We start from the raw sequence: 56,000 nt of genomic DNA, 5'->3' as shown, positions 1-56,000 counted from the left end.
TTTGAATAACGACGATATCGTGCTCGACGCGGGCTGTGGTAAGGCCGCGCTTTTGCGCAAGGCGCTTGAACTGTCTCCGTGCTCCGGGGTCGGCGTCGATATCAATGCGAGCTTTCTTCTTGGCGCACGCGAGGAGTGGCGCGGCGACCCCGGGCGACTGCGCCTCGTCGAGTCTGCCGTGCTGGAGCATCCGAGGCCGCACGAGGCGTATGCGGCCGTGTTGTGCGTGGGATCGGTTCATGCGTTCGGGTCGTTCGACCAGTGTCTGCAAATCTGCTTCGAATGGCTCAAGCCGGGTGGCCGTCTGCTGATTGCCGACGGCTACTGGAAGCAGCCACCGCGCGCTGACTATCTGGCGGCGATCGACGGCACGCATGACGAGTTCGGCACGCACGCGCAAAACGCGGAGCGGGCGCGAGCATGCGGCTATGTCGTGTTGCGCACGGCAACCAGCAGCGATGACGAATGGGACGAGTACGAAGGCAAGTACTCTAATGCGATGATGCGCTACCTTGGCGATCATCCTGATGATCCGGAGGCCGCGGCCTTTAGCGCGCGCATGCAGAACTGGCACATGGCTTACCTCAAGTGGGGACGCTCGACGCTTGGCTTTGGGTATTACCTGTTGATGAAGCCTTAAGCGACTGACGGCGCGGTCTGGCGGCAGACCGCGCCTCAAGATCCCCGGTCTTTACGACAAGCGGCGACGCTAGACACAATACGCACGATGGATGATCCTAAGCACGATCCCGGTTTGAACGAAGTGCCGCGCTGGCTTGCGGTTGCTCGAATTGAAATGGGTGTTGCGCAATATCCGCCTGGCCAGAGCAATCCGCGCATCACGGAATACCACGCGCACACCAACATTCGCGGTTACGACGATAAGGCCTCGTGGTGCTCGTCGTTCGTCAACTGGTGCATGGCGCAGGTGCAGATTGCCGGTACCGCTTCCGCGTTAGCGCGTTCGTGGCTCGAATGGGGGGAGCCGCTTGCGCAGCCTGTTGCCGGCTGCGTGGCCGTGTTGTACCGCGATGAACCGGACAGCTGGAAGGGCCACGTGGGCTTCTTTCTGCATGCTGATGAGCAATCTGTCTATTTGCTGGGCGGCAACCAGCTTGGTTGCGTCTGTGAAAATGCGTATCCGCGTGACTCGGTGCTGGGATATCGCTGGCCAGCGCCGGCTCGCGCGCCGGCGTTCGTCGCCAATCTGGCCACCACCACGCCGTTCGTAGAAATTCGCGAGGCGACGGCGGACGATGCCGAAGCCATCGCGAAGGTTCATGTCCTTTCGTGGCAGGCCGCCTACGACGGGATCATGCCGGCACAATTTCTAAAGGAGTTGTCCGTCGCGGCACGCGCTCAAATGTGGCGGAGGTCGCTTGAAGCGAGGCGTATGCGCGTCCTGCTTGCCTGCGTGGACGATGCAGTCGCGGGGTGGGTTGCATTCGGCGCCTGTCGGGATGCCGACAAGGACAAGCAATGGGCCGAGGTGGAAGCGCTCTACGTGCTACCGTCGATGTGGGGCGAGGGAGTGGGCAAGCGCTTGAGCGACGCGGCACAGCATCTGCTACATGATGCGGGCTATCGGTGCATCGCGCTATGGGTGCTGGCGGAAAATCGGCGAGCAATTGAGTTTTACCGGCGCTGCGGCTTCCTGGAAGACGACTCGAGTGGTTCGCGCAAGACAATCCGCATGGGTGGCGCTGAGCTGACCGAGGTTCGGTATGTGCGCGGCCTGATCGACTAATGACAACCAGCCGCTCGAACAGCGGTTCGACGGCAAAGTGCGGGCGCCTTACAATCGGGTCGGCTGATTACCTTTGAGGCAAGGATGTTTTCAGCTTGTCGAAGGTCACTGGCTATATCCGCCGTGGAGGCCCGCTCATGATGCCTGTGCTGCTTGCCGTCACGCCCCGCGCGACGCGTCGCGCACTCTGCATGCTCGCGGCGTTGCTGGCTTGCGTCTGCATGTGCACGGGATGTGCGCTGCCTTCGCTCGACAATCGCACGCAATCCGTGGCGCTGAGTCGTACGCAAGCCGAGAATACGCAACTCGGCCGCGCGGTGGCCGGTCAGTTGGCCATGCACCCAGGCCTGTCCGGCATCTATCCCCTTCAGGACCCGCATGCGGCCTTCGCAGCACGCGTATTTCTGGCGCGTGCCGCGCAGCGCACGCTGGACGTCCAATACTACATATGGCGCAACGATCTGACCGGCACGCTGCTGCTGGAGGAGCTCCATGCAGCAGCGGACCGTGGCGTTCGCGTGCGTCTCCTGCTGGATGACAACGGCATACCCTCAAGCCTCGATCCGGTGCTGGCGGCGCTTCAGACACATCCGAACATTGAAGTGCGTCTGTTCAACCCGTTTGTCGTCCGCAAACCAAAATCCATTGGATTCCTCACGGATTTTTCTCGTGCCAACCGGCGCATGCACAACAAATCGTTCACGGCGGATGGCACGGCAACGATCTTCGGGGGCCGCAACATCGGTGACGAATACTTCGGCGCGACGGACGGGGTGGTGTTCGCCGACCTCGACGTGCTCGCGATCGGTCCAGCCGCCGATGACGTCGCGCACGACTTCGATCGTTATTGGGCGAGTGCTTCGTCGTATCCGGTAGATCGCATCATTGCGCCGGCCACGCCCGACCAACTTGACGATCTGAAGCGAAAGGCGCTGATAGTTGAGCGTGACCCGGCTGCTGCGGAGTATGTCGCCGCGTTGCGCGATCTGCCGTTCGTGCATCGAATCGCGGAGGGGTCGCTGCCGTTCGAATGGGCGAAGGCGCGCATGGTCAGCGACGATCCCGCGAAGGGCTTGAACCAGGCGCAGTCGGAAACGCTCGTATTGCATCAGCTGCACGATATCCTCGGCGACCCGGTGCACGAGCTGGACCTCGTGTCGCCGTATTTCGTCCCGACCCGTGCCGGTACGCAGTATTTCACGCAGCTCGCGGCGCGCGGCGTCGAAGTACGGGTGCTCACCAATTCGCTCGAAGCAACCGACGTCGCCGCCGTGCATTCCGGTTACGCGAAGCGGCGTGTCGAACTGCTCAAAGGCGGCGTCGAACTTTTCGAGCTACGCCGCTTGCCGGGCACCGACCCGGACAAGGAGGGGCGGGGTGGCCGCTTCGGCAGTTCCGGTTCGAGCTTGCACGCGAAGACTTTTGCGGTGGACGCGAGCCGCGTTTTTGTCGGTTCGTTCAATTTCGATCCACGCTCGGCAAACCTGAACACGGAGCTGGGCTTCATCATCGACAGTCCGCAACTGGCGAGCCAGATCGAAGAGGCGTTCATCAAGCTTGTGCCACGGGTGGCCTACATCGTGCGTCTTGACCAGAACGGCAAGGTCTACTGGCTCGAGCAGGACGGCGACCGGCAGATCCGCTACGACACGGAACCCAATACGAGCTGGTACGGGAGGCTGGGTGTGTGGTTCATGTCGATTCTGCCGATCGAATCGCATCTCTAGTTGCCTCGCGCGATGCGCTGACCCCTCGTGCTACTGCACGACGCTGTCCTGCGCCATCACCAGCGCAAGCGAGCCGGCCAGAATCGATTTCGCCAGCTTGTCGTCGTCCACCGCGCGCGCGAGCGTGACGGCTCCGACGATGGTTGCCACGATCCCCAGCGTCAACTCTTCGTGGTCGCTCGACCGCGCCTGCGCGATGTGCGATGCCAGCTGATGCACATAACGCGTCAGCAGTTCCCGGACTTCGAGGTTCGCATGCCGCGCTTCGCCAGCCAGCGCGCACAGCGCACAGCCGTTGCCCGGATTCTTCAGATGACGGTCGCTCAGGAAACTCTCGGCGATGGACTGCAGCGGCGTGATCTCCCGCTTCTTCGCATCGGCAGCGAGCGCGACCATGCGCTTCTCGCCTTGCACGACCGCATGCTCGAGCGCTTCCAGGATCAACGCGTCGCGTGACGAAAAATGACCGTAAAACGCGCCATGCGTCAGTCCCGCGCTGCGCATGCACTCGGCCACGCCCAGCGCCTCGATACCGTTTTCACGGATTTGCCGCGACGCCGTTTCCAGCACGCGCTGCTTGCTCTCGGCCTTTTGTGCCTGTGAATAGCCCATTTTTTTTGCCCCTTCGCGCTCGCCAACACTTGACAATCTGCATGATGAGAATAATACTGAATTTGTGCATGATGATCAACATGCAGAATTCGGATGCTGAGCTTTGTTTGCGAGCGAGTCTCGCGGCGTACACATAGGAGAAGGATGATGCGTTTCAATGGAAAGACGGTACTTGTGACAGGCGGCAACAGCGGCATTGGCTTCGCCGCGGCGAAACGGTTCATCGCCGAGGGCGCGCGGGTGGCGATCACCGGCCGTGACAAGGCCAAACTGGATCAGGCCGTGGCCGAGCTTGGCGAGAATGCGCTGGGTATTCAGGCGGATCTGGACGACCCGGTGGCGATTGATTCGATGATCAAGCAGATCCAGGAATCGTTCGGCTCGCTCAACGTCGTGTTCGCCAACGCCGGCATTTCCGGCCCGACGCCGCTTGGCAATACCACTGCCGCGGCGTTCGAGGCGATTCTTCGCACCAATCTCACGGCGGTCTTTTTGACGGTTCAGGCAGCGCTGCCCTTGATGAGCGAGGGTGCCTCGGTCGTCCTGAACGGTTCGGTGATGCGCGAGCTGGGCTCGCCGGGTTCAGCAGCTTATTCCGCCACCAAGGCGGGCGTCACGGGTATGGCGAAGGTGTTCGCGTCTGAACTGGTGCAGCGTGGCATTCGCGTGAATACCGTGATTCCGGGCGGCACGCGCACGCCGATCTGGACGCGCGGCGCACGCGAGGGCGCGACCATCGACGGCACGGAGGGCGCACTCGCCTCGCGCATTCCGATGGCGCGCTTTGCGCTGGCCGAAGAGGTGGCTGCGGCCGCGGTGTTCCTCGCATCGGATGATGCGTCGGGAATCACGGCGGCGGAGATCGTCGTCGACGGCGGCTCCATCGGTGCACCGTGGGGCGCGCCGATTTTCCGCGCCGCTTGACGCAACACAGATTCGAACGTGAGATGAGGCGTCGCAAGCACCCCGTAAGGGTGCCGGCTTGCGGCGCCGTTGTGCGTCAGAACCATCATTGCGCTTCGCTGATCGCCGAAATTTTCCGCACACGGTTGCGTCGGGCCGCACTCTGGCGCGATGCGTCGGATTACGATGTCCCGCCGCGCGCCATCCACTGAATAGCGCACTCCAACGCGCGTTTTTCCGCGCTTCACTCCCACCTACGTTGCCGTAACCTTCATCGTGGACGCTTCCGTTTTCGGTCGACGGTCCCTCGCATCCGCTCGGGCAGACGAGGGGATGACTATTTCATCCGACCTGATCCACGTTGAACACACCACATGACACCGGCATCGACGCTTGCGCCTCCCAATCCGCAATTTCATCAGGCGGCGGTTTTGCTCTGTTCGGCCGGGAAATATGAAGAAGCGTTGATCCTGCTACAACTGGTGCTCAAAACTCCTCAGGCGGTCGAAAAGACCGTGCTCGCCGAGACATTGAATGTTGCCGCGGTGTGTGCACTCGGTTTGAAGCGGGCGGTCGAGGCGGAACATTTCTGGCTTGAATCGATCAAGGTGAAGCCGGATTTCGTGGATGGTTACAACAGCCTCGGAATTCTGCTGAAAGGGCTCAACCGACTGCACGAGGCGGAGACGATGTTCCGCGCGGTGGCGTCGATCCGCCCCGATCAGGCGCAGGCTTACAACAATCTGGGCGCGGTGCTGTACGACCTGAAGCGTCTGCACGATGCCGAAGCGGCCTACCGGCAGGCGCTGGCAATCCGCGCTGACTATCCGGAGGCGCATTACAACCTGGGGATCGTGCTGTACGACCAACGCCGCCTGCATGAGGCGGAGGGTGCTTACCGGCAGTCGCTGGCGCTGCGCCCGGCTTGCGCCGAAGCACATAACAACCTCGGCAATGTGCTGAAGGAACTGGATCGACTGCCGGAGGCCGAGGCGGCGTACCGCCAGGCGCTGGTGATCCGTCCTCACTACGCGGAAGCCCTCAACAACCTCGGCAGCGTGCTGAAAAGCTTCAAGCGTCTCGGGGAAGCTGAACTGGCCTGCCGCCTCGCGGTATCGATTCGTCCCGATTACGCCGAGGCCCACAGCAATCTGGGCAGCGTGCTGGGCGACCTGAAACGTCTGCCGGAAGCGGAGGCGTGCTACCGCCAGGCACTGGCACTGCGTCCCGACTACGTCGACGCGCACTACAACCTTGGTATCGTGTTGCACAACATGAAGCGGCACTCCGAGTCGGAGGCGGCGTACCGGCAAGCGCTGGCGCTCAACCCCGCCAGCGTGGAGTCGTACAACAACCTCGGCACCGTGCTGCATGCGCTCGAGCGCTTGCCCGAGTCCGCGGCGGCGTTCCAGCAGGCGCTGGCGCTGCGTCCGGACCTTGCTGTGGCGCATTACAACCTCGGCAATGTGTTCGTCGAACTCGGGCAACTGGCCGAGGCGCAGGCCTCCTTGCACCAAGCTATCGCGTTGCGCCCCGGCTATGAAGACGCGCAGTTTGCACTCGCGATTCTTTTCCTGAGCCTCGGGCGGCTCGCAGAAGGCTGGCGGCTCTACGAATCGCGCTACGAAAAGCCCGAATTCGTCTTCTACAGAACGCGCTCGCTGGTACCTTGCCCGCAGTGGCAAGGACAATCCCTTGCGGGGAAATCCGTGTTGGTCTGGCAGGAAGATGGTCTGGGCGACATGATCCAGTTTGCCCGCTATCTGCCCTTGCTCAAGGCGCAAGGCGTCAAGCGCATGGTCTTTGCCGGGATGACCGGCCTGCATCGCCTGTTCGCTTCGCTGGACGGTGTCGATGCGGTGCTCGATCACGCGGGCGCGCTCGCACAGGCTGCCGGCTTCGATTATTGGGCCAGTCTGATCAGCGCGCCGCTGCATCTGGGGACGAGCACCGTGGAGGCGATTCCGCCGGTTGTTCGTCTGCGGCCTGACCCGGGGCTCGTCGAACAATGGCGGGTGCGACTGGACGCACTGCCGCCTGGTCGAAGAATCGGACTTGTGTGGAAGGGCAACCCGAAGCATCAGAATGATGCGAACCGCTCGCTGCCTTCATTGACGACGCTCGCGCCACTCTGGAGCGTGCCGGGCTGTAACTTCGTGAGCTTGCAAAAAGGGCAGGCCGAAGATGAGGCCCAGTCGCCGCCCGCAGATCAACCGCTGCTGCATCTCGGCTCCGAGGTCACCGATTTTGCCGACACCGCCGCGATCGTCTCGCAACTCGATCTGGTCATTTGCGTCGATACGTCTACCGCGCATCTGGCGGCGTCACTGGGCAAGCCGTGCTGGGTGATGCTGCCGGCGCACTGCGTCGATTGGCGCTGGCTGCGCGAGCGTGCGGACTCGCCGTGGTATCCGGAGACGGTCCGGCTGTTCCGGCGCTCTGCCGACGAAGCCTGGTCCGACGTGATCGAACGGGTCAGGCTGGCGTGTCTGGAGGAATGCGCCGCGCCCGCCGAATCGGATCTTTGTTAGGGACATGGAGATTGGCAGCGGGATGTGAAACGTCCAACTCATCCGGTGTGGGGGAGGCGCGTACGTGTGCGATGAAAATGACGGATGCGGGCCTGGCGGTGTTGGGATTGAGCGGTTCATGCAAGGCATCGAGCGTGAGGCCGCTTGCCTGCAGCAATTCGATCCACGTGTGCAGGGTCCGGAAGTACCAGGGCGGCGCATCGCTGAATGCGTCGCTAAAACCCGCCCACGAGCCGGGGCGCCAGCCATCCACGTAAGGCAGATCGCCGCACGCCGCAAGCGGGTGCAAGGTCTGCACGACCAGCTTGCCGCCCGGCTTGAGCATGGTGGGAACGGCGCGCAGCAGATCGTCCACGGCTTGTTTGCCGAGCAGCGAGAAATTGCAGACCACGGTGTCGGCCTGCAGGGCAAGCTCTCCGGCGGCAATCTGTTCATATGACATCAGCCGGCAGTCGCTCACGCCGGCTTGCCGCGCAGCTTCGACGAGTGTTGCAATCGCGTCGATTCCCGTGACCTCGATGCCGCGCGCGAGCAGCGCAAGCGCCAGCCAGCCTTCGCCGCAGCCGAGATCGATGACCGTTGCCGGCCGGCATGCCAGCACGGCGTCGAGTACCGCGGTATCCGTGACCAGCCGGCGGCTCTCGATCTCGCCGCCACGCACGGCGGAAATCCATGGCTGCGCATTGTGCTGCCAGGATTCGATGATCTTGTCGTCGCTCAGAGGTTCGATGTTCATCTGACTGACTGCGTAAGGCTCTCAATGGCTTGCTTGCGAAGCGCTCAAAGCACGGCCAGCCAGCCGCCGTCGACGTAAATGATCTGGCCGTTCACATAGCTCGACGCTGCCGATGCCAGATACACCGCGGTGCCGACCAGTTCCTCCGGTTTGCCCCAGCGCTGCGACGGGTTGCTGCTTTTGACCCACGCATCGAAGGCCGGGTTGTCGACCAGCGGCTTGTTCATGTCGGTCAGGATGTAGCCCGGACCGATTGCATTGGCCTGGATGTTCGACGACGCCCATTCGGCGCTCATGGCACGCGTGAGCATCTTGATGCCGCCTTTTGCGGCGGTATAGGCGCCGACCGTTGCGCGTGCCGCTTCGCTGGTGAGCGAACCGATGTTGACGATCTTGCCGCCGCTGCCACGGGCGATCATGCGCCTCGCGGCCTGTTTGGCGACGAGAAAGGCACTCGTCAGGTTGGTGTCGATCACGCGCTGCCAGTCGCTCAATTCGAGCTCCACGAGTGGCTTGCGAAACTGAATGCCGGCGTTATTGATCAGGATGTCGATTTGCACGCCATCCTGATCCCACTGCGTGAATGCATCGGCCACGGCCTGTTCGTTCGTCACGTCGAAGGCGCGGCCATGCGCGCCGAGGCCTTTGCTCTGCAGACGCGCGACCGCTTCGGCGACCGTGTCCGCATGCGTGCCGTTCAGCACGACGCTGGCGCCCGCCGCGGCAAGTCCCTCGGCAAGCGCAAAGCCAATGCCTCGCGCCGAGCCGGTCACGAGCGCCGTGCGGCCGCTCAGATCGAATAGCTGTGTCATGCGGGGTTCCTCTTCAGGCGTCAGGTTACTTCTGGTTGCCTCTGCTTGTTTCTGCTTGCCGATCTTCAATGCGCGCCATGCAGGCGCGCAGCGGCGTTACGGCAGCACCGCCGTACATTCGATCTCAAGATCGAACTCATTGGGCCACGACGCGACCGGCACGAAGGTGCGTGCCGGCGGACGGTCGGCAAAGTGCCGTGCGTAGACGCGGTTGATGGCCGCATAGTGGCCGGAGTTCGCCGCGTAGATGCGTACCATCAGCACATCGTCGAGCGACGCGCCCGCGGCTTTGAGGCAATGCGTGAGCGCGACCAGCGAAGCCTCGGTTTGTGTTTCGATATCGCCTTTCACGAGTTTGCCGGTGACGATATCGAATGGCGGAATGCCCGATACGAAGACCTGCCCCGCGCCGGTTGTCACGGGCGACAAGGGCAAACCCATCGCACGCATGGCAGGCGATAGAACCGGGACCTCGACGATCTGCTTCATGATTGCATCTCCAGACGGGTTTTCAGGGTACATTCGATTGTAAAGCGAGCTCCCGGCTTCTCGCTGCGGGCCAGACAAGCTGACCCCGGACCTCTTCCAACCTTACTGACCTGCCACGATCATGAGCTTTTCGTTAGATAGCATCGACCATATCGTTTTGAACGTAGCGGACGTCGAAGCCAGCGCCGCATGGTACGTGCGCGTGCTGGGCATGCAAAGGGTGGATTTCGATTCGCGCTCGGGTACGCGGGTCGCCGTTCACTTCGGCACGCACAAGATCAATCTGCGGCCGCACGATGCCGGCACGCTCGCATGGTTCACCAGTGCGGCACCGGTGCCCGGCAGTGCGGACCTGTGCTTTGTGACCCGCGCGAACCCCGAAGCGGTCAAGGCACACTGGCTGGCCGAAGGGGTGGAGATCGAAGAGGGGCCGGTTGCGCGAGCGGGCGCGCGTGGCCCCATGACTTCGGTGTATTGCCGCGATCCGGACGGCAACCTGATCGAAGTCGCCACGTATCCCTGAACCGCCGGCGCGGGCTGCGGGCGCGAGGCTCACTTGCGCTTGCGCAACTCCTGGCCTTTTTCGGTGATGATCGAATCGAAGTCGTCGACCTGCGAGAAGCGCACGGCCTTGACCACGCCGAACTTGCTGGTATCGACGACCAGGTGCCGTTCAACCGCGCTCGCCATGGCCGCCTGCTTCAAACCGACCTCGTGAAAATTCCAGCACGTCACGCCGCGCGCCTGATCGACGCCGCCCGCCGAAATAAACGCCTTGTTGATGCCCATGCGGCGCAGCACCTCGATGCTTTCTTCTCCCGCAAACGAATCCGATGACGGCACGTAGACGCCCCCCAGCAGAATCATCCGCACGTTGGGTTTGCGCCGCAGGATTTCCGCGACGTTCAGCGAATAGCACACCACGGTGACGTGCCGCTCGGCCGGGATCAGCCGCGCCAGCGTGGCGAGCGTGGTGCCGCAATCGATGAAAAGCGTCTCGTTGTCGGTAATGAGCCGTGCGGCCAGCGCCGATGCCTCTGCCTTGGCCTGCGCGAAATGGTCCTTCTCCTGCTCCAGCGAATAGCCGGCGGTGTTCGGCACGTCGGTGGCGCTGACGATGTAGCCGCCGAGGTAGGTGAATTGCCCCGGACTCGCGGCGACGTCACGGCGCACCGTCATTTCCGACACGCCCAGCAGCGCGGCGGCGTCGCGCAGGCGCATCACGTTTTGTCTTGCCAGCGCGTCAGCGAGCGCGCGGAGGCGGTCAGTTTTCAGCATGGAAGTCTCGGGCCCGTGATGCGAAGATCCGTTAGGTTTTTTTCGAATTCGTGAAAGGATTATAACAAGCGCGGACGTGCGCGGCGAGTCGTCGCAGGGGGTTTTAGCGGTTTGCGAAGGGAGAGAAATTGACTTGAAGAGGTACTGGCGAGGCGCGTTTTTGCTTGGAAAAGCGCGCCAATCCACATATTCTGACAGACAACGTCCGGGAACTGACAGCGCGGCCGCCGGTCTGTCACTTGTTTGACCACCCTAACAGGAGCTTCCTCTCATGACGCGTCCCGTCGATTCCGGCGTAATTTTCCTCGCACGCATTGCGCTGGCCGTATTGTTCCTCTGGGGCGGCGTAATGAAACTGGCGGGCTACGCGGGTTTCGTCGGATATCTGCAAGGCAGGGGCGTGCCGTTCGTGCAGATCGCGGCGCCTCTGGCGACAGCGGTCGAGGTGCTGGGCGGCCTGTTTCTGATCGTGGGTTTCAAGATTCGCCCGCTCGCGCTCGTGATGGCGGTGTACGCGGTAGCCACGGCGATCCTCGGGCACGATTTCTGGAACACGACGGATCCCGTCATGCAGCACGATATGGTGATTCACTTCTGGAAGAACATTGGTCTGGCGGGCGGCTTCCTGCTGCTATTCGTGACAGGCGCGGGCCGTATCAGTATCGACGGGGCGCGTACGCCGCGGGGAGGCCTGAGTTCTTATTGAGTGGTGGCGAGGGGGCGCGTGATCGACATGCGCTTGCAAGCGTTTTCGAATCGGGCTGTCTGCAAGGAGTCGACAATGATTCAAAGCTTTGAGCAAACGATCGGTGGCAATCCCATGCAGTTTTGCGCGAGTCTCGGCGAAGGTCCGACGCCGCATCGTGTGATCATCAGCCGCGCCGATTCGGCGGAGACGCTCGTGATCCTCGACGCGTCCGGATTCATCAGTGCGATCAAGGCCGAGATCGAAGACCCCGAGAAGCTGATCGCGAATGCAATCAGCAAGGTGCGCAACGAAGGACTGATCGAACGCGCGCTCGATACCGGCACGATTCAGGAGACCGCGCTGTAGCGCCGGATGACCGGCGTCGTGCGGCCGCTGTTTTTGCGGCTCGAAAGCACAACACCCACGCTACGCAGGCAGCGTGGGTGTTGTGCGTTTTGCGGGCTGCAAGCAGGCGTGATCAACCGCGTCTGCCCGAATGTGCGGAGTGCATGGGTGCGGCATTAGCGTGGGTGTCGTCGGATGCCTGCTGCGCATGCGCTTGCGGATGAACCAGCCACGCCAGCACGATGCCCGCCACCAGCAGTCCCGCGGAGATCGCCGTGGCGGCCTGCATGCCGTTCACGATATGCGCGGCGCCTGCACCGCTCACCAGCGCGCCATAGGCGGCCACGCCCACCGCGCCACCCGCCTGACGGGCCGTATTCAACACGGCCGACGCCGTCCCGGCACGCTGCCTGTCAACCGACGCGAGCACAGCCGTCGTCATGGCCGGCACCGCGAGACCCATGCCGGACGGAATCAGCAGAAACGGCAGCAGCAGCCCTGCCAGCGGTGTGGTCGCGTCGACGAGGCACAGCAGAGCGTAGCCTGATGCGCCGGTGATCGCGCCTATGATCATCGGCACGCGCGCGCCGTAGCGCCCCACCACCCAGCCGCTTGCCACATTCGAGATCAGGAAGCCGCCCGTCAGCGGCAGGAATGCGAGGCCCGCCTGCAATGGCGTGTAGCCGCGCACCCGCTGCAGATACAGACTGATCACGAACACCATGCCGTAGTAGCTCAGGTTGACGCAAACGCCGAACAGCACGGCGGCGCTGAAGGTCCGTTTGCCGAACAGGCCAGGCGGCAGCATGGGCGCGGCGACGCGCGACTCGGTCATCACGAATGCGATGGCGGCGATCAGTGCCAGGACAAATCCGCCTGCTACCAGCGGATGAGTCAGTCCCAGCGGACGGCATTCGATCACCGCGCCGGTGAACGCGGTCAGCGTGACGACGGCGAGACATTGTCCGGGCAGGTCGATGCCGCGCGGGCGGGCGCCTGGCGTCTTGTCCTGTGCTTGTGCTTGTGCTTGCCTCTGCGTTTGCGTTTGCGGCACCCAGAAGAGGGTGGCAAGCAGTCCCGCCGCGCACAGCGGCAGATTGACGAGGAAGATGCTGCGCCAGCCGAACGCCGCGATCAGCATGCCGCCGACCACCGGCCCCGCCGCAATGGAAATGGCGCCCGCGGCGGTCCATAGGCCGACTGCACGGGCGCGCAGTTTCGGATCGTGGCCGCAGGCCTGATTGAGCAGCGCGAGCGAATTGGGCAGCATCGCGGCCGCGCCGATGCCCTGCACGGCGCGGGCGGCGACCAGCATGGTCGAATCGAGCGCGAGACCGCACGCGAGCGACGCCAGCGCGAACACCGCAATGCCGGCCGCGTACAGACGCCGTGTGCCGAGCCGGTCACCCAGCACGCCCGCTGACAGCATCAGTACGGCGAAGGCGAGCGTGTAGGCGTCGACGATCCATTGCAGGCCGGCGACATTCGCATGCAGCTCCGCGCCGATGTTGGCGAGCGCAATATTGACGATGGTGACGTCGAGCTGCGTGACGACGAACCCGATGCTGACCGTCGCGACGATGCGCGCGAGCGGACGCGTGAACGGGGTCTTGGGGGCGAGGGGAGTCAGGGCGGATTTCATACGGAACATCGTAGCGCGCGCCTGCCACGCGACGTTTCGATGTGGCCTGAACTGTCGATGCAGGGAGCGTCCTGACCGAGGCCGTGCAGCGCGGGGAGACCGGGCAAAACCGTTGTGCAGCATGCCGTGTGCCCGGCCGCGCGCCGGGCACCGTGAAAATGCCACTTCGCGCGGCCTGGTGCCCCCTGACGCCGCCTAGTGGCTGGCAGTCGGCGCGTCCTTGATCAGGAACGTCGTGGCCGCGCCGAGCAGGCAGATCACGCCCACGTAAAGCACGGGTGCCAGCGGATTGGTCTTCAGCATCAGCGCAACGATGATGGGGGTGAGCCCGCCGAACACCGCGTAGGCGACGTTGTACGAGAACGAGATGCCGGAAAAGCGCACGGTCGCCGGGAACGCCTTGACCATCACGAACGGCACGACGCCGACCACGCCGACGAGGAAACCCGTCACCGCATAGAGCGGCAGCAGTTTCGCGGCATCGACAGCAAGCTGCTGGAACATCACGTAGTACGACACCGCCAGTGCAAGGCCGCCGATAAAGAGCGTGCGCCCCGCGCCGATGCGTCCCGCGATCGAGCCGGACACGACGCAGCCCGCCGACAGGCACAGCGTGGCCACGCTGTTCGCCAGCAGCGCCGTTGCCGGGGCGATGTGAAACTGCTTTTGCACCAGCGTGGGCGTCATCAGGATCACGACGACGATGGCGGCGGACAGCATCCAGGTCAGCAGCATCGACACCAGCACGGCGCGGCGATGGTCGCGCAGCACCGCTTTCAGCGGAATCTCCGCCGCGAGCGACTTGCGCTGCTGCAGTTCGGCAAACACCGGCGTTTCATGCAGCCAGCGGCGCAGATAAACCGAGAACATGCCGAACACGCCACCCAGCAGAAACGGCAGGCGCCAGGCGAAGGCGGTGATCTCGGCCGGCGCAAAGTGGCGGTTCACGCCGGAGGCAACCAGCGAACCGAGCAGGATGCCCACCGTCAGCCCCGCAGTGAGCGTGCCGCACGCATAGCCGATGTGCCGCGGCGGCACGTGCTCGGAGACGAACACCCACGCGCCCGGCACTTCGCCGCCCACCGCCGCGCCTTGCAGTACGCGCAAGACCAGCAGCAACACCGGCGCCAGCAGGCCGATGCTGGCGTAGGTGGGCAGCAGGCCCATCAGCAGCGTGGGCACGGACATCAACAGCACGCTGAGCGTGAACATCCGCTTGCGGCCGACCAGATCGCCGAAGTGCGCCATGATGATGCCGCCGAGCGGTCGCGCCAGATAGCCCGCCGCGAAGATGCCGAAGGTCTGCAACTGGCGTAGCCAGTCGGGAATGGAATGCGGGAAGAATAATTGTCCGATCGCCGGCGCGAAGAACACGAAGATGATGAAGTCGTAAAACTCCAGCGCGCCGCCGAGTGCCGCGAGGGCGAGCGTTTTGTAGTCGCTCGCACCAAGGGAGCGGGTGGCCGCGGCCGGCTGTGCTCTACCCAGATTCGTTGCTTGCATTGCAATGTCTTTGCTTGAATTGAAAGCCACGCACGGCGCGTGGACGTGCATGGGCGCGGCGGTCGTCGCACGAGACGTGTGGGGCGCCAGGTAGAGCACGGAACACGGACACGCACACCGGGATAAGGCATGCGCGAGGACGATTTTGACCAAGCTCAGATCTTACAGGAGGACGGTTAAAGCCGCTGGAAGTGCTTAATTAGATTGAACAAGTTCGCGGATCGGGCGGCCCCGCGCGAGCCGCCGCAGGCTGGCGCAGGCTGGCGCGACGGACCGGATCGCACGCCGCATGCACGCACTCCAGCGCCCGCAACAGGAGTGTCGACGACGGGAGTCGGAACGCAGCGCGCGTCTGTCGGAGGATGTCGATTGGCGGCTAATTTAGGACTGTTCCTATGTGCGGGAGGCAGGGCCAAACACAGAATCGCGTCCGACCCATCAGTTGAGAGCGTTTCCCATGCGTATTGCCATCCTTCAGCGCGACCCCTTGCAGCGTCAGACAATCGAAAGAATTCTGATACAGGCGAGTCATAGCTGCGTGAGCTACGACGACGGTCTGAGCATGTCGAAGGCGCTCGCGCGTTCGACCGTCGATCTTCTGGTGCTCGACTGGCACGGCGTGCGCCTGTCTGGCGCCGATGTGCTGAAGGCGGTGCGGGCCGTGGGTGGCGACCGTCTGCCGGTCATGTTCGCGTCAAACGACGGCACCGAGGAGAGCGCGGTGCGCGCCTTCTGCGCCGGCGCCGACGACTACGTGACCTTGCCCGTGCGTCCCGCCGAATTCCGCGAGCGCGTCGCGGCGCTGTTGCGGCGTGCGTATCCGGAGCGCTATGGCGCGGCGAGCTTCGACGTCGGGCCATACCACTTCGATACGACTCGCCAGATCGTCACGCTGCGCGGCGAGCCGGTCCAGTTGTCCGGCACACAATACCGGCTGGCGTCGCTGTTCTTTGCGAACATCGGCCGCGTGCTGTCGCGCGATCACATCTTCGCGATGGTGTGGGGGCGCGAGTTCCGCGAGTTCACGCGCACCATCGACAGTCACGTGTCGCGCCTGCGTCTTTTGCTCGAGATCGATCAGGGAAACGGCTTTCGTCTGCAGCCGGTCTACAAGAGTGGCTACCGGCTGTTGAGTCTGCATCAGGGCGACGCCACGCAGGAAAAGGCGGCGGCCTGAGCTGTTTTGCGACCGCTTTCCTGCCGCCTGGCCGCCCCCGTTGAGGCTTACAGCGCGGGCAGCGCAGGACGCGTTTCCAGCGAGCGGCGAATCAAGGCTTCGACCGCCTTGCGTTCCTCGCCGGCGAGCGGCAGGCGCGGCGGCCGCACCGGTTCCGTGCCGAGCCCTACCATCGCTTCGGCCAGCTTGATGTTCTGGACCAGCTTCGGCGAAACATCCAGTGCCAGCAACGGCGCAAACCAGCGGTAAATGGCGCGCGCTTCTTCGAGGCGCCCCGCCTTGACCAGCTTGTAGATCGCCACGGTCTCCTGCGGAAACGCGCAGACGAGACCGGCCACCCAGCCGTGTGCGCCCATCAGCATGGCTTCCATTGCCAGATTGTCGACGCCGCACAGAATCGCGAAGCGCTCGCCCACCACATTGATCAGATCGGTCACCCGGCGCACGTCGCCGCACGATTCCTTGATCGCGACGATCTTCTTCTCATCGGCGATTTCGGCGAACATCTCCGGCGTCATGTCGACGCCGTACGCGAGCGGGTTGTTGTAAATCATCAGCGGCAACGTGCTCGCATTCGCCACCGTGCGGAAATGATGCAGCGTCTCACGCCGGTCCGACAGATAGCGCAGCCCCGGTAACACCATATAGCCGGCCGCGCCGTGCTTGGCGCCTGCTTCGGCCTGGCGGGAGGCGTCGAGCGTGCTGTTTTCAGCGATGGTCAGCAGCACCGGCACGCGGCCGCGCGAGGCGTCGACGGCAATGTCGAGCACGTCCAGCTTTTCGTCGAGCGACAGCGTGGACGCTTCCCCGAGCGACCCGCACACGATGATGCCGTCCACGCCCGCGTCGATCTGGGCTTCGATATTCTTGCCGGTCCACGTGCGGTCTATGCTGAAATCCGCGTTGAACTTGGTGGTGACTGCAGGCCATACGCCTTCCCAGATGTGCGCCACGACTGCTCTCCTGACTGTGATGAATGGTCCGTAGTGTAGGCAGCGAAAATGCCGCCGTCTTGCGCGATTCGCGCGTGCGGAATGACGATTTCAGCACAGCGGACGGACAACCACTGCTATGCCGAAATCGTCACAATCCGCGCGTAACCCCGTCAAGACGCCTGGGGACGGCGTTTCTAACATGACGTCATGAAAACCCTCAACGTGATTGATTCGCACACCGGCGGTGAACCGACCCGTCTGGTTGTGTCCGGTGGCCCGGAGCTCGGCAGCGGCACGCTGGCCGAGCGCCTCGAAGTGTTTCGCACGCGCTTCGACGACTGGCGCGCGGGCATCGTCACGGAGCCGCGCGGCTCGGACGTCGTGGTCGGCGCGCTTCTGTGCGAGCCCGACGATCCGCAGGCCGCGGCAGGTGTGATCTTCTTCAACAACGTCGGCTATCTGGGCATGTGCGGGCACGGCACGATCGGCCTGATGGTGTCGCTTGCCCATATGGGGCGCATCGGGCCGGGACAGCATCGGATCGAGACGCCGGTCGGCAACGTCGAGGCCACGCTCAACCCGGACGGCAGTGTCTCCGTGCGCAACGTGCCGTCTTATCGCTATCGCAAGGCGGTGCGCGTCGATGTACCCGGTTACGGTTCTCTGACCGGCGATATCGCGTGGGGCGGCAACTGGTTTTTCCTTGTCGCGGATCACGGCCGCACGCTCGAGCCGGCGCAGATCGCGCCGCTGACCGAGTTTGCCGGCGCGATCCGCGACGCATTGATCGCGCAGCAGATCACCGGTGCGGACGGCGCGCTGATCGACCATATCGAACTGTTTGCGCCAGGCTCGCGCGAAGGCATCGACAGCCGCAGTTTCGTGCTGTGTCCGGGCAACGCCTATGACCGATCACCGTGCGGCACCGGTACGAGCGCCAAAGTGGCGTGCCTTGCCGCCGACGGCAAACTCGCGCAAGGCGAACTCTGGCGGCAGGAGAGCATTATCGGCAGCGTGTTCGAAGCGTCCTATCAACGCGGCGACGCTGGAACCGTGGTGCCGACCATCACCGGTCACGCGCACATCATGGCCGAAGGACGCTTGTGCTTCGACGAGCGCGATCCCTTCGCATGGGGCTTGCGCACGGCATGACGGCGGATGCAGTCATCGTGGGTGCGGGCATTGTCGGCGCGGCGTGTGCGGCCGAACTGGCCGCGCGCGGCATGCGGGTCGAGGTGGTGGACGCGCACGGGATCGGCGGCGGCGCGACGGCTGCGGGCATGGGGCACATCGTCGTGATGAACGACTCGCCCGCCGAGTTCGCGCTGAGCGCGTATTCGCGCGACCTGTGGCTCGCACTCGCGCCGCAACTGCGCGCGCGCGACGCCTTCGCGCGTTGCGGCACGCTGTGGGTCGCCACCGACACCGAGGAGTGCGATGCGGCACTCGCCATGCAGGCCGCATTTGCTGCGCGAGGTATTGCCGCGCAATGGCTCGATCGCGCCGCGTTGCGGTCCTGCGAACCCGCACTAGCGCCAGACATGGCGGGCGGCTTGCGGATCGAACACGACAGCATTGTCTACGCGCCGGGCGTCGCCGAATGGTTGCTCGCGCAATCGCCTGCGGCATCGAGCATACGCTTGCGGCTCGGCATGGAGGTTCGAAGCGTCGCGGCCCATGGCGTGACGCTCGCAAACGGCGAGCGTGTCAGCGCAGCGCATGTGATCGTGGCGAACGGTCTCGGCGCGCATCAGCTCGTGCCGTCTTTGCCGTTGCAGCCGAAGAAGGGTCATCTGCTGATTACGGATCGCTATCCCGGGATGATCCGGCATCAACTGCTCGAACTGGGCTATATCAAGAGCGCGCATCATGCGACGGGCACTTCCGTGGCGTTCAACGCGCAGCCGAGGCCAACCGGCCAGCTGCTGATCGGCTCGTCGCGCCAGTTCGTCACGACCGATCCAACGGTCGAGATGCCCGTGCTGGCGCACATGTTGCAGCGGGCCGCGCGCTATCTGCCCGCTTTACCGGCGCTCAACGGGATTCGCGCCTGGACCGGCTTTCGCGCGGCGTCGCCGGATGGCTTGCCGTTGATCGGCCGTCTCGATGACGCGGCGACACCAGGTGTCTGGGTCGCCGTGGGTCACGAAGGGCTGGGCGTCACCACGTCGCTGGCCACGGCGAAACTGCTTGCCGCGCAGATCGTCGCGGAGCCCGCGCCCATCCCGCTAACGCCTTATTTGCCGCAACGTTTTACGCAGGGAATCTGCCATGTCTAGTCGCGGCGCGAGTGCCCTGATCCACGTCATCGTGGATGGCCGCAGCGTGGAGGTTCGAGCCGGCACGACCGTGGCGGCCGCCCTGGCGATGCACGGCCTGGGCGGCACCCGCACGTCGGTGAGCGGCGAGTCGCGCACCGCATTGTGCGGCATGGGCGTCTGCCAGGAATGCCGCGTGACGATCGACGGACGCGCTCATGTGCTTGCATGCCAGACGCTGTGCCACGACGGTCAGACCATTCAGACGACAGCGCCATGATCGGCGAACACTATGACGTCGTCGTGGTCGGCGCGGGGCCGGCCGGTTTGCATGCCGCGCGTGCGGCGGCGCAAGCGGGCAAGCGGATTGCGGTGCTGGACGACAACCCGCGCGTGGGCGGCCAGGTTTGGCGTCATGGCCCCGGGCACGCACCACCTGCACCGCTGTGCGATCTCCACGAGGCGCTGCGAACTGCACACAACGTGACACTGTGGTCGTCAGTGCGGGTGATCGCGCCGTTGAGCGGGCGCGGCTTGCTGCTCGAGTCTTCCGGGCACGGCGGCTTCCAGCTCAGCTACGACCAGTTGATTCTCGCAACCGGCGCACGCGAGCGCCTGTTGCCGTTCACCGGCTGGACGCTACCCGGCGTGACCGGTGCCGGTGGTCTGCAAGCGTTGATCAAAGGCGGTACGCCGGTGCGCGACGAGCGCATTGTGATTGCCGGCAGCGGTCCGTTATTACTGGCCGCGCTCGCGACTGCGCGGGCGGCGGGCGCTCAGGTCGTGGCGGTCGTCGAGCAGGCGTCGGCATTCGCGGTGACGCGCTTTGCTGCATCGCTCGTGAGCACGCCATCGAAGCTGCTTCAGGCCGCGCGCCTGACGCGCGGTTTCGCCGGCTTGCACTACTGGACCAGCAGCGTGGTGCGCGAGGCGCGTGGTGCTGGCCGCGTCGAAGCAGTATCCATCGCGCGCGGCGCTCGGACTGTGACGTTGCCATGCGATCGCATTGCCTGCGGCTATGGTCTGGTGCCGAACCTCACGCTGGCGCAAGCGTTCGGCTGCGCGATCAGCGAGAACGGGGCGGTCACGGTGGATGACGCGCAGCGCACGTCGGTAGACGGCGTGCTCGCGGCCGGCGAGTGCACGGGTATCGGCGGGATGGAGCTGGCGCGCATCGAAGGAGAAATAGCAGGCTGGACGGCTAGCGGGGTCACGCAAGATCTGCGGACGTTGCGCACACAACAGGCACAGCGTGCGCGCTGGCGACACTTCGCTCAACGCGTGGAGAGCGCTTTCAGCCTGGGCGATGCCGCCCGCGCGCTACCTTCGGACGACACGCTGCTGTGCCGTTGCGAAGACGTCACGCTCGGCGAGGTGCGCGTCCACGGCGACTGGCGCGATGCCAAGCTGCACACGCGTTGCGGCATGGGCGCATGCCAGGGACGTATTTGCGGCACAGCGGCCGGCACCTGGTTCGGCTGGCCGATGGCGCAGCCGCGTCCGCCGTTTCAGCCGGCGCAAATCGGTACGCTGATGATGGCAGCTTCCGTGCAGGAAGCGGAGCAGCCGGAATGAGCCCCGCAATACGTCCACGGCGAGGCCCGGCTGATTTTTTGCCGCGCAGCCCGCGGCCCTATAATCGAGCGCACAAGACCACTGCATCGGATGCACGGGACACGCAAGATGAACACGCTGGCTCACCCGCTCGACCCGGCCGACACCGCCTTAAGCGGCATGCTCTCGCATTTCACGCTGCTGGAGCCGGTCTTCGACGCAATGCCGGACGTCGTCTTCTTCGTCAAGGACACCCAGGCGCGCTACGCGCTGGTGAATCGCACGCTCGCTTCACGCTGCGGCTACAAGGACAAGACAGCGCTGCTCGGCAAGACTGCCGAAGATGTGTTCCCGCGCCGCTTCGGCCGCATCTATACCGCGCAGGACAAGGCCATCATCCGCGTCGGCAACCAGATGGTCGATCAACTGGAACTGCATCTCTATCCCGGCCGGCAGCCGGGCTGGTGTCTCACCTGCAAGCAGCCGCTGCGCGATCCGGCGGGGCAAATGGTGGGGCTCGCCGGTATTTCGCGTGATCTGAAAGCGGACGAGGGCAGTCATCCCGCCTATAGCCGGCTTGCCACGGTCGTGCAATACATCCAGGACAACTACGTGCAGCCGCTCAACCTGAAGCAACTGGCGGCAATGGCGGATATGTCAGTCGCGCAGCTCGAGCGCTATTTTCACAAGGTGTTCCATCTGACGCCGCGTCAGGTGCTGCTCAAGACACGGCTGGATGCCGCCACTGCGTTGCTGGTGTCGCACGACAAGGTGACCGATGTGGCCGCGTTGTGCGGCTATACGGACCACAGCGCCTTCACGCGGCAATTCAAGGCGACCGTCGGCATCACGCCCACGGAGTACCGCATGCTGCTGCATGGAACCGCGCACAGCTGATCGCTCGCAGCACATGGGCCGCCGTCCGCGTCATCACTATTACGTTTATGTCGTCGCGTTGTCCGACACAGTATGGAACGAGGCGCGCTTTCGCCGCGCGAATCCGGATTACCGGTTCGACAAGCCGTGCGTGTATGTGGGGATGACAGGACTGGATCCGGACCTGCGCTTCGACCGGCATAAGGCCGACATTCAGGCCAACCGCTTCGTGCGCGACTACGGATTACATTTGATGCCGGAGTTGTATGACGTGTTCAATCCGATGCCTTACGACGGAGCGCGGGACATGGAAGTGGAACTGGCAATCGGACTGCGTGAAGCCGGTTACGCTGTCTGGCAGGCGTAAGGTTCACATTTCGCTTACCTGATGCCCAGCCCGCGCAAGACGGCATTGCCTTCCGGCGTCAGACGGATGCTCGGCTGGCCGGCTTCGGTCGAGACCGTTTCCACCAGACCGGCTTCGTGCAGCATTGGAATTTCCGGCTTGGCGAATGCGTCGATGGGCGCGTGCAGCAACAGCAGCAGCGTTGCCAGTTCGTGATGGCTCAACAGCCGGCGCAGCATGGTCTTTTTGGCCGGCGCTGCCGCGTCGTTCGTGTTTCGTTCTGCTCTATTCATCATTTCCACCTCCGGCGTTTTCTTTGTGTGGTGGATCATGGGGCCGAAGTCTTAAACGATTCTTAAGACTGGGCCCGGTGAAACAGAACGTAACCCTTTTGTCCCGGCGGCCGTTACCGGCGACGCTGTCACGCCGGCGTCACGGTGCGCAGGTCTTGCTGGCGCCTTCAATCCACATATTGTCGACATGGCGCTTGCCGGCGTAGAAACGGTAGGTGGTGGCGCCATTGTCCGCGCGCACCTTGACGATGTTCGAGTCGCCGAAATCGAGCATCTGGCCCTCGGGCAGCGGCGTGGTCTTGAAACTGGCCTTGTGTTTGGCGGCTTCCTGCGTCATGCAGGAGATCACGTCGTTGACGGGACGCTGGGTGGTGCCGTCGATGACGGCTTCGCCCGCATCCGGGTTGTGAGTGCTTTGAAAGTAAGCGCAAGCGCTGAGAAATAGGGGCGCGGATACAGATACAACCAGGGCGAACTTCTTCATATGTCTCCAGGCGGTTTCAGTCGCCGCCGCACGCGGTTCGCGCGCGGGGCGCACTGCGGTTCAGCCTTCATTATATCGATGCCGGACTTCGCCCCCGGACGTCCCTAGAAAGCGACCGCGAAGCCGAGCATGCCGACGAACTGATTATTGGTTGACGACGGCGTCGAATTCTGCGAATCGCCGACCGCCGGCGCCGCTTCGACAATCGCGGCCTTCGCGTTCAGCGTCTGACCGTTGGCGTGCTGATACGCCTGCAGCGCGTACAGCGTGGTGCGCTTCGACAGGTGGTACGACTCTTTCAGCGAGTACTGCTGATAGCGCGCTGCATTGTCGATGCCGTTCGCCTGCGAGGCCAGCGTGTACGAGAACGCGCCGGCCATGTCGAAAGCCGGCGTGAAACGGTAGGTGGCGAGCGCTGCGTAGGTATTGAAGACGGCGGTGTCGCGGAAGATCGAATGGCTGCCGGACACATATTGAACGTTGGAGTAGTTGAGGCCCAGCATCAGGTTGCCGATCGTGTAGTCGGCGGCGGCGGCAATGTGCTGCAGCGCCTTCGCGGACACATAGCCGGCATTGAGCGCCGACGTGCCGAAGCTGCCCGTGGAGGCCGGATCGAAACCGCTGGTCTGCTGCGCGTTATCCATGCGCAGATAGGCGGCGGCGAGAAGTACCGGACCGGTCGCGTAACGCAGCGCCGCGCTGATGGTCTGGCCTTTACCGGTGCTGCCCGCAATGCCGCCGAACGCATACATGCCGCCTGCCTGCAGGCCGTTCCAGTTCGGCGTGTTGTAGGCGAGCGCGTTGTTGATGCGGATCGTGGTATCCAGGCCGTCGATATCGCCCGGATGCGCGCCGGTTGCGCCAGTCAGCCAGTTGCTCGACGCAAGCGGCCCGACGTACAGATAGTACGGCGTGTACTGGCGGCCCATCATGAACGTACCGTAGGCCAGATTCTGCAGGCCGATGTACGCCTGCCGGTTGAAGATCTGTGTGGACGACGACAGCGCGCCCGTATTCAGATCGAAACCGTTCTGCAGATCGAAGATGACGCTGGTGCCCCCGCCAATGTCCTCGACCCCGCGCAGGCCCCACTTCGACGCGTACAGGTTGCCCTGGCGCAGATACACGTTCGAGCTGCCCTTCTGGTTGTTCGCGTAGACGAACGCGTCATCCACGACCCCGTAAAGCGTGACGCTGCTTTGCGCGAACGCCGGGCTCGCGAGGAGCGTGGCGCTCGCCGTGAAGGCGAGTTTTTTGAGTGTGCTGTGGGGCTTGTGCATCTGTTGTCTCCATCGTTGTCGAATAGATCGCCGGGTGAATCTCGAGTCGGCCGGGATCGACCCCGGCTCTTTATGGTTTTCTTTACTTCTTCACTACGTTGTCAAACAATATTTCAGAAACTACGACTACTTGTCAAACAATGTAAACGACTAATTGACATCCTGCTTACGGTGTTGTGCCTGGGCAGCCAGCCGGACCGCGGCGTTGCCTGCGCCGTAGCCGTCATAGCCGCCGCGCCGTTCGACGATTTCGAGGAAGAAGCGCTGATCCAGTTGTTCGGTGTAGGCGTGAAAAAATTCGCCGCCGTGTTCATCGCGGTCGTACAGGATGTTGCGAGTGGACAACGCCTCGATCACGTCGTCAGGCAACCCATAGCGGGCCGCGAGGTCTTCGTAGTAGTTGCGGGGAATACGCAGCAGCGGCAGGCCCTTCGTCATGAATTGCGGAATGGCCTGGAAGATGTCGCCGGTGCGAAACGCCACGTGATTCAGACCGGAGCCGCGATATGTGTGCAGCGCTTCGGCGACGGCGGTATGGCGGTCGACCGAGGCATTTAGCGCAATCCGCACGGAACCGTCGCGGCTGCGCAGCGCCCGGCTGCGTACCAGCCCGTACGGGTCCGGCACGAGGAAACCCGGTTCTGCTTCGAAGCCGAATGCGGTGCGGAAAAACAGCACCCAGGTGTCGAGCGAGTCCGCAGGCAGCGACAACACCACATGGTCGATCTCGCTGAGCAGCGGCTCCCCGGCTGGCTTGTCGTGGCCGTTCAGGATGAAATCGGCTTCGAACAGCGTCGGCTCGTCGGGCAGTTCATCGACGAAGTAGTTCAGGCTGCCGTCCGGTGCGCGGACAGCCGGCAGCACGCGCTCGTTCGGCCCAATCTGGCCGGAAAACGGCGCATAGCCGAAGGCCGCCGCGCGTTCGAAGGCGAGCGCGGCGTCGTCGACGCGCAGCGCGGATGCGCACAGCGACAGTCCATGCTGCTGGAAGAAGGCGCTCGCGAACGAATCGGCTTCGGCGTTCAGCACGATGGAGGCCGCGCCGTGCTGATACAGCGTGACGTCTTTGGAACGATGCCGTCCGGCCCGATAAAAGCCGAGCTTGCCGAGCCAGTCGGCGAGTTGACGGCGCGCGGCGTCGTCGACGGCGAATTCGAGGAACTGGAAGCCGATATGCGCGGGCGCCGGCGACGGCTGAAACAGCTCCGGGGCGGGTTGTCCCTGTTGATTCAGCCGGGTGCGCGTCTGCTCCTCCAGAAACAGCAGCGAGCGATGCCCGTCGGCCGCAGTCGCGGCAGTCGGCGCGGCGCGAAAACCGTCGTTGAAGATTTCTAGCGAAAGCGGTCCCTGGTAGCCGGTTTCCATCACCCGTGCGGTGAAATTCGCGAGGTCGAAGTCGCCCTGGCCCGGGAAGCAACGATAGTGACGGCTCCATTCGAGGACATCCATTGCCAGCTTCGGCGCGTCCGCGATCTGCACGAAGGTGATCCGCTCGCCCGGAATGGCGGCGATTTCTTCGACCGGATCGTTGATGGACAGCGTATGAAAACTGTCCAGCACGATGCCGAGGTTCGGATGGTTCACCGCATTCACCAGCCGCCACGCATGCCGGTACGAATTGACGTGCCGTCCCCATGCGAGCGCCTCGTAACCGGCCAGCACGCCCGCTTCGGCGGCGGCCCCGGCGAGTGCGCCCAGTTGATCGATGATCAGCGCGTCGTCGCGGATCGTGTCCGGCGACACATTGCTGCAGACGAGGATGCGATCGGTGCCCAGTTCATGCATCAGATCGAACTTGCGCTTCACGCGGTCGAGATTGCGCGCGAGCCGCTCGGCGCTCACGCCTTCGAAGTCGCGGAACGGCTGGAACAGCATGATCTTCAGGCCGAGATCGGCGGCGATGCGGCGCACGTCGGCGGGTGAGCCGTCGAAGTAGAGCAGGTCGTTTTCGAAGATCTCGACACCGTCGAACTCCGCTGCGCGAATCGCGGTCAGCTTTTCTACAAGTGTTCCGCTAATCGATACGGTGGCAATGGAACGTTGCATGGACGGCTCCTGCGAAGCGGGGAATAGGGGCGGTAAGACGGCGCAACACCGGCTGAAGTTCGTCAGCAGAGTGGTTGTGCGAACTCGGGCCGCGAGACAGGAATGAACCATCCCGTTACCAGACGGCATCCGGCTACTGGACACTATGCGCCACATTAGCTCGATTTATGGTGATTCTATACAAACTAACTAGATCGTACAAATTAGCATAAACCCCAGATGACTGACGCCGCGATCAGGCGCATAGTGGGATCACTGTGAGGAGGCGTGGCTGTGCCGGCTACCCATCCTGAACGAGATCTTTTCTGGAGTGGTCGTCATGAGTTTTGCGTCGGTGCTGGTCCTGAACGGACCCAATCTCAATCTGCTCGGTACGCGCGAGCCCGCCATCTACGGCTCTGAAACGCTCGACGATGTCGCGCGCATGTGCCGTGATGCAGCAGAGCGGCTCGACCTGTCGCTCGATTTCTGCCAGTCGAATGCCGAGCATCAACTGATCGACTGGCTGCACGCCGCGCGCACGAAAGTGGACGGGGTCGTCATCAATCCGGCCGCTTATACGCATACTTCAGTGGCGATTGCGGACGCGCTGAGTGCGATCGAAAAGCCGGTGATCGAAGTGCATATCTCGAACGTGCATCGACGCGAGGCGTTTCGTCATCACTCGTTTGTGTCGCCGGTGGCCGAGGCGATCATCATTGGCTGCGGCACGCAAGGGTATGTGCTCGCGCTGGAACGCATGGCGACCATCCTGAAGACGAGGAAAGCAAAATGAGCATGCCGGATCAATCGAAGTCGTTTCTCGTCGGGCTGATCGGCTCCGGCATCGGCGGTTCGCTGACACCTTCGATGCATGAGGAAGAGGGGAGCCGGCTCGGACTGCACTATGTCTATCGTCGCATCGATCTGGAGGCACTCAGGCTCGACGTCAGCGCGTTGCCCGAGATTCTGGTTGCCGCGGAGCGCATGGGCTTCAACGGATTGAACGTGACGTATCCGGCCAAGCAGCAAATCATTCCGCTACTCGATGAACTGTCCGAAGACGCGCACGCATTGGGCGCGGTGAACACGGTGCTGTTGAAGGACGGCAAGCGCATTGGCCACAACACCGACTGGTCCGGCTTCGCGCGGGCCTTCAAACGCGGCTTGCCGGACGTGTCGCTGGAGCGTGTCGTGCAGCTCGGTGCGGGCGGCGCCGGCGCAGCGGTCGCCCATGCGGCGCTGATGATGGGCACGAGAACGCTCACGCTGTTCGACGTGGACGCCTCCCGCGCGCGCATCCTCGCCGACGAATTGCAGCAGCGCTTTGCCGCGGCCACGGTGCGCGCAGGGGAATCGCTTGCGGACGCTGTCGCACAAGCCAATGGCCTGATCCACGCTACACCCACCGGCATGGCCAAGCTGCCCGGTCTGCCGCTGCCGGCCGAACTGCTGCACCGCGATCTGTGGGTGGCCGACATCGTGTACTTCCCGATCCGCACCGCCTTGTTGCAAGCCGCTGAAGCAGTGGGATGCCGCACGCTGAGCGGCGGCGGCATGGCGGTGTATCAGGCGGTCGATGCCTTCCGTATATTCACCGGACTCGAACCGGATGCCGAACGGATGTTTGCGCACTTCCAGTCGTTGCTGCAACGCTAAACGCAGCGCCCTGCAGTCAAGCCGATAAGACAGAGGTAGGAGACAACCATGCCGCAACCGATCCATCCGTCCCACTCCGAGATTCCGGAAACGACGGCGTCCTCATTGAATGCAGCAGGCGTCGGCGTGCGCCGCTCGAACGCGCGCTATCGCATCCTCGGGTTGCTCGCCGTCGGCACCATGATCAACTATATGGACCGCACGGTGCTCGGCATCGCGGCGCCGCAGTTGACCAGGGAACTCGGCATCAACGCCGCGCTGATGGGGCTGTTGTTCTCGGTGTTCTCGTGGAGCTACGTCGCGTCGCAGATTCCGGGCGGTCTGTTTCTCGACCGCTTCGGCAGCAAGCTGACCTATTTTCTGTCGATGACGTTCTGGTCGCTCTGCACGCTCGCTCAAGGTCTGGTGCACGGCATTGCGCCATTGTTCGCGTTTCGCCTGGGTCTGGGCGTCGCGGAGTCGCCGTGCTTTCCGACCAATAGCCGCGTGGTCGCCACGTGGTTTCCGCAAAGCGAACGGGCCATGGCGACGGGCACCTACACGGTCGGCGAATACGTCGGCCTCGCGTTCTTCAGTCCGTTCCTGTTTGCATTGATGGGCATGTTCGGCTGGCGTTCGCTGTTTTATGTCGTGGGTGCGGTGGGTCTCGTGTTCGCAGTGATCTGGTGGTTCGGTTATCGTGAACCGCGCGATCATCCGGCGGCCAACGCGGCGGAACTCGAATACATCGAAGCGGGCGGGGGCCTTACGCATCGCAAGAAGGACGCGGGCGAGAGCGAGCCGAGCGGCTTCGAATGGAAAACCATCGGACGGCTGCTCAAGCATCGGCAACTCAGCGGCATCTGCCTCGGCCAGTTCGCGGGCAACTCGACGCTGGTGTTCTTCCTCACGTGGTTCCCCACCTATCTCGCCACTGAGCGTCATATGGGCTGGCTCAAGATCGGCTTCTTCGCGATCATGCCGTTTATCGCGGCGTCGATCGGCGTGATGTTCGGCGGCATGTTTTCCGACTGGCTCCTGCGGCGCGGCAAATCGCCGAACGTGGCGCGCAAGCTGCCGATCATCGCCGGCCTGCTGCTCGCCTCGACCATCATCCTGGCGAACTACGTGCAAAGCAATGTCGTGGTGATCGTGATTCTGTCGGTGGCGTTTTTCGCGCAGGGCATGGCGGCGTTGGGCTGGACGCTCGTGTCGGACATCGCGCCGGACGGACTGCTCGGCGTGACGGGCGGCATCTTCAACTTCGCCGCGAATCTGGCCGGCATCATTACGCCGCTCGTGGTGGGTTTTATCGTGGCGGCGACCGGCTCGTTCGTCGGCGCGCTGGTATTCATTGGCGTGATCGCGCTGATCGGCGCGCTGTCGTACATCTTTATTGTCGGCGACATCAAGCGGATCGTCCTGACCGACTAGACACTGCCCTGGCGTAAAGCCTCAAGGGCGCGACATCCCAAAGACAAAGGGCTGACTGGCTAGCGGTTCACTAGCCGGTCAGCCCTTCGTCTGGTTTGTCGCCGCTCAGTCTTCCTTGCGCAGAAAGCGCATCACCGCGTCGACGATCATCGCGCGGTGCCGCGCGCGCAGACGCGGATGCGAGGGATCGCGACCGAAGGCCGTGCCAAAGGTATGGCGATTGCCGATCCGGTGAAAGCACATCGAACTGATCAACAGGTGCAGGTCGATCGCATCGACGTCACTGCGAAACTGCCCGGAGGCGATGCCGCGCGCGAGCAGATCTTCAATGGTATGAATCGCGCTGGCGTTGCTGCTCTTGAACGTCTTCAACTGCTCGACGAACTTCGCGTTGTGGATGTTCTCGATCGTAATCAGACGCACGAAGTCGCGATGCCGGTCGTGATAGTCGAACGTGAATTCGACCAGCTTGCGCATGCCTTCAACCGGATCGAGCTCAGTGACGTGCAGATCCTGTTCGAGCGCGCGAATGTCGCCGTAGACCTTCTCCAGCACGGCTTGATACAAGCCTTCCTTGCTTTCGAAGTAGTAATACAGCATGCGTTTGGTGGTATTGGTCCGCTCGGCGATCGCGTCCACGCGCGCACCGGTCAGCCCCATTGCGGAGAATTCCTGGGTGGCGACTTCGAGGATATTGCGCTTCGTCTCTTCGGGATCGTACTTGCGGCGAGCGTCGTTACGGCCGGCGTCGCTGCGCCGACCTTCGGACGGGATGCCGGTGTTATCGGGTACGGCGACCTTGCTTCCCTTTTTCATTGTGTATTTCAGCGGCGATGACGGGGCATTCTAGCATGGCGAAATTCACCGTTCGTGGGCTGCCGGCAAGCCGCGAGCGGCCTGTCAGAAGGGCTATTGCGCCAGCTCAGGAGGACCTGCGGCGGCGCGTCGCGAGCGCGTCGCGGGCCTGCATCGTGGAGTAGGTCAACTGCGCGGCAGCGAGACCGAACGTGCCGAATGTATGCGTCAGGCCGAAGGTGGCGAACGCCTCTGGCACCGGGCGCTCGCCGGCGATCGCGGCGGCCAGCAGTTCGCCGGACACGGTGGTGGGCGCCATGCCGTGACCGCCGAAGCCGACCGCATACCAGACGCCCTCGGCGCTCTGGCCGATTTGCGGCATCTTGTGACGCGCGTAGCTCATCAGGCCGCCCCACGCGTGTTCGATCCGCACATCGTGAAGTTGCGGATAAACCTTGAGCAGATCGCGCCGCAATAGCCGCGCGATGGCCTGCGGTTCACGGTTGAGCACGGAGATGCGTCCGCCCCACAGAATGCGCGTGTCGGGCAGCGGGCGGTAGTAGTCGAAGGCAAAGCGCGTGTCGTAGACGGCCGCCGCGGTGCCGATGGCCTCTTTCAGGCGCGCACCGAGCGGCTCCGTCGCCATCACGTAGGTGGCGATGGGCAGCACCGCGCGTTCGACCTGGCGGTACACGTTGCGCGCATAGCCGCCGCCCGCCAGCACCACGTGCCGTGCTTCGACGGCGCCCCCGGCGGTTGCGACCAGGAACCCGCTGCCGTACGACTGCAACCGTACAACAGGCGATTGCTCGTAGATCTGCGCGCCCGCGGCTTCGACGGCGGCGGCGACGCCCAGCACATATTTCAGCGGATGAAAATGGAACGCGTTGCGTTCGAGGAGTCCGCCGTGATAGCGCTCGGTCTTCAACTGGGCGGCGAGCGCGGAAGCCGAAAGCGGTTCCCAATCGACGCCGAACGATTCCCGCATGAGCCGGCGCTGCGCGTCGAGCCGCGCCGGTTCGTCGAACCAGTTCGCGAGGATCACGCCGGCGTGGGTCGCGTCGCAGGCAATCGAATAGCGTTCGATACGCTGGCGCATCAGATCGACGGCATCCGTGGTCAGCGTATAGAGTTCGCGAGCGCGCCGCGCTCCGAGAATCTTCAGCAGGTCTGCGCAGTCGAGGCTATAGCCGCCGAACACAAAACCGCCATTGCGCCCGGATGCACCAAAGCCCACTTGCTGCGCTTCGAGCACGACCAAGTCGCGCACGCCGCGCTCGACCAGACCCAGCGCCGTCGACAGACCCGCCAGTCCGCCGCCGACGATACACACATCCGCCGCGCGCCGGCCGGTCAGGTGTGGCCGTTCAGAGCGAACCACGGTGGCTTCGTAAAAGCTTTGCATGAGAGCGGGAGGCCAGGGCGCCTGCTGTTAAAGCCGGCGCTTGCGTAACGGGAAACGTTCAGGACACCGGCAAAAGTTTGCCGCTAAAGACAACCGGACCGGTCGGGCCATTCGGATTGGGCGAGCCGCCGGGTGCTTCAATCGAGATCGCCAGTGCCGCGTAATTTTCCGGCCGCTGCTGTCCCGCCGGCACCTTGCCGTTGCCGCTAGCGGGCATGATGCCAAGCGAAACCGGATGGCCGCTCGCCGGAATGCCCCACAATTCCATCGCCTTGCCGGCAGGCAAGCCGACCTCGGCGAGCCGGTGAAGGGTCATGGTCGAATGCGCTTCGTCCCACGCGACCAGCAGGACCGGTTGCGCATCCTTGTTGTTCAGCACGGCCACGTGCGAGACCTCGGCCTCGGGCTGTTGCGCGACCGTTTGCGAAGGCGGCGGCGAGGTGGCGCCGAACGGCAAGAGCGAGCGCACCGCGACCACCACCGCCATGGCTGCCAGCACGGTGACGCCGATGGCCCAGCCGCGCCAGAACGCGAGGTTGTCGAACCAGCTGCGGGTGGGGCGCGGCGCTTCGAGGGCCGCGCGAGGCGCAGCGCCGCGTGCGGCGGCGATGCCAAGACGCCGTTCGATGGCGTCCCATACGGCCGGCGACGGCATCCGCGCCGGCACGAGTTCGGCCATCGGTTCGAGCCGGGTTTGCCATTCTTCCAATGAGCGGCGGATCACCACGTCGCGTTCCGCGTAGAGTTGCAGCCGGCGCCGCGCGCCGCCGCGCAAGGTGCCGAGTGCATATTCGGCAGCGAGCAGATCCAGCAGTTGAGGGTAGCGGTGCAGATTCATCATGCACCTCCGAGGCAAGCTTTGAGCCTGGCAAGGCCACGCCGGATCCACGACTTCACCGTGCCGAGCGGCACCGTGAGCGTTTCGGCAATCTCGCTGTGGCTCTGGTCACGCAGATAGGCAAGGGCCACCGCCTGTCGCTGGGCCGGTTCCAGTTGCTGCATGCACCCGTCCAGCAGCCGTGCCTGCGTGCTCACGGCCAGGAGTGCCTCCGGATCGGGATCCCCGCTTGCCACCAGATCGTCCAACGCATCACTCCATTCTGTTTCCTGCGTGTTGACCCGCCGCAGGTGGTCGAGCGCACGGTTGCGTACGATCGCGGACATCCACGTCATGGGCGCCGACAAGCCGCGCCGATAGTCGGCCGCGTAGCGCCAGATATTGACGAAGCTATCCTGCAAGACCTCTTCCGCCCACTCATGCTTACTCAATATACGGAGCGCAAGGCCAAACAGTTTCGGGGCGGCGAGTTCATACAGCTCGCGCAGTGCCGCGGCGTCCTCTTTCGCAACGCGTTCGAGGAGCTCGGCGAGCGTTTCCGGCGTCAATTCTCGAAGGTTCGCGGTCATGGACATGTGAGTGATGGCATGCGGGGCTATGTTACTCAATTTCCGCTAGAGGTCCTATCCGGTTTTTTAGCGATTCGCCGCATCCGTTTTTCGCCTTGTTGCGTATAGGGGAGGTAGGCAGCCTTGCGAGCGCAGCCGTCGATCGTCAAAGGGGCTGAGCGTAGCGAAGGAAGGGGTGGGGTAAGTGCGGTAGACCAGTGCTGCAATGCGGCTTCAGATTCAGACAGCGCCGCGAGCAGCGCCACGCCGGACCGGATAGCAAATGTCCGGCGATCACGTAGTGAAGTAACGTCAGGGCGGTCCCATTCTGTGGGGAGGCCAGGGCAGTGGGCGGAACATCGCAACTACCCTGGCCGGAGTGGGCGGTTATTCAATACGCTTGGCAGTACGCTTAGCGGCCGAGCTGCAGCTTGCCGTCGAGACGCCGGTTGAGCTTGAGCGGATTGGACGTCTTCAATGCCTCAGGCAGCAAGGCATCGGGCACATCCTGATAGCTGACCGGCCGCAGGAAACGGTTGATCGCCAGACTGCCCACCGAGGTCGAACGGCCATCCGAGGTGGCCGGATGCGGACCGCCATGCACCATCGCATGTCCCACTTCGACGCCGGTACCGAAGCCGTTGACGAGAATCCGTCCAGCCCGGCGTTCCAGTGCCGGCAGAAAGCCTTGGGCGTCGGCGTGATCGGCATCGTCCAGGTGCAGCGCGATCGTCAGTTGTCCCTCCAGTGTGTCGAGCAGATCGCGCATCGCCGCAAGATTTGCGCATCGCACGATCAGCGATGCCGCACCGAAGATTTCCTCATGCAACGCGGGATTCCGGCTGAACGCCTCAGCCGTGGTCGTGAAGAGCGCAGCGCGCCCCTGGTTGAGCGTGCCAGTGGCGCCGCGCGCCGCGGTTGCGACGTCAGCCTGAGTGGCCATGCGTGCAACACCCGCTTCATATGCCGCATGAATGCCAGGCGTGAGCATGGTGGCCGCTTGCGCATCCGACAAGGCCGCACTGGCTGCCGCGATGAAGCGTTCGAGCTCGGGACCGTCGACGGCGAGAATCAGGCCAGGGTTCGTACAGAACTGGCCCGCGCCCAGCGTGAGCGAGCCGGCAAACGCTTTGCCGATCGCTTCGGCTCGCGCCGCGAGCGCGTGCGGAAACAGCAGCACCGGGTTGATGCTGCTCATTTCCGCGTAGACCGGAATCGGTTCGCGCCGCGCCGCCGCGAGGTTCATCAAGGCCGTGCCGCCGCGTCGCGAGCCCGTGAAGCCGACCGCCTTGATGCGCGCATCGGCGACGAGTCCCTGACCGGTTTCGAGGCCGCTATCGAACAGCAACGAGAAGGTGCCTTCCGGCATCGCGCAGTCGCGCACGGCTTTTTGCACGGCGAGCCCCACCAGTTCCGAGGTGCCCGGATGCGCCGGGTGGGCCTTGACGATCACGGGACAGCCGGCCGCCAGCGCCGACGCCGTATCGCCGCCGGCGACCGAAAACGCCAGCGGAAAATTGCTCGCGCCGAACACCGCAACCGGTCCGAGCGCGATGTGGCGCAGACGCAGATCGACGCGCGGCAGCGGCTGGCGCTCCGGCATGGCCGGGTCGATGCGCACGCCGAGAAAATCGCCTTCGCGCACGACCGCAGCAAACAGCCGCAACTGGCCGACCGTGCGCCCACGCTCGCCTTCGATGCGCGCGCGCGGCAAGCCGCTTTCGGCGACGCAGCGCTCGACCAGCGTGTCGCCGAGATCGAGAATGTTCTGCGCAATCGCTTCAAGAAACGCGGCGCGTGCTTCGAGCGAGGTCTCGCGATAGACGTCGAAAGCCTGCGCGGCGAGCGCGCAGGCTTCGTCCAGTTGCGCCGCGCTGGCGCCGCCGAAGGTAGGTTCGAGCTCGCTGCCGGTGGCGGGGTTGACCGCCTTGATTTGGCCGTGGCTGCCGCGCACCGCGCGTTGACCGATCAATAGATTGCCGGACATCTGCATGAAATGGATTCCTTGAAAAATGTGCGGGCGGCGCGAATGCGCCGCCCGCCTGGTGATTGCTTCAGACCGCGTGACCTGCTGGACGCGCTGGATGCGTTGGACGCACTGGGCGTACTGGACGTACTGAGCGCGCGGCCTTATTTGCCCCAGCGCAGCACGAGCGGGTCGAGCCGCCGCGCAATGGTCAGCAGGCCGGCACGCGTTGCAGGATGCATCTGCTGTTGCGGATGGCGCACCGCTTCACAAGCGATCACGCCGCCTTCCTTCATTAGCGCCTTGCACGAAGCGAGGCCGCCCTGGCGGTTTTCGTAGTTGATCAGCGGCAGCCAGCGCTGATAGTGAGCGGCGGCCAATTCCTTGTCGCCCGCCGCGTAGGCGTCGACGATCAGGTGGATGCCGTCCGCGTAGCCGCCGCCCGTCATCGAACCGGTTGCGCCCGCATCCAGATCGGCCATGAGCGTGATTGCTTCTTCGCCGTCCCACGGACCGACAACCGACTCGCCGCCCAGCTCGATCAACTCGCGCAGCTTGTTCGCGGCTTGCGGCGTTTCAATCTTGAAGTACGACACATTTTTCAGCTCACGCGCCATCCGCGCGAGGAACGGCGCCGACAACGGCGTGCCTGCGACCGGCGCATCCTGGATCATGACCGGAATGTCGATCGCGTCGGATACCTTGTTATAGAACTCGTAGATGCCGCGTTCGCTCGCGCGGATCGTCGCGCCGTGATACGGCGGCATGATCATGACCATCGCAGCGCCGGCATCCTGTGCAGCACGGCTGCGCTCGGCGCAAACGTGCGAACTGTAATGCGTGGTGGTGACAATCACCGGCACGCGGCCCGCGACGTGTTCCAGCACGAGGCGCATCAGGATGCTGCGTTCGTCATCCGAAAGCGTGAACTGCTCCGAAAAATTCGCGAGGGCGCACAGACCGTTGGAGCCCGCGTCGATCATGAAATCGATGCAGCGCTTCTGGCCTTCGAGGTCGAGGCGTCCGGCGTCGTCGAAGATGGTCGGGATGACCGGAAAGACACCGCGATAGGGGGCTTGGCTGGTTGACATGTCGAATCCTTCTTTCTGTGTGGCTCGCCGCGGACTGGCGCGCCCCGGCGGCGCGGTTGATCGTCTCCGGAGCTGACTATACGGCGAGCCGTTCAGCCCTGTATAGTGAAAAGTTTCCATCTTGTGATCACTTTTACGACTCACGTGAAAAATACCCTCGATGTGCTGCTGTCGCGCCTGCGCATGAAGCAGTTGCAATTGCTGATCGCGCTCGACGATCAGAAGTCGCTCCACAAAGCCGCCGGCGTCATGGCAATGACACAATCGGCGGCGAGCAAGGTGCTGCAGGAACTGGAGTCGATGTTCGAGGCGCCGCTGTTCGAGCGCTCCAAAAGCGGCATGATCCCGAATCAGTTCGGCCATTGCGTGATTCGCTACGCGCGGCTGCTCGCGACGGATCTGACCTCGCTTTGCCAGGACATTGCGGAAATCCGTTCGGGGCGCGGCGGGCGTCTGGCAATTGGCGCCATCATGGGCGCGATTCCGGATGTGGTGGTGCCGGTGATCAATCATCTGCATGCAAGCCAGCCGAATCTGGCCATTGAAATCACTGAAGACACGAGCGCGCGGCTCTTGCTGCAACTGGACGAAGGCGGCCTCGATCTGGTGATCGGGCGCGCCGCGGTGAGCCCGGATCCGGCCAGATATCTTTATCAGCCGCTGGGCGACGAACCGCTTTCGGTGGTGGTGGGCAGCGGCCATCCGCCTATGTCGCGCAAGGCGCTCACGCTGCGCGATCTGGCCGGCCACCGCTGGGTGACGTATCCGAGCCATATGCCGCTGCACGCGCTGCTGGAGCGCGAAATGGATCTGGCGGGCATGAGCATGCCGGTCAGCCCGATTTCGACGGCGTCGACGTTCGTGACGGTGGCATTGCTGCAGCAGGGAGCGGATCTGGCGTCGGTTTTACCGACCGGTATTGCCGAGCTGTTTGCGAAGCACAAGCTGTTGCGGATTTTGCCGGTGAAGCTCAAATCGCAATCGCAAACCTTCGGGATTGTGTCGCGCAAGGGCGGGGTGTTGTCGCCGCCCGCGGAACAATTCATCCGGCTGTTGCGCGAGCGGAAACCATGAATATCGCACGCCGCCCGCGGCGCCGCCACGCCTCGTTGCGCGGTGTTGTTGGCGCGAGACTGTCGGGTAAATCCGGACCATTTCGATTTTTGTGAAGCGCGCTAAACTGAACAGGATGTGCGCCATTTCTGCAGTCTGGCACCTGCGAAGGAGACGCCGCCATGAATCGGCCCCTCGTTCGGTTTCCGCTTCGCACGACCGGCGGTACTTCCGTCTGGAAGTGGTTCAAATGGACCCTGCTCGCCGCTTTTCTGGTGGCGCTGGCCATCCTGGCAAGGCTTTGCCAGATCGAAATCGAAACCTCCCGCCTGCAGGCGCGCTATCTGTCGGAGCTGACGCGCGACGTCGATTTCACGCTCTCAAATGGGGCAAGCCCCAGTATCCGTTTTCCCGCGAATGGCCCGTACGACGAGCGGCTTGGTTATGCGTTGCTGCCGTCGTTCGAGAAACGGCTGACGGAGCATGGTTTCGCCGTCGCTTCACAAGCGCGCGACACCGAGCGCATGCTCTCGCTCGCGGATCAGGGCCTCTTTCTGCCGTATCAGGAGAAAGATCAGGCGGGGCTGCAACTGTTCGATGGAACCGGCACGTCGTTGTATGACGCCAGCTATCCGCATCGCATTTACGGCGGTTTCGACGAAGTTCCGCCGCTCGTCGTCAATTCGCTGCTGTTTATCGAGGATCGCGAGTTACTGGATGCGAATCAGCCGAACCGTAATCCGGCTATCGACTGGGGACGTTTCGGCCGCGCGCTGCTCGACCAGGGCGTGCGCGTGTTCAACCAGCATCAGTCGCAGCCGGGCGGCAGCACGCTTGCGACGCAGATCGAAAAATTCCGCCATTCACCGGACGGGCGCACGTCTTCGCCGCCGGAGAAACTGCGGCAGATCGCTTCGGCTTCGGTGCGTGCTTATCTGAACGGACCGCAGACCATGCCGGCGCGGCGCGAAATCGTCGTGCAGTATCTGAATTCGGTGCCGCTCTCGGCGCAACCGGGTGTCGGCGAAATCAACGGCATGGGCGATGGTCTCGCCGCCTGGTACGGACGCGACTTCGCCGAAATCAATGCGATCCTCAGGCAGCCGCCCACCGACGACAACCTCGACGAGCGCGCACTGGCCTTCAGGCAAGTGTTGTCGTTGATGATTGCGCAGCGCGCGCCGTCGTTTTTCCTGCATCGCGGTTACGCCGATTTGCAAAAGATGACCGACAGCTATCTCCGGCTGCTGGCAACGGGTGGTGTGATTTCCACGTCGTTGCGCGATGCCGCGTTGACGGCGCAACTCGATCTGCATCACACGACGCCGCTGCAGCCGGCAGACGAATCGTTCGTCAGCCGCAAAGCGGTGACTTCCATGCGCACGCGCTTGCTCGCGGCGCTTGGCGTGAAGAGCTTTTATGAACTCGACCGGCTCGATCTGCAGGCCACCGGCACGCTCAACAACGCGGTCCAGCAGGCGGTGAGCGAGCGGCTCGCCCGCGCGACGACCAAGGACGGTGCGCAGGCGGCGGGGCTGTTTGGCTATGAAATGCTGCGCCCCGGCGATGACCCGTCGAAGATCGCCTATAGCTTGACGCTTTACGAGCGGCGCGACGGCGCGAATCTTGTGCGCGTGCAAACGGATAGCGTCAACCAGCCCTTCGATATCAATCAGGGCGCGCGCCTCAATCTGGGCTCGACGGCCAAGCTGCGCACCATCATCACGTATCTGCAGATCGTCTCGGATCTGCACGAACGCTACGGCTCGATGAGCGTGGCGGAGCTCAAGCAGGTACAACCCGATCCGAGCGATGGCCTGACGCGCTGGGCGATCGATTATCTGTCGCATACGCAGGACCGATCGTTGCAATCGATGCTCGACGCCGCAGTCGAGCGCAAATATTCCGCCAGCGCAGGTGAAACGTTCTTCACGGGCGGCGGCGCGCAGACTTTCACCAATTTCGAGTCTGACGACAACGGCCGCATTCTGACCGTGCATCGCGCGTTCCAGCACTCGGTGAATCTGGTGTTCGTACGCCTGATGCGGGACATCGTCCACTACGAAATGATCCAGACGTCCGGGCCGTCCACCGAATGGCTGGGTGATCCGGTTGCGCGAAAAAAGTATCTTGACCGCTTTGCCGATCAGGAAAGCCGGGTCTACGAAAAGCGCTTTTACCTGAAATACCACGGCAAGACGCGTGACGAGGCGCTCGCCGTGATGTTGCACAGCGTGCGCAAGTCGCCACCGAAGATTGCGACGGTGTTGCGCAGCGTCGCGCCCGACGGCTCGCAGGCCTGGTTTAACGTACAGATGCGCGCCGCCCTGAAGGGCACGCCCGCGCAATGGCTTAGCGACGATGACTTCGCGACTCTCTATGCGAAGTACGCCATCGACCGTTTCAATCTGAACGACCGTGGCTATATTGCCAGTGTGCATCCGCTGGAACTGTGGACTGCAAACTATCTGCTGGCGCATCCGGATACCACGCTCGATCAGATTCAGAATGCCAGCCGCGACGTGCGCGCGACGAGCTATGCGTGGCTCTACAAAACGCGCTATCACGCAACCCAGGATCGCCGCATCAAACGCATGATCGAGCTGCGCGCCTACGATGCGATCGGCAAGTCGTGGCAGGCGCTCGGCTATCCGTTTGCGAATCTGACGCCTTCGTATGCGGCGGCCATTGGCGCGTCGGGTGACCGGCCGGCCGCGCTTGCGCAACTGATTGGCGTGATCTCCAACGGTGGCAACAAGGTGCCTACCGAGAGCATCACGCAACTCGATTTCGCCAGAGACACGCCCTACGAAACGCATTTCGTTCGCGCGGCGACTCCGCCGCAGGCGCAGTTGTCGCCGCAGATCGTCAACGTGGTGCACGGCTTGTTGAACGACGTGGTGCAAGGCGGTACGGCCAAGCGGCTTGCGGACGGCATGACTTTCCCCGACGGCAAGACTTTGCCTGTGTATGGCAAGACCGGTACTGGGGATCAGCGTTTCGGCGTCTATGCGAAGGGCGGACGCCTGATCGAATCACGCAAGGTCAATCGCAGCGCGACCTTTGTGTTCATGATCGGCGACCACTTCTATGGCACCTTGACGGCATATGTCCATGAGCCTTATGCGGCGCGCTACGATTTTACGAGCGCGATGTCCGTGCAATTGCTGAAGTCGCTTGCACCCGTATTGCAGCCGTTGATGGAGGGCAACGAAACGAAGCCGCCCAAATCGCCCGTGACGACGGCGCTTGAACGCAGCTGAAGAAGCGCTCGAAGTCCTAATAGCTGACTTCCGTAGCGGGCTTCAGAAACAGTTCATGCACCGGCGCGAAGTGCGCATAGAGCGGCAGGATGGCGGCGCCCATCGCGCGGGCGTCCGCCCCGATCGTGCCTTCCAGCAGTTGCGGCCGCACCATGCCTTCCCATTCGAAACCGTCCAGCACGCGCTCGGTGCGGCGGATGATTTCGCGTACCAGTTGCCGGTCCACTTCACCGTCTATCACCACGGCTTCGAGATCGAGCAGGGCGGTCGCATTGGTCAGTGCGCCGGCAATCGCCGGGCAGGTCGTATCGAGCCACTGTTCGGTCAGGCGCCACCACTCCGGCGACAGCGCGCGATGATCGTGCGCGGCGGCGGCCGGCGCACCTGCATCGCTCAACAGGCGTTCGAGCACAAAGCCGGAAGCCGAGTGCAGCAACTGACGCGGCCCTGGACCTGTACCGTTTCCTGCCAGCGGGATCGAGCCGACCGCGCCTGCGTTGTCGTGTGGGCCGCCATGCAGACGGCCATCTATCACCAGACCACCGCCAATGAAGGTGCCCACGAACAGATACAGAAAGTGATGGATGCCGCGCCCCTGGCCCATCACGAGTTCCGCCGCGCATGCAGCGGTAGTGTCTTTGGCGAACTCGACGGGCAGCCCCGTCATGGCCGCGATACGCGCGCGAATGTCGATATCGTTCCAGGCTTCCAGCGCGTCGGGCGGCGCACCCAGAAAATCGCGCCAGCCGCCGAGCCATAGCGGCGCCGCCACGCCGACGCCTACCACTTTCTTCGCACGTGCACCGAGCGTCTCGTTCAGGCGCGCGAGCTTGTTTTCCAGCGCGGGGAACAGCACGCGGGGATCGGGGTACGCATACTCCAGCACGTCACGGTTGCACACGTGGCCGACGAAATCCATCGCCAGCACGTCGAGGCTGCGGCGCCCCACCTTGATGCCGATCGTATAGGCGCCGTCAGGCCGCAGCGCGATCGGCACCGACGGCTGACCAATGCGCCCGCGCACGCGCGCTTGCCGCGCGAGCAGGCCGTCGTCGATCAGACGGTCGACGATCATCGATACCGTCTGCATCGACAGACGCGTGAGCCGGCTCACATCGGCTTTGGCGAGCGGTCCATGCAGGCGGATCGCTTGCAGCACGATTCGCTCGTTGAACTGCCGCATGCCGACCTGATTCGAGCCGACCGTGCGTTTGAGCGGCGAGCGAGTGCCAGTGGTGTCCATGATGACCGCCCGTCAGCAGGGTGCGTGCATCATGCGATCGCCTTGACGTCTGCTTCCTTCGCACCGGTCATGATGGCAACCGCTTCGGACATATGGATGTCTTTCGTGTTCACCAGCGCCGCGCGCCGCCCGAGCCGCTGGATATGGATGCGGTCGGAGATCTCGAACACGTGCGGCATGTTGTGGCTGATCAGAATCACTGGCAGCCCGCGATCGCGCACGCGCCGGATCAATTCAAGCACCATGTTGCCTTCCTTTACCCCGAGTGCCGCCGTAGGTTCGTCGAGAATCACGACGTGGCGCGCGAACGCCGCACTGCGCGCCACGGCCACGCCCTGGCGCTGGCCGCCGGACAGTGTTTCGACGGCCTGGCGCATCGAACGGATGCCGATTTGCAGGCCTTTCATATGTGCGGTCGCTTCGTCGAGCATGCGACGCTTGTCGATCATCTTGAAGATCGAGCCGCGCCAGCCCGGCTTGACGAGTTCGCGCGCAAGAAACAGGTTTTCGGCAATGCTCATGGCGGGCGCCACGGCAAGATCCTGATACACGGTTTCGATGCCTTGTTCGCGCGCATCGAGCGGGCTGCGGAATTTAACCGGCTTGCCATCGAGCAGAATCTCGCCTTCGTCCGGCACCGTCGCGCCGGAGAGGGCCTTGATCAACGACGATTTACCGGCGCCGTTGTCGCCGATGACGGCCATGATTTCGCCGGGCATGACTTCGAAATCACAGCCGTCGAGCGCGGTGACCTGGCCATAGCGCTTGATGAGTCCACGTGCCTGCAGAACCGGCGTCGTGGCAGAAGCAGATTGGGGTGTCGACATGACAGACTCCTTGTGGATCAGCGAGCGCCGCGGTGGGAGAGCTTGTCGGCAGCGACGGCGAGAATCACCAGGATGCCGGTAATCAACACCTGATACACCGACGACACGCCGATCAACGTCAAGCCGTTACGAAACACGCCGACGATCAGCGCGCCGAGCAGGGTGCCGACAATCGAACCGCGTCCACCGAAGAGACTCGTGCCGCCGAGCACCACCGCGGTGATGCTGTCGAGATTCTCGGTTTGACCCGCCTGCGGATCGCCCACGCCGGTACGCGACACCGACAGCAGCGCCGCGATACCGTAGATGGCGCCGGCCAGCGTATAGACGGTCAGCAGGATGCGTTGCGAGGAAAGACCCATCAGGCGCGCGGCTTCGGCATTGTTGCCGAGCGCGTAGAGGTGGCGTCCGGGCACCGTGTCGCGCAACACGAACCAGGTGGCGAGGTACATCAGCAGCGTCAACACGGTGCCGTATGTCACCTGAGCCGGACCGATGCTGAAGGTGTTGCCGAGGAACATGATCGCGTCGGGCAGATTCGACACGCTTTCCGCATTCGAATAGATCTGCGTGAGCGCGAACGCAATGTTCAACGTGCCCAGTGTGACGATGAACGCGGGCAGTTTGATGCGCGTGATCAGCACGCCGTTCAGTGCGCCGAACAGCGCACTGGCACCAATGCCGCAGAAAATCGCGAGGACCGGCGGCACCCCGAGATTCACCGCGAATTTGGTCATGACGATCGAGCCGAACGCCATCACCATGCCGCACGAGAGATCAATCCCGGCCGTCAATACGATCAGCGTCTGACCGATGGCGATGACCGCGACCACCATGGTTTGCTGCAGGATCAGCGAGAGATTCTGAAACGACAGGAAGCGATTGCTCTGCGTGATGAAGAAGGCGCAGGCGAGCAGGAGTGCAATGAGCGGACCGATTTCGGCGAGCGAAGGCAGCCGGTCGGTGAAATGGCGGGGGCCGGTGGCCGGCGCGGAGGGGGTCGACATGATGTGTTTCCTCGATGCGAATGCGTGGCGCGTCGGCCACGCGGCAAATCCGTGGGAGACCCGTCGGCGGGTCTCCCGGTTGCTTAGGGAAGCTTAATTTCCCCAGCAGTTCTCCAGACCGAACTTCGTGTCCTTGCCGTCCACGCCGCTCATCGGCTTGTCGGTGATCAGCGTGACACCGGTGTCGTGATAGCCCGTGGCCTTCTTGCCGGTCTTGGCGTATTCGACACCGGCTTCGACACCCTGCGAGGCCATCTTCAACGGATACTGCTGCGAGGTCGCCGCAATCGCGCCGGCCTTGACGTTGCGCACGCCTTCACAGCCGCCGTCGATAGACACGATCATCACGCTCTTGTCCTTACCCGCCGCCTTGAGCGCGCGATATGCACCCGCTGCAGCCGGTTCGTTGATCGTGTAGACGACGTTGATATCCGGCGATTTCTGCAGACAGTTTTCCATCGCCGTCTGGCCCTTCGCCTGATCGCCGCGCGTGTCCTGGCTGCAGACGATCGACGGGTCGCCTTCCTTCACGCCGAAACCCTGCAGGAAGCCGTTGTGGCGGAGCACGCCCACCGAGACGCCGGGCGCGAGGTCGAGCGTGGCGATCTTCGCGGGCTTGCCGGCCATCGCGGCCTTCGCGTACTGGCCAATCAGCACGCCGGCCTTGAAGTTGTCGGTGGCGAAGAGGGCGTCGGTGGCGTCTTGCGGTTCAGTCGGCGTATCGAGTGCAATCACCATCACGCCAGCCGCGCGGGCCTTCTTGATGCTCGGCACGATGGCCTTCGTATCGCTTGGCGTGATGAGGATCGCCTTGGCGCCCGCCGTCATCATGTTTTCGATCGCGGTGACCTGGCTGGCATTGTCGCCGTCGAACTTGCCGGCTGCCGTTAGCAGCTTCGCGCCGTCTTTCTGCGCGGCGGCATCCGCGCCCTGTTTCATCTTCACGAAGAACGGGTTGGTGTCGGTCTTGGTGATGAGGCCGACGACCGCCTGATCAGCCGCCTGCGCGGCGCTGCCGCACCATACGGCGGATGCGGCGACGCATAACGTGACGATGCTTCGGACGACGGGCTGCCTGCGGGATTGCTGCTTCATGGGACGCTCCTCCAAATAATTGACAACGACGTTGTGGACTACGGTCGATTCAATAGCTGGGCGCTGTACGCGCCTCTGGTGCTGGCGGGAGTGACTAAATCACTTGCCTTTATTTAGTACAGCAGGTGGGCAGTCGGGTGTCAATAAGGGGTTTGGAGCTTGCGCACCACGACGGGACCGGCTGCGGGATCGCTCCGCCCCAGCCAGATGCGCGGTGCGGGGTTTGTGCGATGCAGCGTTGCAGGGACGTTCCTCGGGAAAGTCCCTATCTTGTGCGAGGGGGAGTTACAGCGATGGCGGCCCTGGGACCGGAGAGAGGCGCGTTGATCGCCAGGGTTCCTGGGCAGACGCGGAAGGTGTGGTCAGGCGAGCGATGCGCTCTGGTGGTGCGTACCACAGCCACAGCCTGCTGGCTGTGGTACGCGACTGTGCGCGGCAGGTGCCTAGTGGCTTACCCGTTCTCGCGGCTGAAAAAGCGCGAGACATGCGCCGACGAACAGTGCTGCGGCGATCGCGTAAATGCCGGCATTGGTGCTGTTGGTCACGTCCTTCAGCCAGCCGACAATGGTCGGACTGACAAAGCCCGCGAGGTTGCCCACCGAGTTGATCAGACCAATGCCGGCCGCGGCCGCGCTGCCGCCCAGCATGGCGCTCGGCCACGCCCAGAAGACGGGCATGGTGGCGAGCACCCCGGCAGTACCGAAGGAGAGGGCCACCATCGCGACGCCGACGTCGCCGCTAAAGAGGGTGGCGGCCAGCAGGCCGACGCTTGCCATCAGTGCAGCGGCCGCGAAATGCCAGCGGCGCTCACGCCGACGATCGGCGCTTCGCGCGATCAGCAGCATGGCAACGATGGCGCAGGCATAGGGAATGGCCGTCAGCATGCCGATGTCGAACGCATCCTTGACGCCTGCGGCCTTGATGAGCGTCGGCAGGTAAAAGCCGACGCCATAGAGGCCCATCATGCAGCAGAAGTAAATGGCTGCCATGAACCACACGCGACCGTTGCTCAGCACGCTGGATACCTTGGCGTGCAGCTTGCCTGCGCCGTCCTCTGCAATTCGCGCTTCGAGCAACTGCTTTTCGGATTCCGTCAGCCATTTGGCGGCGCGAATGCCGTTCGGCAGATAAACGAGTGTAAGCACGCCCAGAATAACGGAGGGGATGGCCTCCAGCACGAACAGCCACTGCCAGTTCGCCAGACCGTGCACGCCATTGAATGCCTGCATGATCCAGCCCGACAAGGGACCGCCCACGACACCCGCGACCGGAATGCCCATCATGAAGAGCGCATTGACGCGGCTACGGCGCTCGGCCGGATACCAGTACGTCAGATACAGAACGATGCCGGGAAAGAATCCCGCCTCTGCGACGCCAAGCAGAAATCGTAAGACGTAGAAGGACACCGGTGTTGTCGCATACAGCGTGGCGGTAGAGATGACCGCCCATGTGATCATGATGCGGCTGATCCAGATCCGCGCGCCGAAACGGTGCATCAGGACATTGCTGGGAACTTCGAAGAGGAAGTAGCCAATAAAGAAAATGCCGGCGCCCAGGCCGTAGACCGTGTCGCTGAACTTCAGGTCGTTGAGCATCTGCAGCTTGGCGAAGCCGACATTCACGCGGTCAAGGTAAGCGGCGACGTAGCAAAGAAACAGGAAGGGCAGAAGACGCCAGGTGACCTTGGAATATGCGAGAGATTCGAACTTGTCCCGATCGATGCCGGGATTCAGGGTTGTAGCGTTCATTGACTCTTATGCTTTGAGGGTGTTCTGTAAGGACCTTCGGCTATGGCGGAAACCGTGATTACCGGATGCGCACCCGGCAGCTTACTGAAGAATTCAGTTTCATGCTGCAGCCTCTGTGAAAGCTCGTTGTGGACGCGTCGGCTTGCGCAGGCGACGGCGCCGGGCGTCTCGAAGTCGCCATGCCTTGACAGGGTCCGCCCGCGTACCTACCATCAGCCGGCAAATGTTGAGTAACTGCTTAGAAAAACAAAAAGCGAGCGCAGGATAGTGCGCCCAAAAGACGCCTTGGTCGAGTCCGTTTGAATTGCGATCACAAGGAGACACCTCATGAACAGAGACGACTTGCAGCAGCCGATGCGCCGGCGCGTGCTGGCTTCCCTTGGCGTCGGACTGCTCGGCACACTCGGCATCGGCAGCTCGGCGAGTGCCGCTTTGCCGTCGAGCGACGCATCCGCCGGGCACGCGCCGCGTCTCGAAACCGTGGCCACCTTCGGCGACGACTTCCGGCTCGTCGGTATAGGCGTATCCCGGCACGGACGCGTATTCGCCACTGCGCCGTCATCGATCAAGCGTTCCCGCTATAGCGTGGTCGAAGTCGATCCGGCGAGCGGCGCCCTGACCCCCTTTCCCGACGAAAGCTGGAATGTTTTCAAGCCCGACGAAGACGGCGCGCATCAGTGGATTTCCGTGCAGGCGCTCTGGGTCGACGAACAGGACCATCTGTGGGCGCTGGATTCATCGTTACCCTCGGTGGATCAGAGTCGTCAGCCACCGAAGCTGGTCGAATTCGATCTCGCGACCCGTAAGGTGGTGCGCCAGTTCGACTATGGGAATGTCGTCACGCCCAAGGATTCGATCAACGACATTCGCATCGACCTCAAGCACGGCTATGCCTACATCAGCAATGCAGGCAATGCGGGCGGCGTGGTCGTCACCAACCTGAAAAGCGGCGAGTCAAGGCTTTTGCTGGCGGGAGACCGCTCGAGCGTGGCGGATCCGGACCAGCATCTGATGTTCGGTGACCGTATTGCGCGCAAGCCGGACGGGGGTGTGCTTGTGTTGCAAACCGACGGCATTGCGATTTCTCCAGACCGCGAGTGGCTCTACTATCGGCCTTTGACAGACCACCACTATTGGCGGATCCCGACGGCTGCGCTCATCGACACATCGCTGTCTGCGCAAGACCTGTCGCAGCGCGTGCAGTCCCTGGGCCAAGGCGCGCTGACCGGGGGGCTGATCATGAGCGGGGCGGGGGTGTTGTACGGCGGCGACCTCGAGAATCGCACCGTGGTCGCGTTCGATGTGATCGAGCGGGACGGCAAACCAGCACTGCTTCAGAAGACCTTTGTTGACAAGCATCCACAGCTTTCCTGGGCCGACGGCTTTGCCATACAGAATGGCTACCTGTATATCTCGGACTCCCACTTGCACGAGCTCGACAATGTTTCAAACGGCTATCCGCGCGAGGGTAAGTTCACCATTTTCCGGGTCCGTTTGCCGAAGCAGCCCGCACATGCGCTGGCGGGGTGAGCCCGGCTTCTTATGCGAGGCGTCATGACGCAAAGCATCGGAACGCGAGGCTGATGCGTGAATCGGCTATGCCCGCCGTCTTGGGGATGCCGTGTTCGTGCGTGAACTGCGATGCGTAGCTCATGACGAGGCAACTGCCGGCTTCAAGGTCGACATGTACTGTCCGGCCGCTGCCTGTCTTCGGCCGGATCAGCATTCTGCGCGTCGCACCCAGCGACAGGATGGCGATAGGCCGGGCTGGCACCAGCTTCTCCGTCTTGTCACTGTGCGGCGCCACGCTGTCGCTACCGTTGCGGTAAAAATTCAGGCCCACGCGGTTAAACGGTGCGTCAACCAGCGAACGAATGGCGCAGAACGCGTCGACGAGCGGTGCGGGTAAATCGCCGCCGTCGCTGGAGAACGTCGCGAGAAGGCGAGGCACCGCGACCTCGCGGTCGTACATGAGGCGCTGCTGGCTGTTCCAGGCGACGTTCTGGCGCGTTTGTTCGAACCACGCGTGCGCGGTAGATAAGGGGATCAACTCAGGTAAATAGCGGATGCCTCCCTCTGCGTCGTGGACGAGGCAAACAGGGAGTGACTCGAACAGGCCAGGCTGGTAGCTCATGAATCTAACCGTAGATCTTGACGGCGCATGCGCACGTCGCGGGCTGGGTGATTGAGCTGATTATACTGTGTTTTTATACAGTGTCCGGCGTTGCCGGAACCGTCTCGATGTCCGTCCAACCCAAGGGTGGGCAGACGGACATCGTGTGCGAAAGCCTGGGTTACCGCCTAGTTGCCTGCCTCATGCATGCTCAGGTTATTGGTGACGCTGGTGACGCCGGACACGCCGCCTGCGACCTTACCCGCAAGCTGGATTTCGTCGTCGGTGGGCACGTTGCCTTCGAGTGTCACGACACTGCCTTTGACAAGAATGGTAATGCCCGATGAGTCGAGATGTTTCGTGTGGGTCAACGCGTGACGGACAGATTTTTCAAGCTGGTGATTGTGCGCGCGAGCTGCCTTTTTCGACGACGGAGGGGCGGCGTCCGAAGCTCCTGAGTCTGTTTGGGCACTGACGTATGGAGCTGCACCCAGTGCGGCGGCTGCGAGAAGGGTGATCGTGATTGTTTTCAGCGTCGTCATTAGAGCGTCCTCGAAGAAGTGGAGAATGAAAACTGCGTGAAACAGCCAGCATCGACATTGTGGTTGCAATACGCGCGTATCTCATGAGATCTCTCCGTTATGGCATCAGATTCGGTTCTCTCGGGGCAACCTGATTGAAGAGCCAGCAGACGGGGGATAGGAGCGAGAATGAGAATACTCCAAAGAAAAAAAGAATGCTTTTTTAGTGAGCAGTACTCGCAATAAAACATTCATCTTGTCAGAGACGCGCGCGGGGGGAAACACATCATGCGGTACTCACTTCGCAAGCCGGATTGCGTTACCCAGTAACGGCAGCAGATTCGACGACTCATATGCAACGACTGTATACGGCTATCACGGGTTTGGGAACAGTCAAATCGGTGCATGAGTCGATCATCGAAGATTTCGCTGCTTTTTAGTCTGTCGTATGACGACTATATGACTTGCCTCGGCAGACGAGCCGTTTGGAAAGTGCCGGCACGTCACGCTGAAAACTGTTGTGCGCCCATCCAGACGGCCATACCTCGCGTGAAATGGCGGGAAAAGACGGACCGAGGCGCGAAACAATGGCGAAAAAATATTTGGCTTCGGCTGTAACCGCGTGCCCACCATTGACGAACTACAAAGGGAGCGGGCTGTTTGCCGCGCCGCTTCGGCGGTTGTACTTTGCTAACGTTCGTTATGAGGCTATTGCGCATGGGTACTGTCCGCCAGTTGTTTCGTCTCACTGATCCTGCCTGGCTGAGAGACGAATTGGGCCTGCTTCGATGGGCGCCGCTGCCCTTGCGGCTGATCGTCGGTTACGGATTCATGGAGCACGGCTATGCAAAGATCGTCAAGCACCCGGAGGTATTCGCAGGCATTTTGCACGCGATCGGTGTGCCGGCGCCGCACTTCATGGCGTGGGCCACAATCGTGATCGAACTGGTGGGTGGCTTTGCGGTGATCGCCGGTGCGTTCGTATCGCTCGTCAGTCTGCCGATGATCGCGGTGCTGCTTGTCGCGGCAGTGACGGTACATCTTCCGTACGGTTTCTCGTCAATCAAGCTGCTTGCAGTGACGCCGGCCGGCGCGCAGTTTGGTCCGCCGGGCTATGAGACGGATCTTCTGTATATCGCGGGTCTTGTCGCGCTGGTGTTCGGTGGATCGGGACCGTTGGCAATCGATGGCTGGCGTGGCCGCATGAGACGCATGCGGCGCTCGTGAGCGCACTCGGTGAAAGCCGCCGTACGGCAGGGTCGTGGATCCGGCAGACCGGCGGCGCGCAAGGCAATCTGGAAGGACGATGGCGCTCGACGACGACAGGGTGGAGCAGGCTTCTGGGAGCGCCGTGATACGCGCCACAAAGACTGGACAGATGCGCCCTGTCGAGCTGCGTCTGCGGGGCTTGCTGATCCGTTCGCTGGACGGCGACGCGGCATCGTATCGCGCATTTCTGCAGGATCTGACCGGACATCTGCGGGCATTGCTACGCAAACGCCTGCACCACCTGCCGCACGATATCGAAGACGTGGTGCAGGAAATTCTGCTCGCGGTGCATAACGCACGCCACAGCTGGCGCCCCGACGAACCCTTGACCGCGTGGCTTAACGCAATTGCGCGCTACAAGCTTGCGGATTACCTGCGGGCACGATCGCGTCGTGAGGCCTTGCAGGATCCATTCGATGACGAAGCGGAGATCTTTGCGGTGTCGGATACGGAACCCGCCGAGGCAAGCCGCGATGTGCACAAGCTGCTCGACCAGTTGCCTGACCGGCAGCGTCTGCCGATCGTCCATACGAAGCTGGAAGGATTGTCCGTCGAGGAAACGTCGCGTTTGACGGGGTTATCGGAGTCGGCGGTGAAGGTTGGCGTGCATCGCGGGCTTAGGGCATTGGCATTGAAGATTCGGGGGACCTCCGGATGAAAACAGACGATCTGATTTCAATGCTCTCAACAGGCGTTGCACCTGTTGAGCGGCATGTCGCTGCGAAGCGTCTGGGCCGCGCGCTCGTGTTCGGCGTACTGGGCGCGCTCGCGATCGTGATCCTCGGTTATGGTGTGCGGCATGACATTAGCGTGCTGATGCGCGCGCCTCTCTTCTGGGTAAAGCTTGCGTGGCCGGCATGTCTCGCCGTTGCCGCGCTTGCGGCCGCCGCGCGTCTCGCTCGGCCTGGCATCGAAATCGGTGGCTGGTGGGCTGGTCTCGCGGCGCCCGTGGCGCTCGTGTGGCTCGCCGCGCTATTGCTGCTCTGGCTCGCTCCGCCGGGCACGCGCGAACATCTGCTGATGGGTCGCACATGGCGCTCGTGCTCTTTCAACATCGCGCTGATTTCGTTACCGGCGTTCGTGGCCGTGATGTGGGCAGCACGCGGCCTCGCACCGACCCGACTTCGGTTAGCGGGCGCGGTAGCCGGACTCGTGGCGGCAACCATCGGTGCGCTTGCCTACAGTCTTCGATGTCCGGAAATGAGCGTGCCGTTCTGGGCGACATGGTATGTGATCGGGATGTCGATTCCGACAGCCGCTGGGGCCCTGCTAGGTCCGAGTGTGCTTCGGTGGTGAGCCGCGAGGCTCGACGCTTCGCTTTGTTGAGATGGACACGAGGCAAGTGATGCGTTCGTGCATGGAGCGAGGCGGGCGGTTTTTGCCTGGTATCACGTCTGAAACGAAGGAGCGACCAGAATTTGTGGGGTGCGGTCTAACGTCAACAGGCGGGCAAGCAGCATTGAACTGCGCGACGACTGGCTATGTACCGGCGCTCATACCTGATATGAGTCCGTGGGGGCACATTGGAAACCTGTGTAATAAATATATACTGGTTTCAATGCTGGATGTCCCGGCGCGAGGAGACAAGAGTGGATTCAATCAAAGCTTGCGTGTTCGATGCCTACGGAACCTTGTTCGATGTGCACTCCGCTGTGATGAAACATGCCGACGAGGTGGGGCAGCACGCTGAGGCACTGTCGACTGTGTGGCGTCAGCGGCAACTTGAGTATTCGTGGACGCGTACCCTGATGAACCGATACGTCGACTTCTGGGTGTTGACGGGCGAAGCCTTGGACTTCGCGCTCCGGAGCTACCAGCTGGAGGGTCGCGCGGAGTTGAAGAAGACGCTGATGAACGCCTATTTTGAGTTGAGCGCGTATGAGGACGCGGCAGAAACCCTGCGAAGACTCAGAGAGATGGGGAAGAAGGTAGCGATACTGTCAAACGGTAATGATGCCATGCTGCGAGCGGCTGTCAGTGCTGCGGGCATAGCAACTGTGCTCGATGCGTGTCTTTCGGTCGACGAGTTGAGGATTTATAAACCAGACCCGCGGGTGTATCAGTTCGCTTGTGATCGTCTGGGTGTACTGCCCAATCAAATCTGCTTCGTTTCTTCGAACGCTTGGGACCTCGGTGGGGCCGCCACATCTGGTTTCAACGCGGTACGTGTCAATCGTCAGAATGGCCCACTCGAGTATGAATTTGCACCGTTGCGCGGACAGGTTCATGCATTGGCCGAGCTTCCTGCATTGCTCGCGGCCTGGTGACGAATCGGTGACCGGATGTAGAGGGAACACGTGCGGCGCGACTTCACCTGTATGGATTCTGAAAAACTGTGCTTCCAGTAGACAGCAAATCTGGTGCGGGTTTTTGTTGAAAGCCCGGTTCTTTGAGGTGGAGACCCGCGCATCCAGGGCGGGTGACGTCGTGCCGCTCCCGTGATTTTCGTGCCGCGTGCGATCCAGTGAACGGGGCCCCGAATGCCTAAAAAGCCTTGTGAAGCTTGGGTTTTCGGGGCGACACGGTGGATCTGGTCAGCGTCGAAATACGCACAGCCGCTGTCTTATACAACAAAGCGACGAGAAATTCCAGCACGCAGCCTCGCCGCCGTGGATGGAAAAGGACCGCCAGTTTGTGTAACCAATAAAACTGACATTGACAAGTTACCGGAGCGGACTAGGATAGAGCCTGCAAGTGGCGCTTCAGTCAACCCAATTTGTGTGATCTAAAGGAGCTTAATCATGACGACAACCAACGGTGTGCCGGCGGTATCGGTGAAACGTATTGAAGCAGACGGTGTGGATGTTTTCTACCGCGAGGCAGGGGCGAAGGACGCGCCGGTTGTGCTGCTTTTGCATGGCTTTCCGTCATCGTCGCACATGTATCGTGATCTGATGCCGCGACTTGCCGACAGCTACCGTGTCATCGCTCCGGACCTGCCGGGGTTCGGATTCACGAACGTCCCGGCGGCGCGCGGCTATCAGTACACCTTTGATGCGTTGGCAGAAACGATCGCGGCATTCGTGGATAAGCTGGAGCTGACCAGGTACGCAATCTATGTGTTCGACTATGGCGCGCCGACGGGTTTTCGTCTGGCAGTCAAGCACCCGGAGCGGGTATCGGCATTGATTTCCCAAAACGGCAATGCGTATGAAGAAGGCCTGGGGGACGCATGGGATCCTATCCGCAAGTATTGGGCCGACCCGTCTGCGGCGAATCGAAAGGTTGTCCATGATGCGATTCTGAATTTCGAAGGCACCAGATTTCAGTATGTGCATGGTGTAGCGAATCCAGACTCCATCGCGCCAGAGTCGTACACGCTGGATGCGGCGCTACTTGAACGCGCCGGTCAGAAGGACATTCAGCTTGATCTGTTTCTCGACTACGCGTCGAATCTAAAGTTGTACCCGACCTTCCAGAAGTTCTTCCGTGAAGCAAAGCCGCCAACCTTGGCGATCTGGGGGAAAAACGATCCATTCTTTATTCCTCCGGGCGCCGAAGCCTATCGTCGCGATGTTCCGGATGCCGTTGTCACAATGCTCGACACGGGACATTTCGCGCTGGAGACACACGTGGAAGAGATTGCGTCGGCAATCAAAGAGTTTCTTGGCAAAAACCTGAGCCGGTAAGAGTCATCGGCGCAGTGTCGTTTGCCCTGTGTTTGGGCTTCGTGATAACGCCTGGTATTGGAGGTACGTTGTGAAAGCAGTCGTCCTGGATGGTTTTGGTGGTCTTGACGTATTGGTGTTCAAGGACATTCCGAAGCCCGAACCAAAAGAGGGAAGCGTCGTAATCAGGATCAAGGCGTTCGGTATTAACCATGCCGAGATGCATATGCGTCGTGGCGAATGGGCAGAGGCGGCTCCAGTTAGCGGCATCGAGTGCGTCGGCATTGTCGATTCCTGCCCGGGCGGTGAATTTGCTGTCGGCGCGAAGGTTGCGGCGCTCATGGGCGGTCTTGGCCGGACGATCAATGGCAGCTACGCAGAATACACACGTGCCCCGGTATCCAATGTTGCGGCAATTGAGTCGGATCTGCCGTGGGCGGAGCTGGCAGCAATTCCGGAAACGTATTCGACCGCGTGGACGTGCCTGTTCCGCAACCTGAAGATTCAGCGTGGTCAGACGATCGTTATCCGCGGAGCCACCTCGTCGTTCGGTTTGGCCGCCGTCAACATGGCCGTCAATGCAGGGCTGACCGTCATCGCGACGGCGCGCAATGAGGCACGGTTCGAAAAGCTGAAGGCACTCGGTGTGAGCCGCAGTGAAATCGAAAGTCCAGACCTGTCATCGCGGATTGCAGAACGCAAGCAAATAGATGCGGTGCTGGATCTGGTAGGTAACAGCACGGTGCTCGACTCGCTCGCCATGGTGCGTCGCGACGGCAAAGTGTGTCTCGCGGGTTGGCTTGGCGGCCTTGCGCCAATCGCCGACTTCAATCCACTGCTTCAAATGCCCAGTGGGGTCGACTTTACGTTTTTTGGGAGTTTCGTATTTGGCACGCCAGGGTTTCCGTTGTCCGATGTTCCGTTGCAATCCATTGCGGCCGACATTGCCGCCGGGAAGTATTCGGCGGCACCGTCGCGCATCTTTCGTTTCGATGAGATTCGTGAAGCACACCGTGTAATGGAGGCAAACGAAGCGAACGGAAAGATGGTGGTGGTGCACGCGGAATAAGCGCGAGTTGGGGCGAAGCGTCGCCGATCAGTCGCTGGCATAAAGCCCTACCCGGAAGATCGCGGGTAGGGCTTTTTTTATTTCGGACTTCGCATCCGCACATCGCGCGGCATAGACGTCAACACGAATCCGGCTTGATCCCGAATGATACTTTTTAGTCTTAGATTGAGAAGCATGGTACTCAACAGGAACATTTCCGGCGCCTAAAGTAGAGACTCCTAACCACCACTGAAGGAATTGAACATGAGCCGGATCGCTATCCCCGCTATTGCCACCGCCACTGGCGCCACCGCCGAGGTATATGCCCAGGTCAGGAAGATCGCAGGCGGCGGCGTGCCTAACCTGTTCGCTGCATTGGGACATCTCGCCCCGGCCACTCTGGCGGCAGCGCTAAACGCCGAAGGCGCCTTGGCGTCGAGCAGCCTGAGCAAGCAGGATCTGGAAACCATCAAGCTACTCGTAAGCGAGCAAACCGGCTGTGATTACTGCGTGGCTGCACACGTGATGCTTGGCAAGATGACCGGACTGCCGGCAACCGCTCTGCGCGCGATTCGTGCTGGCCAGCCCACCGGCGATGTAAAGCGCGATGCCCTGGTGCACTTCGTCTTGAATCTGCAAAAGACAAGCGGCACCATCAGCGAGAGCGAATTTGCCGCCATTCGCGCTGCAGGCTACACGGAAACGCAACTGGCCGAGATTTCGCTGGCGATCGCCATGACGATCTTTACGAACACCTTTAATCGCATTAACGACACCGATGTCGACATGCCGCCGGCTGACTGACAGCAATGCGGATTAGCGCGTGCGTTACAGCGTAACGCGCGCGCTTGCGCTAAACCTTTCGGCAGACATGAAGTGCGATCATTAAGCAGTGGATGTGCCTCTTAGTCAAATTGGAGAACGTTATGTCTCAAGTTGAACATCTCGATACGCTGATCCTTGGTAGCGGCCAGGGCGGCAAACGTCTGGCATGGCACCTGGGCCACTCGGGCCAGCGTGTCGCTGTAGTCGAGCGGCAATGGGTGGGCGGCTCATGTCCAGCGGTGGCCTGTCTTCCCAGCAAGAACGAGATCTGGAGTGCACGAATTGCTTATTTGACCCGACATGCTGCGGGCTTCGGCACAATCACGGGGCCGCTTGCGATAGACATGTCGAAAGTTCGCGACCGCAAGATCGACATGATTGAGCGTGAGGTGGCGCTGCACCTTAAGGCGTATGCCGCAAGCGG

At 62.5% G+C, this 56,000-nt stretch carries 54 protein-coding genes and 1 pseudogene (2 of these 55 running past the window's edge); 30 read left to right on the top strand and 25 right to left on the bottom strand.

Annotation, left to right across the window (positions count from 1 at the left end; genetic code table 11):
- The 4 genes and pseudogenes from VGH41_RS08120 to VGH41_RS08105 all read left to right on the top strand — a co-directional run.
- Positions 1-640: the 3' portion of a class I SAM-dependent methyltransferase gene (locus VGH41_RS08120; RefSeq protein WP_331596851.1), read on the top strand. It extends 119 nt beyond the left edge of the window; 640 of the gene's 759 nt are visible here — the last part of the coding sequence; its start codon lies off the left edge, out of view; the stop codon is at positions 638-640.
- A gap of 87 nt (positions 641-727) precedes the next feature.
- A pseudogene (locus VGH41_RS08115) lies at positions 728-1,174 on the top strand (TIGR02594 family protein); the annotation flags it as partial.
- Positions 1,175-1,315: 141 nt separating this feature from the next.
- A complete protein-coding gene (locus VGH41_RS08110) occupies positions 1,316-1,747 on the top strand; it encodes a GNAT family N-acetyltransferase (protein ID WP_331596910.1) in 432 nt (143 codons plus the stop codon).
- 140 nt (positions 1,748-1,887) lie between these two features.
- Entirely contained in the window at positions 1,888-3,474 is a 1,587-nt protein-coding gene (locus VGH41_RS08105) for a phospholipase D family protein (RefSeq protein WP_414696624.1), read from the top strand.
- Positions 3,475-3,504: 30 nt separating this feature from the next.
- On the opposite strand, the gene VGH41_RS08100 is transcribed toward VGH41_RS08105, so the two are convergent.
- Entirely contained in the window at positions 3,505-4,086 is a 582-nt protein-coding gene (locus VGH41_RS08100) for a TetR/AcrR family transcriptional regulator (protein WP_331596850.1), read from the bottom strand.
- Between the two features lie 147 nt (positions 4,087-4,233).
- Between VGH41_RS08100 and VGH41_RS08095 the strand changes: the two genes are divergently transcribed.
- The gene (locus VGH41_RS08095) at positions 4,234-5,010 is read left to right on the top strand and encodes an SDR family NAD(P)-dependent oxidoreductase (protein WP_331596849.1); all 777 of its coding nucleotides are present in this window, start codon (positions 4,234-4,236) and stop codon (positions 5,008-5,010) included.
- 353 nt (positions 5,011-5,363) lie between these two features.
- Positions 5,364-7,520, top strand: coding sequence for a tetratricopeptide repeat protein (locus tag VGH41_RS08090; RefSeq protein WP_331596848.1), 2,157 nt, complete (start codon positions 5,364-5,366; stop codon positions 7,518-7,520).
- On the opposite strand, the gene VGH41_RS08085 is transcribed toward VGH41_RS08090, so the two are convergent.
- The 3 genes from VGH41_RS08085 to VGH41_RS08075 form a co-directional block, all read right to left on the bottom strand.
- Complete coding sequence (locus VGH41_RS08085) at positions 7,465-8,256, bottom strand: class I SAM-dependent methyltransferase (protein WP_331596847.1); 792 nt, start codon at positions 8,254-8,256, stop codon at positions 7,465-7,467. The two genes, VGH41_RS08090 and VGH41_RS08085, sit on opposite strands and share 56 nt — an antisense overlap.
- Positions 8,257-8,300: 44 nt before the next feature.
- A complete protein-coding gene (locus tag VGH41_RS08080; RefSeq protein WP_331596846.1) occupies positions 8,301-9,068 on the bottom strand; it encodes an SDR family oxidoreductase in 768 nt (255 codons plus the stop codon).
- A 96-nt stretch (positions 9,069-9,164) separates the two neighbouring features.
- Positions 9,165-9,557 (bottom strand): RidA family protein, encoded by a 393-nt coding sequence (locus tag VGH41_RS08075; RefSeq protein ID WP_331596845.1) that lies wholly within the window; start codon positions 9,555-9,557, stop codon positions 9,165-9,167.
- Between the two features lie 121 nt (positions 9,558-9,678).
- On the opposite strand from VGH41_RS08075, the gene VGH41_RS08070 reads away from it, so the two are divergent.
- Complete coding sequence (locus VGH41_RS08070) at positions 9,679-10,080, top strand: VOC family protein (RefSeq protein ID WP_331596844.1); 402 nt, start codon at positions 9,679-9,681, stop codon at positions 10,078-10,080.
- Between the two features lie 29 nt (positions 10,081-10,109).
- On the opposite strand, the gene VGH41_RS08065 is transcribed toward VGH41_RS08070, so the two are convergent.
- Positions 10,110-10,835: a DeoR/GlpR family DNA-binding transcription regulator gene (locus VGH41_RS08065; protein ID WP_331596843.1), complete on the bottom strand. Its 726-nt coding sequence runs from the start codon at positions 10,833-10,835 to the stop codon at positions 10,110-10,112.
- A gap of 271 nt (positions 10,836-11,106) precedes the next feature.
- On the opposite strand from VGH41_RS08065, the gene VGH41_RS08060 reads away from it, so the two are divergent.
- Complete coding sequence (locus VGH41_RS08060) at positions 11,107-11,541, top strand: DoxX family protein (protein ID WP_331596842.1); 435 nt, start codon at positions 11,107-11,109, stop codon at positions 11,539-11,541.
- Between the two features lie 75 nt (positions 11,542-11,616).
- The gene (locus tag VGH41_RS08055; RefSeq protein WP_331596841.1) at positions 11,617-11,889 is read left to right on the top strand and encodes a hypothetical protein; all 273 of its coding nucleotides are present in this window, start codon (positions 11,617-11,619) and stop codon (positions 11,887-11,889) included.
- 112 nt (positions 11,890-12,001) lie between these two features.
- On the opposite strand, the gene VGH41_RS08050 is transcribed toward VGH41_RS08055, so the two are convergent.
- On the bottom strand, positions 12,002-13,519 hold the full coding sequence (locus VGH41_RS08050; protein ID WP_414696622.1) for an MFS transporter: 1,518 nt from the start codon (positions 13,517-13,519) through the stop codon (positions 12,002-12,004).
- Positions 13,520-13,705: 186 nt separating this feature from the next.
- Positions 13,706-15,013, bottom strand: a complete 1,308-nt coding sequence (locus VGH41_RS08045) for an MFS transporter (protein WP_331596839.1) — start codon at positions 15,011-15,013, stop codon at positions 13,706-13,708.
- A 457-nt stretch (positions 15,014-15,470) separates the two neighbouring features.
- Here VGH41_RS08045 and VGH41_RS08040 point away from each other — a divergent pair, with 457 nt between their 5' ends.
- The gene (locus VGH41_RS08040) at positions 15,471-16,190 is read left to right on the top strand and encodes a response regulator transcription factor (RefSeq protein ID WP_331596837.1); all 720 of its coding nucleotides are present in this window, start codon (positions 15,471-15,473) and stop codon (positions 16,188-16,190) included.
- A gap of 47 nt (positions 16,191-16,237) precedes the next feature.
- Here the strand turns inward: VGH41_RS08040 and VGH41_RS08035 are convergent, their stop codons facing one another.
- Positions 16,238-17,143, bottom strand: a complete 906-nt coding sequence (locus VGH41_RS08035) for a dihydrodipicolinate synthase family protein (protein WP_331596836.1) — start codon at positions 17,141-17,143, stop codon at positions 16,238-16,240.
- A gap of 189 nt (positions 17,144-17,332) precedes the next feature.
- On the opposite strand from VGH41_RS08035, the gene VGH41_RS08030 reads away from it, so the two are divergent.
- The 6 genes from VGH41_RS08030 to VGH41_RS08005 all read left to right on the top strand — a co-directional run bounded on the left by VGH41_RS08030 (position 17,333) and on the right by VGH41_RS08005 (position 22,180).
- A complete protein-coding gene (locus tag VGH41_RS08030) occupies positions 17,333-18,277 on the top strand; it encodes a 4-hydroxyproline epimerase (RefSeq protein WP_331596835.1) in 945 nt (314 codons plus the stop codon).
- Positions 18,274-19,404, top strand: a complete 1,131-nt coding sequence (locus VGH41_RS08025) for an FAD-binding oxidoreductase (RefSeq protein ID WP_331596908.1) — start codon at positions 18,274-18,276, stop codon at positions 19,402-19,404. The genes VGH41_RS08030 and VGH41_RS08025 overlap by 4 nt, the downstream gene beginning before the upstream one ends.
- Positions 19,397-19,663, top strand: a complete 267-nt coding sequence (locus VGH41_RS08020) for a (2Fe-2S)-binding protein (protein WP_331596834.1) — start codon at positions 19,397-19,399, stop codon at positions 19,661-19,663. The genes VGH41_RS08025 and VGH41_RS08020 overlap by 8 nt, the downstream gene beginning before the upstream one ends.
- The gene (locus tag VGH41_RS08015; RefSeq protein ID WP_331596907.1) at positions 19,663-20,958 is read left to right on the top strand and encodes an FAD-dependent oxidoreductase; all 1,296 of its coding nucleotides are present in this window, start codon (positions 19,663-19,665) and stop codon (positions 20,956-20,958) included. Before VGH41_RS08020 ends, VGH41_RS08015 begins: the two co-directional genes overlap by 1 nt.
- A 108-nt stretch (positions 20,959-21,066) precedes the next feature.
- Positions 21,067-21,834, top strand: a complete 768-nt coding sequence (locus VGH41_RS08010) for an AraC family transcriptional regulator (protein WP_331596833.1) — start codon at positions 21,067-21,069, stop codon at positions 21,832-21,834.
- Between the two features lie 13 nt (positions 21,835-21,847).
- Positions 21,848-22,180 carry a hypothetical protein gene (locus VGH41_RS08005; protein ID WP_331596906.1) on the top strand — a complete coding sequence of 111 codons (333 nt, stop codon included), beginning with the start codon at positions 21,848-21,850 and terminating at the stop codon, positions 22,178-22,180.
- Between the two features lie 14 nt (positions 22,181-22,194).
- Here the strand turns inward: VGH41_RS08005 and VGH41_RS08000 are convergent, their stop codons facing one another.
- The 4 genes from VGH41_RS08000 to VGH41_RS07985 all read right to left on the bottom strand — a co-directional run bounded on the left by VGH41_RS08000 (position 22,195) and on the right by VGH41_RS07985 (position 26,262).
- The gene (locus VGH41_RS08000) at positions 22,195-22,452 is read right to left on the bottom strand and encodes a hypothetical protein (protein WP_331596905.1); all 258 of its coding nucleotides are present in this window, start codon (positions 22,450-22,452) and stop codon (positions 22,195-22,197) included.
- A 139-nt stretch (positions 22,453-22,591) separates the two neighbouring features.
- A complete protein-coding gene (locus VGH41_RS07995) occupies positions 22,592-22,936 on the bottom strand; it encodes a hypothetical protein (protein WP_331596832.1) in 345 nt (114 codons plus the stop codon).
- Positions 22,937-23,040: 104 nt separating this feature from the next.
- Entirely contained in the window at positions 23,041-24,216 is a 1,176-nt protein-coding gene (locus tag VGH41_RS07990; protein ID WP_331596831.1) for a porin, read from the bottom strand.
- A gap of 150 nt (positions 24,217-24,366) precedes the next feature.
- A complete protein-coding gene (locus tag VGH41_RS07985; protein ID WP_331596830.1) occupies positions 24,367-26,262 on the bottom strand; it encodes a bifunctional sugar phosphate isomerase/epimerase/4-hydroxyphenylpyruvate dioxygenase family protein in 1,896 nt (631 codons plus the stop codon).
- 319 nt (positions 26,263-26,581) lie between these two features.
- Between VGH41_RS07985 and aroQ the strand changes: the two genes are divergently transcribed.
- From aroQ to VGH41_RS07970, 3 genes are read left to right on the top strand one after another with little or no spacing between them, the layout of a single operon-like run.
- Complete coding sequence (gene aroQ / locus VGH41_RS07980) at positions 26,582-27,037, top strand: type II 3-dehydroquinate dehydratase (protein WP_331596829.1); 456 nt, start codon at positions 26,582-26,584, stop codon at positions 27,035-27,037.
- Positions 27,034-27,900, top strand: coding sequence for a shikimate dehydrogenase (locus VGH41_RS07975; protein ID WP_331596828.1), 867 nt, complete (start codon positions 27,034-27,036; stop codon positions 27,898-27,900). Before aroQ ends, VGH41_RS07975 begins: the two co-directional genes overlap by 4 nt.
- A gap of 48 nt (positions 27,901-27,948) precedes the next feature.
- Entirely contained in the window at positions 27,949-29,313 is a 1,365-nt protein-coding gene (locus tag VGH41_RS07970) for an MFS transporter (protein ID WP_331596827.1), read from the top strand.
- Positions 29,314-29,418: 105 nt separating this feature from the next.
- On the opposite strand, the gene VGH41_RS07965 is transcribed toward VGH41_RS07970, so the two are convergent.
- From VGH41_RS07965 to VGH41_RS07940, 6 genes are all read right to left on the bottom strand, one after another.
- Complete coding sequence (locus tag VGH41_RS07965; protein ID WP_331596826.1) at positions 29,419-30,129, bottom strand: TetR family transcriptional regulator; 711 nt, start codon at positions 30,127-30,129, stop codon at positions 29,419-29,421.
- A gap of 106 nt (positions 30,130-30,235) precedes the next feature.
- Entirely contained in the window at positions 30,236-31,513 is a 1,278-nt protein-coding gene (locus VGH41_RS07960; RefSeq protein WP_331596825.1) for an FAD-binding oxidoreductase, read from the bottom strand.
- Positions 31,514-31,571: 58 nt separating this feature from the next.
- Positions 31,572-32,354 (bottom strand): anti-sigma factor, encoded by a 783-nt coding sequence (locus VGH41_RS07955; RefSeq protein WP_331596824.1) that lies wholly within the window; start codon positions 32,352-32,354, stop codon positions 31,572-31,574.
- Positions 32,351-32,920 carry an RNA polymerase sigma factor gene (locus tag VGH41_RS07950; protein ID WP_331596823.1) on the bottom strand — a complete coding sequence of 190 codons (570 nt, stop codon included), beginning with the start codon at positions 32,918-32,920 and terminating at the stop codon, positions 32,351-32,353. Before VGH41_RS07950 ends, VGH41_RS07955 begins: the two co-directional genes overlap by 4 nt.
- Before the next feature lie 391 nt (positions 32,921-33,311).
- Entirely contained in the window at positions 33,312-34,892 is a 1,581-nt protein-coding gene (locus VGH41_RS07945; RefSeq protein WP_331596822.1) for an aldehyde dehydrogenase (NADP(+)), read from the bottom strand.
- Between the two features lie 137 nt (positions 34,893-35,029).
- Entirely contained in the window at positions 35,030-35,956 is a 927-nt protein-coding gene (locus tag VGH41_RS07940) for a dihydrodipicolinate synthase family protein (protein WP_331596821.1), read from the bottom strand.
- 144 nt (positions 35,957-36,100) lie between these two features.
- Here VGH41_RS07940 and VGH41_RS07935 point away from each other — a divergent pair, with 144 nt between their 5' ends.
- Both VGH41_RS07935 and VGH41_RS07930 read left to right on the top strand, forming a co-directional pair.
- Entirely contained in the window at positions 36,101-37,030 is a 930-nt protein-coding gene (locus VGH41_RS07935) for a LysR family transcriptional regulator (protein ID WP_331596820.1), read from the top strand.
- 161 nt (positions 37,031-37,191) lie between these two features.
- Positions 37,192-40,272 (top strand): transglycosylase domain-containing protein, encoded by a 3,081-nt coding sequence (locus VGH41_RS07930; protein WP_331596819.1) that lies wholly within the window; start codon positions 37,192-37,194, stop codon positions 40,270-40,272.
- A 16-nt stretch (positions 40,273-40,288) separates the two neighbouring features.
- Here the strand turns inward: VGH41_RS07930 and VGH41_RS07925 are convergent, their stop codons facing one another.
- From VGH41_RS07925 to VGH41_RS07905, 5 genes are all read right to left on the bottom strand, one after another.
- On the bottom strand, positions 40,289-41,515 hold the full coding sequence (locus VGH41_RS07925; RefSeq protein WP_331596818.1) for an ROK family transcriptional regulator: 1,227 nt from the start codon (positions 41,513-41,515) through the stop codon (positions 40,289-40,291).
- 29 nt (positions 41,516-41,544) lie between these two features.
- A complete protein-coding gene (locus VGH41_RS07920; protein WP_331596817.1) occupies positions 41,545-42,342 on the bottom strand; it encodes an ATP-binding cassette domain-containing protein in 798 nt (265 codons plus the stop codon).
- Positions 42,343-42,359: 17 nt separating this feature from the next.
- Positions 42,360-43,349, bottom strand: a complete 990-nt coding sequence (locus tag VGH41_RS07915) for an ABC transporter permease (RefSeq protein ID WP_331596816.1) — start codon at positions 43,347-43,349, stop codon at positions 42,360-42,362.
- A 93-nt stretch (positions 43,350-43,442) separates the two neighbouring features.
- Positions 43,443-44,444 (bottom strand): sugar ABC transporter substrate-binding protein, encoded by a 1,002-nt coding sequence (locus tag VGH41_RS07910; RefSeq protein WP_331596815.1) that lies wholly within the window; start codon positions 44,442-44,444, stop codon positions 43,443-43,445.
- 443 nt (positions 44,445-44,887) lie between these two features.
- Positions 44,888-46,192 (bottom strand): MFS transporter, encoded by a 1,305-nt coding sequence (locus VGH41_RS07905; RefSeq protein ID WP_331596814.1) that lies wholly within the window; start codon positions 46,190-46,192, stop codon positions 44,888-44,890.
- Positions 46,193-46,519: 327 nt separating this feature from the next.
- On the opposite strand from VGH41_RS07905, the gene VGH41_RS07900 reads away from it, so the two are divergent.
- Positions 46,520-47,722: an L-dopachrome tautomerase-related protein gene (locus VGH41_RS07900; protein ID WP_331596812.1), complete on the top strand. Its 1,203-nt coding sequence runs from the start codon at positions 46,520-46,522 to the stop codon at positions 47,720-47,722.
- 22 nt (positions 47,723-47,744) lie between these two features.
- Here the strand turns inward: VGH41_RS07900 and VGH41_RS07895 are convergent, their stop codons facing one another.
- Entirely contained in the window at positions 47,745-48,326 is a 582-nt protein-coding gene (locus tag VGH41_RS07895) for an alpha-ketoglutarate-dependent dioxygenase AlkB (protein WP_331596811.1), read from the bottom strand.
- Between the two features lie 167 nt (positions 48,327-48,493).
- Positions 48,494-48,847: a BON domain-containing protein gene (locus VGH41_RS07890; protein ID WP_331596810.1), complete on the bottom strand. Its 354-nt coding sequence runs from the start codon at positions 48,845-48,847 to the stop codon at positions 48,494-48,496.
- Between the two features lie 696 nt (positions 48,848-49,543).
- Between VGH41_RS07890 and VGH41_RS07885 the strand changes: the two genes are divergently transcribed.
- The 8 genes from VGH41_RS07885 to VGH41_RS07850 form a co-directional block, all read left to right on the top strand.
- A complete protein-coding gene (locus VGH41_RS07885; protein ID WP_331596809.1) occupies positions 49,544-50,053 on the top strand; it encodes a DoxX family protein in 510 nt (169 codons plus the stop codon).
- A 124-nt stretch (positions 50,054-50,177) separates the two neighbouring features.
- On the top strand, positions 50,178-50,753 hold the full coding sequence (locus VGH41_RS07880; RefSeq protein WP_414696623.1) for a sigma-70 family RNA polymerase sigma factor: 576 nt from the start codon (positions 50,178-50,180) through the stop codon (positions 50,751-50,753).
- A complete protein-coding gene (locus VGH41_RS07875) occupies positions 50,750-51,391 on the top strand; it encodes a DUF1109 domain-containing protein (RefSeq protein WP_331596807.1) in 642 nt (213 codons plus the stop codon). Before VGH41_RS07880 ends, VGH41_RS07875 begins: the two co-directional genes overlap by 4 nt.
- 293 nt (positions 51,392-51,684) lie before the next feature.
- Positions 51,685-52,362: a haloacid dehalogenase type II gene (locus tag VGH41_RS07870; RefSeq protein ID WP_331596806.1), complete on the top strand. Its 678-nt coding sequence runs from the start codon at positions 51,685-51,687 to the stop codon at positions 52,360-52,362.
- A 474-nt stretch (positions 52,363-52,836) separates the two neighbouring features.
- On the top strand, positions 52,837-53,724 hold the full coding sequence (locus tag VGH41_RS07865) for an alpha/beta hydrolase (protein ID WP_331596805.1): 888 nt from the start codon (positions 52,837-52,839) through the stop codon (positions 53,722-53,724).
- A 70-nt stretch (positions 53,725-53,794) separates the two neighbouring features.
- On the top strand, positions 53,795-54,772 hold the full coding sequence (locus tag VGH41_RS07860; RefSeq protein ID WP_331596804.1) for a zinc-binding alcohol dehydrogenase family protein: 978 nt from the start codon (positions 53,795-53,797) through the stop codon (positions 54,770-54,772).
- Positions 54,773-55,015: 243 nt separating this feature from the next.
- Complete coding sequence (locus tag VGH41_RS07855; protein WP_331596803.1) at positions 55,016-55,555, top strand: carboxymuconolactone decarboxylase family protein; 540 nt, start codon at positions 55,016-55,018, stop codon at positions 55,553-55,555.
- 122 nt (positions 55,556-55,677) lie between these two features.
- On the top strand, positions 55,678-56,000 hold the beginning of the coding sequence (locus VGH41_RS07850; RefSeq protein WP_331596802.1) for an FAD-dependent oxidoreductase. 1,078 nt of this gene lie beyond the right edge of the window; 323 of the gene's 1,401 nt are visible here — the first part of the coding sequence; the start codon lies at positions 55,678-55,680; its stop codon lies beyond the right edge, outside the window.

The organism is Paraburkholderia sp., assembly GCF_036488795.1.
Lineage (GTDB): Bacteria > Pseudomonadota > Gammaproteobacteria > Burkholderiales > Burkholderiaceae > Paraburkholderia.
Note: the sequence above shows the minus strand (reverse complement) of the source record. Positions and strands in the feature narration are given on the sequence as shown.

Excerpts from the sequence above, each read along its gene's own strand:
- VGH41_RS07955 (WP_331596824.1), bottom strand. The coding sequence starts at position 32,354 with ATGATGAATCTGCACCGCTACCCTCAACTGCTGGATCTGCTCGCTGCC.
- VGH41_RS08040 (WP_331596837.1), top strand. The coding sequence starts at position 15,471 with ATGCGTATTGCCATCCTTCAGCGCGACCCCTTGCAGCGTCAGACAATC.
- VGH41_RS08065 (WP_331596843.1), bottom strand. The coding sequence starts at position 10,835 with ATGCTGAAAACTGACCGCCTCCGCGCGCTCGCTGACGCGCTGGCAAGA.
- aroQ (WP_331596829.1), top strand. The coding sequence starts at position 26,582 with ATGAGTTTTGCGTCGGTGCTGGTCCTGAACGGACCCAATCTCAATCTG.
- VGH41_RS07990 (WP_331596831.1), bottom strand. The coding sequence starts at position 24,216 with ATGCACAAGCCCCACAGCACACTCAAAAAACTCGCCTTCACGGCGAGC.
- VGH41_RS07895 (WP_331596811.1), bottom strand. The coding sequence starts at position 48,326 with ATGAGCTACCAGCCTGGCCTGTTCGAGTCACTCCCTGTTTGCCTCGTC.
- VGH41_RS08030 (WP_331596835.1), top strand. The coding sequence starts at position 17,333 with ATGAAAACCCTCAACGTGATTGATTCGCACACCGGCGGTGAACCGACC.
- VGH41_RS07930 (WP_331596819.1), top strand. The coding sequence starts at position 37,192 with ATGAATCGGCCCCTCGTTCGGTTTCCGCTTCGCACGACCGGCGGTACT.
- VGH41_RS08075 (WP_331596845.1), bottom strand. The coding sequence starts at position 9,557 with ATGAAGCAGATCGTCGAGGTCCCGGTTCTATCGCCTGCCATGCGTGCG.
- VGH41_RS08110 (WP_331596910.1), top strand. The coding sequence starts at position 1,316 with ATGCCGGCACAATTTCTAAAGGAGTTGTCCGTCGCGGCACGCGCTCAA.
- VGH41_RS08050 (WP_414696622.1), bottom strand. The coding sequence starts at position 13,519 with ATGTTCCGTATGAAATCCGCCCTGACTCCCCTCGCCCCCAAGACCCCG.
- VGH41_RS08020 (WP_331596834.1), top strand. The coding sequence starts at position 19,397 with ATGTCTAGTCGCGGCGCGAGTGCCCTGATCCACGTCATCGTGGATGGC.
- VGH41_RS07965 (WP_331596826.1), bottom strand. The coding sequence starts at position 30,129 with ATGAAAAAGGGAAGCAAGGTCGCCGTACCCGATAACACCGGCATCCCG.
- VGH41_RS07900 (WP_331596812.1), top strand. The coding sequence starts at position 46,520 with ATGAACAGAGACGACTTGCAGCAGCCGATGCGCCGGCGCGTGCTGGCT.
- VGH41_RS07945 (WP_331596822.1), bottom strand. The coding sequence starts at position 34,892 with ATGCAGATGTCCGGCAATCTATTGATCGGTCAACGCGCGGTGCGCGGC.
- VGH41_RS07890 (WP_331596810.1), bottom strand. The coding sequence starts at position 48,847 with ATGACGACGCTGAAAACAATCACGATCACCCTTCTCGCAGCCGCCGCA.
- VGH41_RS08090 (WP_331596848.1), top strand. The coding sequence starts at position 5,364 with ATGACACCGGCATCGACGCTTGCGCCTCCCAATCCGCAATTTCATCAG.
- VGH41_RS08085 (WP_331596847.1), bottom strand. The coding sequence starts at position 8,256 with ATGAACATCGAACCTCTGAGCGACGACAAGATCATCGAATCCTGGCAG.
- VGH41_RS07885 (WP_331596809.1), top strand. The coding sequence starts at position 49,544 with ATGGGTACTGTCCGCCAGTTGTTTCGTCTCACTGATCCTGCCTGGCTG.
- VGH41_RS07920 (WP_331596817.1), bottom strand. The coding sequence starts at position 42,342 with ATGTCGACACCCCAATCTGCTTCTGCCACGACGCCGGTTCTGCAGGCA.
- VGH41_RS07905 (WP_331596814.1), bottom strand. The coding sequence starts at position 46,192 with ATGAACGCTACAACCCTGAATCCCGGCATCGATCGGGACAAGTTCGAA.
- VGH41_RS08080 (WP_331596846.1), bottom strand. The coding sequence starts at position 9,068 with ATGACACAGCTATTCGATCTGAGCGGCCGCACGGCGCTCGTGACCGGC.
- VGH41_RS08000 (WP_331596905.1), bottom strand. The coding sequence starts at position 22,452 with ATGAATAGAGCAGAACGAAACACGAACGACGCGGCAGCGCCGGCCAAA.
- VGH41_RS07995 (WP_331596832.1), bottom strand. The coding sequence starts at position 22,936 with ATGAAGAAGTTCGCCCTGGTTGTATCTGTATCCGCGCCCCTATTTCTC.
- VGH41_RS08045 (WP_331596839.1), bottom strand. The coding sequence starts at position 15,013 with ATGCAAGCAACGAATCTGGGTAGAGCACAGCCGGCCGCGGCCACCCGC.
- VGH41_RS07910 (WP_331596815.1), bottom strand. The coding sequence starts at position 44,444 with ATGAAGCAGCAATCCCGCAGGCAGCCCGTCGTCCGAAGCATCGTCACG.
- VGH41_RS07940 (WP_331596821.1), bottom strand. The coding sequence starts at position 35,956 with ATGTCAACCAGCCAAGCCCCCTATCGCGGTGTCTTTCCGGTCATCCCG.
- VGH41_RS07970 (WP_331596827.1), top strand. The coding sequence starts at position 27,949 with ATGCCGCAACCGATCCATCCGTCCCACTCCGAGATTCCGGAAACGACG.
- VGH41_RS08055 (WP_331596841.1), top strand. The coding sequence starts at position 11,617 with ATGATTCAAAGCTTTGAGCAAACGATCGGTGGCAATCCCATGCAGTTT.
- VGH41_RS08005 (WP_331596906.1), top strand. The coding sequence starts at position 21,848 with ATGGGCCGCCGTCCGCGTCATCACTATTACGTTTATGTCGTCGCGTTG.
- VGH41_RS08010 (WP_331596833.1), top strand. The coding sequence starts at position 21,067 with ATGAACACGCTGGCTCACCCGCTCGACCCGGCCGACACCGCCTTAAGC.
- VGH41_RS08100 (WP_331596850.1), bottom strand. The coding sequence starts at position 4,086 with ATGGGCTATTCACAGGCACAAAAGGCCGAGAGCAAGCAGCGCGTGCTG.
- VGH41_RS07950 (WP_331596823.1), bottom strand. The coding sequence starts at position 32,920 with ATGACCGCGAACCTTCGAGAATTGACGCCGGAAACGCTCGCCGAGCTC.
- VGH41_RS07875 (WP_331596807.1), top strand. The coding sequence starts at position 50,750 with ATGAAAACAGACGATCTGATTTCAATGCTCTCAACAGGCGTTGCACCT.
- VGH41_RS07975 (WP_331596828.1), top strand. The coding sequence starts at position 27,034 with ATGAGCATGCCGGATCAATCGAAGTCGTTTCTCGTCGGGCTGATCGGC.
- VGH41_RS07925 (WP_331596818.1), bottom strand. The coding sequence starts at position 41,515 with ATGGACACCACTGGCACTCGCTCGCCGCTCAAACGCACGGTCGGCTCG.
- VGH41_RS07915 (WP_331596816.1), bottom strand. The coding sequence starts at position 43,349 with ATGTCGACCCCCTCCGCGCCGGCCACCGGCCCCCGCCATTTCACCGAC.
- VGH41_RS08025 (WP_331596908.1), top strand. The coding sequence starts at position 18,274 with ATGACGGCGGATGCAGTCATCGTGGGTGCGGGCATTGTCGGCGCGGCG.
- VGH41_RS08060 (WP_331596842.1), top strand. The coding sequence starts at position 11,107 with ATGACGCGTCCCGTCGATTCCGGCGTAATTTTCCTCGCACGCATTGCG.
- VGH41_RS07865 (WP_331596805.1), top strand. The coding sequence starts at position 52,837 with ATGACGACAACCAACGGTGTGCCGGCGGTATCGGTGAAACGTATTGAA.
- VGH41_RS07960 (WP_331596825.1), bottom strand. The coding sequence starts at position 31,513 with ATGCAAAGCTTTTACGAAGCCACCGTGGTTCGCTCTGAACGGCCACAC.
- VGH41_RS08070 (WP_331596844.1), top strand. The coding sequence starts at position 9,679 with ATGAGCTTTTCGTTAGATAGCATCGACCATATCGTTTTGAACGTAGCG.
- VGH41_RS08105 (WP_414696624.1), top strand. The coding sequence starts at position 1,888 with ATGCCTGTGCTGCTTGCCGTCACGCCCCGCGCGACGCGTCGCGCACTC.
- VGH41_RS08095 (WP_331596849.1), top strand. The coding sequence starts at position 4,234 with ATGCGTTTCAATGGAAAGACGGTACTTGTGACAGGCGGCAACAGCGGC.
- VGH41_RS07985 (WP_331596830.1), bottom strand. The coding sequence starts at position 26,262 with ATGCAACGTTCCATTGCCACCGTATCGATTAGCGGAACACTTGTAGAA.
- VGH41_RS07855 (WP_331596803.1), top strand. The coding sequence starts at position 55,016 with ATGAGCCGGATCGCTATCCCCGCTATTGCCACCGCCACTGGCGCCACC.